This is a genomic window from Flavobacterium jejuense (assembly GCF_006491595.2).
Taxonomy (GTDB): Bacteria; Bacteroidota; Bacteroidia; order Flavobacteriales; family Flavobacteriaceae; genus Flavobacterium; species Flavobacterium jejuense.
Map to the genome: position 1 here is coordinate 287,353 of NZ_VEVQ02000003.1, position 57,671 is coordinate 345,023.

Sequence of the window (57,671 nt, forward strand, 5' to 3'; positions counted from 1 at the left end):
AAATACTATTATTATTTTTTTCATTTTCTTAATCTTAATTTTTTATTTATAATTATTTTCATTTTTTATACTTAAAATCTATTTCTTTTATTTAATCAGATAGTTAATTTTTAATTTTCAACTGGATATCCCGGATTTTGTACTACTACACCATTTGATAATCTCAATGATGATGGAGGTATAGGAAGAATAAATTGACTTACTCCATTTGTCGCAACATCAATAGTTGGTTTAAAATTTGAAATATTAATATCTCCTAATATATGGTATCTAACTAAATCAAACCATGGTTCGGCATCTTCAAATGCCAAATCCAATAATTTTTCTTTTCTAATATCAGCCAGCAATTGATTTATGTTTGGTGCAGCTGTACTTGGTAATCCAACTCTAGCTCTAACTTCATCTAATGCTGATTGAGCATCTGTCAACGATCCACCATTTCTAGCTAAACATTCTGCTTTTATTAAATACACTTCTGCTAAACGCATATAAAAAGTTGCAGATGAACCAAAAACACCAGGAATATTACTGTTTTTATATTTACCAACTGTATTCCCAGGTGCTATAACAAAAGGTCTTCTTGGATCATTAATAGGCATTAAATTTCTATAATAAGGACTTACTTTATAAAAAATAGTATAGAAAATAGGTTTTATATTTCCATTACTTCTTTCAGATCCATCCCAATGATTTACTAAAATTGATTCTGAAGAACTATATGTTTTTGTAAAAATATCTGCATATGAAACTTCCCAAGAAAAATTTCCACTATTAATTACAGCATCACAAAGATTTGCAGCCTCAGTATATGCAGCATTTCCTCCATAATACAGTAACACTCTTGCTTTAAAAGCTTGAGCAGCTTCTTTAGAAACATAAACAGCTGTGCTAAATGATGGTGCATTTGCTATTGCAAAATCTAAATCTAATAAAATTTGGTTATATGTTTCTTGAACATTACTTCTAGGTTTAATAATTATTTCATTATTGGGCTCTGTATGTATCACAATCCCGTAATCAGAGTTTCTGTCCCAATGTTGACCATAAGACCTTAAAAGTCTAAAAAATGAAAAAGATCTTAAAAAACGTGCTTCTCCTAAAATTTCTGCCTTTCTATTTCCTGCAAATAAATCATCATCCATTGCCGAAACACCTTTAATTACATAATTAGCGGTATTAATTGCTATATAAGGATCACTATAATGTAATAGGGTTGCTGCGTTAGGGTTGAGTAAATTTAAATCAAATTGTGATGCCCCAAACGAAGATATAAGTTCAACACTCATTCTGCTATGGTCAGAATCATTATAAAGTGAAATCCCTTGACTTAATAAAGTTTTATTATAAAGACCTACCAGAGCTTGTTCTGAATTATGAGCATTAGAAAAATTAAGCTCAGGGTCAATTTTATAGTCAGGTTCTATTTTGTCAATGTCTGTTAATTCACATGAAATCAAACTTATAAATAACAGTATCGCAATTAAATATCTATGTATATATTTCATTTTTTTTTTTTTTAAAATTTAAAGTTTACGCCAAAAGAAAAAGTTCTACTATATGGATATCTTCCTGAATCATTACCAAAATTATAGTTATTAGTACCTCCATCATCAAATTCAGTTACTTCTGGATCAGATCCCTTATATTTAGTTATTGTAAATAAATCAGTTGCTGATAAGTAAATAACTGTTTTTACATCTTTAAGAGCATTTATATTATAACCAATTCTTATATTTTTAAGTTTTAAGTAAGAAGCATTGGACACATCTGTATCAACAGTTTCCAAATTATAAGTAGCATCAGATTTAAAATTACGTGGTTGATCTGTATCAGTATTGGTTGGTGTCCATGCATTTAAAACACCTGTTGTATAATTTCCAAATAGACTATTTGCTTTAACTTTTTGAGCATCTGTGACCAATCGAGGAATCATTTCAGATCCTAACTGATATTGAAAATAAGTTGATATCTCAAATTTTTTATACGTCAACAAACTATTAAAACCTCCATAGAAATTTGGTATGGCATTACCAATTGTTGTAAGATCAAATTGATTTATTTCTCCGTCTCCATTTACATCAACAATTTTCACATCACCTGGTTTTGTATCAGCAAATTGATAAACACCATCAGGAGCATTAGTATTTAATTCGTCAATTTCTGCTTGGGTTTGAAAAATTCCAGCACTTTTATATCCTCTAAATATCCCCAAAGGTTGACCTTCTTCTAAATATAGTGTATTATTAAAATTACTAATAATACCATCCCCTAGTTTTTCAACTGTATTTTTTTGATATGTAATATTAAAGGATGCATTCCATTTAAAATCCTTATTATCAATTATGTTTGCGTTAATTGAGAATTCAATTCCTCTATTGTTTAAATCACCTACATTTTGAATTTGCGTGGTACCCCCTCCTGATTCTAAAGGAATTGGCACCTGAAGGATTAAATCATTAGTATATTTTGAATAGTAACCTAACGAACCATTTATTTTATTGTGAAATAATCCAAAATCAATTCCTACATCAAGTTGAGTTGTTTTTTCCCAACGTAAATTTGGGTTAGGAATACCACTAGTTGCTATACCATTCGACCCATTATAATAAGAACCAGGTTCATAAAACGTTTTAAATAAGAAATCTCCAAAACTTGCTAAACCTGTAACTCCAACACTCGATTTTAATTTAAGATAATTAATTGTTTTATCTTGCATAAATTTTTCTTTAGATATATCCCAAGCCAATCCTACAGATGGAAAATAACCCCAACGATTATTAGGGCCAAATTTAGTTGACTTATCTGCCCTTCCAGTAAATGTTAAATAATACTTGTCTCTATAACTATAGTTTGACCTTATAAAATAAGATCCCAAACCACTTACAATTTTATTGCTACTATATCCTTGAATTTGGTCTGCTGAACCTAAATTAAAAAGAAAATCTTCATTTGAAAACCCAGTTGAATTTATATATTCAAATATATTAGTATTTCTATTCCAAGAAGCTCCTGCAAGAACATCTATATTATGAGTTTCATTAAATCGCTTTGCATAATTTAATGTATTATCCCAAACTAACGCTGTGTTTTCAATATTAGAATCACTTCTGCGTGCTACATTACTTATGTCAAGTTCAGCAGGAGAAAAAGTAAAATTTTTAGTAATAATTCTACTTATATTAAAAGCTGACTTTATCTTTAAATCTTTAATAATTTCCAACTCACCATATAAAGAGCCTAAAATCACATTACTTTTAGATAGTCTTTTAGTTTTTTCTGCACGTGCCAAATAATTTACTGAATTAACATCTCCTGGATTAATAAAGTATCTTGGCATATCTGGTCTTTGTCTAGCTATTAAATTAAAATTAGGTCCTGCATCCCTTTCTGAATATGAATATGTAAGATTTGTACCAATTTTAAAATTATCAGTTATTTTACTTTCTTGATTAAGCCTTGCATTATATCTTTTAAAAAATGACGGTTGTACAATTCCTCCTTGATCTGTATAAGATAAAGATGCATTATAATTATTTTTTTCGCTAGTTCCTTTAACACCCAAATTCAATGTATTCATTAACGAAGTACTCAAAGACTCATCTACCCAATCTGTACTACCCCCTAAATTAGTAAAAGTAGAACCTGGACCATTAATATCTTCTCCTGCATTAGAATATGCCTCTGCAACAACACCCAACCATTGTTCTGCATTTAAATATTTTATATTAAATTTAGGAACTTGAATTGTAGTTTTATAATCAATTTCAAATTCTGGCTTATTACCTAAAGACCCTTTTTTAGTAGTAATTAAGACTACTCCATTAGCTGCTCTTGATCCATAAATTGCAGCAGATGATGCATCTTTAAGAACTGATACACTTTCAATATCTGCTGGATTAATAAAACTTAGAATGTTAACATCATTATTTGAATCATTAAAATTTGGTTGATAAGGAATTCCGTCGATAACGTATAAAGGTTCATTAGAACCCAACAAACTACTCAAACCTCTCACTTGAATTGAAGCACCTCCACCTGGTCTTCCATCTCTTCTTGTTACAAGTACACCAGATAATTTTCCAGCTAATTGACTTTCAACTGTAGGGTCACTGTTAGTATTTATATCCTCAGTTTTTATAACTCCTACAAAACCTGCCAAATCTTGTCTTTTCGATTTACCATAACCAACAATAACAACTTCTTCTAAATTTGAAATTGTAGCTTGCATTTGAACATCTATTTTTGTTTGATTCCCAACAACTATTTCTATACTTTTATGTCCTAAATATGAAAAAACCAAAACATTTTCTAGATTGGGGACGTTGATACTATAGCCTCCATCAAAATTTGTAACTGCACCAAGTTTTGTTCCTTTAACTTTTATTGTCACACCTGGCAAAGGATACCCAGAATCATCAGTTACTTTACCTGTTACTTTTATTTGCTGATTAGAATTTGCCTTTTTTATAATGATTATATCATTTGTTGTTAAAACAACATCTAGTTGACCGTTCACTAAAATTTGATTAATTAAAGCATCCATATAAACTACTCCTTTTTTAAGTTGCAGCTTTGGATGGTTTTTAAATAAATCATCTTGATATATAAACGCATATTTAGTTTGTTTACTTATCATATCAAAAATCTCATCAACACTGACCTCTTTATCAATTTTAATCTTGATTTTTACACTTTGGGATAATACAATATTAGGTGTTGAAGCGAATATTACAGTACAAAATAAAAACATAAATGTTCTCATAATTTTTATTAATAGCAGTTTTCTTATAGTGAAAACATTTTTAGTTAATTTTATTTGCATAAATTTGCATTATTAGTTAGTTAATTTTTTAATTAATTAATAGAATTCATAAAGGGGTAAAGTTTAAACTTTTGCGAGATCTTGACTTTCCCCTTTTACTTTTTATTTATGTATTCTTTTGTTATTACCATATTTTAATGATAAATAAACTTTAATTTATTTTTTAATTATTTTTTTAATTCCAATTCCCTCACCTGTGGTTATTTGTAAAAAATAAATCCCGCTGTTTAAATAACTAAAATCAATTTTTTCTTCTTTTGTTTCTGATACTAATTGTCCAATGTTATTGTAAATTTTTGTAGATTCTAAATTTTTAACATTTCTTAAATAAAGATAGTCTTGAACAGGATTTGGGTAAATATCTACTCCAGCTAAAACATTTGTAGTGGTTGACAAAGATGATGTGGTAACAATTAAATTATCAAAAGCTGGTAAAGCACCCACATGATTTACGGTAAAAGAGGTTACATCAGACCAATTTAAGTTTACTATTTTTGTCCCCCCAACTAATGATTCCACAACCACAGAATTAGATCCACCTGTAGGAGTAAATGTATAATCAATATCGGCACCCGTCCTTTCGATAGCTACAATTGAAACAATATTAACTGGCTCACTAAAAGCAAAAGTATACCCACCTGTTATGGTTCCAAAACCAACGTATGGGACAACTATATTGCCTGAGGATCCAAAAGAACCAAAAAGATCAAGAAGTGTTACTAAATCTGGATCTCCTATAAGAGTAGTTGTAATTCCATTTTTTGTTTGATTAATTTCTCCTGTAGGTGATACTAAGGTAATAGGGTCTACTCCTGTAGGATCTGGGGTATCCCAATCGAAAGTTGTGTTGGCTAAAGCTGAAGCAATAACTATTAAATTATCAAACGCAGCATAAGCATCCGAATACGTCACAGTAAACGAAGTAACACCAATCCAATTTAAATTAACCGTTTTTGTTCCACCAACTAATGACCCTACAACTATAGAATTAGCCCCACCAGTGGGAGTAAACGTATAATCAACATTTGTTCCATTAGCATCAAGAGCCAATATAGAAACAATATTTACTGGTTCACTGAAAGTAAAGGTTGCACTAGTTGCATCTCCTATTGCATCTGGAAGAATAGTGTTTCCCGTTGACCCTCCAAAACCACCAAAGTCTGCTATTCCCGCCACTATTGGTGTACCTGCAAACATTGTAGTGATACCATTTTTAGTCTGAATAATGGTGCCGGTAGCAGAAAGTCCACTAGCATCAACTCCTGTTGGAGCAGGAGTATCCCAATCGAATGTTATTGTTTGTGCACTAATTGTACTTACAACACTAAAAATAATAGAAGCAAAAAGAAATGTAATTTTTTTCATGATTATAATGGTTTTAGTTAATATTTTTTGTCATTTATTATATCTATAGACACTTGTTTTTTTATTAGTATTATATATAATTTTACTTTAAAATTAAAGTTTTGTTATTTATTTCATAAGAATTAATACTGCCTTTAATTAACATTAGTACTTCTTCAATCGATTGATTTTTATAAAGTGTTCCATTAAAGGTTACATTCTCATATCTTTTATTTTCAAAAATCACCTCCATATCATACCAACGAGACAAAACCACCATAATTTCTTTCAAAGGTTTATGCTTAAAACTAAATGCCCCATATTTCCATCCCACTTCTCTAAAAACATCTACATTGCTTACTTCAATAGTGTTTAATATACTATTAAAATTTGATTGTTCACCAGGTTTTATAACCTTATTAATTCCCCTCACACTTACAGCAACTTCACCCTCCACTAAAGTTGTATAAATATTTGATTCATCCTTATAAGCTTTTATATTAAACTCCGTTCCAAGAACCTTAACTTCTTGTTTATTATGATTGACTTTAAAATTTAATCCATTATGTTTTGTACTAGAAGAAACATCAAAATACGCCTCACCATAAACAAGCTCTACTTGCCTAGATTGAGTGTTATTAAAAGATACCGGATATTTTAATTGGCTTTCAGAATTAAGCCAAATTTTAGTTCCATCAGATAATGTTAATTGAAACTGTCCTCCTCTTGGAACAGTAAGAAAATTATAAGTCAATTTTTCTGAGGGGTCATTATTATAAATTAACTCTTTTCCGTTACTTGACGCATTTTCTGTTTTTATATCTACCCCTTTTCCCAACACAATTACTTCTCCTGTTTCTAATGTTAACACAGCTTTTCCTTCACCTGGCAATATTTTATTATTAACGATTACTGGATCGTTAAAACGCTGTATATCACCTGGTTGATTAATAAACAATGTTATTACACCTCCTATTAACAGTAAAGCAGCAACAGCATATTTCCAATATATACTTCTGACAGGTACATCGATTTTACTTTTTACTTTTTTCCAATCCTTTTTTTTGTTAACTTGATTTATTAGTCGCAGTCGTCGTTTTATTAAAGATTCATCAGTAAGGTTTTTAATAATATACTCTTTATTTACTTTATCAAACAATTCTGATTTTTCTAATACTGAAAATCCTTTATCTTCTAGTAGTGATGAAGCAATTTGTTTTGACAATGTTATTATTTTATTAAAAATAGTCATAGTATTATTAATCATTTTAGTATATGACGACAAAATGTTTAATAAGGGTTAAGAAATAGTTAAAAAAAATAAATATTTTTATTTTTAGAAATTCTCTATATAGATTTTTTTAATGATATTTAACAATTTCAAATTATATTTTCTCAAATGCAAAAGATTTTATTTTTGAATAAATACTTTTTTTTAAAAGTTTGATTCATAAATATAAGTGACAAAACCTACAATTTTTAATTAGTATTATCAAAAACAAAAGCAATTAAAATAAAATAGTCTTTTAATAGTGGGCGGAGTCTTTTGTAGGCAATTTTTTTTTGAGCTTTAACAGTATTTATTGATATATCAAGTTCTTCTGCTATTTCTGTATTGGTAAAGTCTTTAATACTCAATCTAATGATTTGTGCACATTTATTTGGAAGTGTATTTATTGCATTTTCAATAATATTTGAAGTCTCTAAAACAACTACTTCTCTTAAAAAAAAAGATTCAGTTTCTAATTTTGCAATTTCAGTAATTGGAAAATTGTCTGTAGTTTTTACTCTTTTACTCTTTAAGTAATCGAGAGATTTATTTTTAACTGAGGTGTATAAATAAGATTTTATGTTGTTTTCATTTTGAAACCCAACATTATCTTCCCAGACCTTCACAAAAACATCTTGTACAATGTCTTTTGATTGATCTAAATCTCCAATATACTTATTTGCAAACAAACACAGGGATGTGTATAATTTATCAAAGAGCCTCTCATATTCTTTTAAAGATAAAATATATTTTTTATTAGCTTGCATTAAATGATTCACTTTTATATTACAAAACTAACCAAATAATGTTATTGTTTAAAAATACTTATTTTTTTTTACTTCTTAAAACTAAAAAAGTAGAAATAAATAACATAAAGTAATTTTATAATAGTGGAATAGAATTTATTATTATCTAATCTTAAGTATGTTATAAATAATAAAAACATGTTACTTATTCATATGTTAATTACATCAACATATGAATATATTTGTTTTTAAGAAAAATCATTTGTAAATTTAAACTTGTTTAAAGATAGATTATATCTAATACTAATTAACTCTAACCTTGAACATAAAATTGAACACGATTTTAATAAAACAGTAATTTATAAGGTCTTTAAATACTAGTAAAATGGTTCGTTTTTTGAAGACTTCTAAATTCATAACCCTGAGGTCACGGGTTCAACTCCCGTCTTCGCTACGAGAAACAAATCCTTAAACAACAACTGTTTAAGGATTTTTTATTTATACACTATTTCATAAATTCAGAAATAATAAATTTTTTATAAATAAAACTTATTCTATTTTTACAAACTCATAAATTAAAAATTCGGTAAAAATCAAATGAAATTTATTTTACAGTTAATACTAGTACTTGGAATAAGCCAAATTACCTTTTCGCAAAAAACTTTAAAAGGAAATATTACCGATTACAATACAAACGAACCTCTAATAAATTCAACAATTTACGTGGTTGAATTTAACAAAGGTACTTCAACAAACGAAAATGGAGACTATTTGATTTCTGGCATTGGAAAAGGAATTTACAAAGTTCAAATAACACATTTAGGTTACCAAAGCCAGATTCATGAAATAGAAATTACAAATAACACTAACGAATTTCAATTAAACATCGCTTTAAAACAAAAATCAATACAAATCAACGAGGTAGTCGTTTCAAACGCATATATAAATTCTCAAGATAAAAGCACCTATAAAATTGATGTTGTCAAAAAAGAGGAAATGCAAAAAATTGGAGCTTTTACAATTATGGATTTAATTAATAAAGTTTCTGGTGTAGACGCAATTACTTCTGGACCTTTGGTGAGTCGACCAGTAATTAGAGGATTATCTGGCAATAGGATTTTAACTGTTATAGACGGAACACGTTTTGAAACACAACAATGGGATGATGAACATGGAATTGGAGTAAACGAATTAGGATTAAATCAGGTTGAAATTATAAAAGGTCCTTCAAGTTTATTATATGGTCCTGAAGCAATGGGTGGTGTTGTTAATTTTGTAAAAACAAAACCAGCCGATGTTGGAACTATAAAAGGAAATGCATTAGCATCTATGTATACCAACAATTTAGGATGGAGAGCAAATGCAAATATTGATGGAGCCAAAGAAAAATACAATTGGGGAATTAGCACCTTAGGAAAACTATATTCTGATTATTTTATAAACAATCAATCTTTTAGAATACCAAACACACGTCTTTTAGAATACGGAGCAAAAGGTTACCTTGGTATCAATAGAAAATGGGGTTCAACAAATATATCTTACGTTTATAATCAAGCTTTTTATGGAATTTTAGATGGAAAAGATATCATTAAAGACACAAATGGAAATATCATAAATACAGATATTGAAAAAGAAAAATATCCTTTCGAAATAGAAGCTCCCTTTCATACAGTTGTAGATAATAGAATTACATCTAATACTACCCTACTTTCTGGAAAATCTAAATTCGATGTAATATTGGGTTACCAAAACAATCACCGTTCAGAAAACGAAGAAATAACTGGAGTAAAAAAAGGATATCGATATGTAGACATGTCCTTACAATCCACGACTTACAATATAAAATGGTATATGCCAACTTTGGGAAGATTTAGCACCATAATTGGCTCTCAAGGCATGCATCAAACAAATAAAAACATTTCTGGAGCTCAAACTGTTCTAATACCAAATGCAACAATTAATGATTTTGGATTATTTGGCGTAAGTAAATACGAACTAGAAAAATTTAATTTTAGTTTAGGTATTCGATATGATTCAAGAAATTTAAATACACATGAAACAACAGGATATAATTATTCAATCCCTGAAATTTCAAAGAACTACAATAACCTTAGCACATCAGTTGGAATATCCTATTGTATAGAAAAAGACCTTACTTTAAGAACTAGTTTTGCAACAGGTTATCGCTCTCCTAATTTAAATGAGCTTACCGCAAACGGATTTAAATTAGAATCGCAACGCTTTGAAGTTGGGAATGCAAATTTCACAAAAGAAAATAACAATCAATTTGATTTTAATGTTACCTACTTAAATGAAAACATAACATTAGAGAGTTCATTTTATTTTAATAGAATTAATAACTACATATATATTGCTCCAACAGGAAATCAGGTCCCTAGTAATATTGATCCCACAAATAACGTTACAGAATACAAATTTTATCAATCAAATGCAGAAATTACTGGTGGTGAAGCTAGAATAGATATCCATCCAAAGAGTTTAAAAAGAATCCATTTTGAAACAAAATTTTCAACCTTAGTTGGAAAAAGAACAGATAACAATTCCTATTTACCAATGATGCCTGCAACAAAAATCACTAATACTTTTTTCATAAACATCAATCCAATTGGTAAATTTAAAGACAACTCTATTAATATAGGAACAATTTCTGCACTCAAACAAGACCAAGTAGCAGAAAACGAATTAGAAACACCAAGCTACACTATCATTAATTTAGGTTTTGGAACTAAATTCAAACAAACAGAATTTACACTTACCGCAAACAATATTTTGGACAAAAAGTACTACAACAATATGTCCCGTTTTAGATCATTTGAAATTTATGAATCAGGATTAAACTTAGCATTAAGTGTAAAAATACCATTAGATTTAAAATAAAAAAAGCTATACCATACCTAATTTTAATATAGATTATTTTACACTATTTCTTTTGTAATCTACTTAAACTTTCTAATTGTAGTAATTAAAAAAACTATGATTAACTGTACACCTATTAACGAATATGTAGTCAAATACTACGCATTTATTTCATAAAGCTTCTAAAATAAATTCTCTATTTTATACATGAGGCCAAGCATATACCTTTGGCAAAATAAAAAAATCAGTAGTAATAATGCTATTCTTAACAGAATTTCCCACTTATCATACTAATAGAAACTATTCTAAAGGTGAGGTAAGTACTACTAAAATAAACTCAAATAAATAATTATGAATACTTTAAAAAAAATGAAAATTGTACTTGTTGTTTTACTGCCTTTTTTAATATTACAATCCTGTGGTTCTAGTTCTTCAGAGAAAATAGAAGACGAGCAATTGAGTAGTTTTATGTTAGGAGGAATTTACTTTTTCAATGGTTATGGAGGTACAAATGCAGTAGCTGACATGATGATTGATGCAGGTTATACAACTGATAAAGAACTAGTTGGTGGTTACAAAGAAATACTTGAGTTTCCTTTTGAAACCTCTCAAGCATCAGGTATTAAAAGCGTTTTTAAATCTATGTGGAACATCTCTAACAAGGAGCAGCTTCTAGAAAGCATTAATGATCTCAAAACTAGAGAACATACCTATAAAGCTTGGGATTATGCAAGAATAGTTAATAATGCTAATATGGGATATGCCTGTGGATTTCTAACGAAAGAAGAAGTAAAAAAAATAACACTAGAAATACTTCCTTTGGCTAGAAAAAAATTCAAAAACTGGGACGACTATTTCACAGACTTCAATAAAGGTAGAATAGATTGGAATTCAGAAGATAAAGATAGTGAAACTTATGAAAAAATAGCAAACACAATCACTAAATATGACCATTCTATTTACAAAATATTACCCTTAAACACAGATAAAGAGTAAAACTAAGTCTTATTTAAACTAATTCAACATGAAAGTAACAACATTTAGAGCATTTGATAATCCTACACTAGAAGAAGTAGAAAAGCTACTAAAAGAGAAACTCGGAAATAAATACGAATTAAAATTATCTAGAAAATCAACCCATCTTGCTGGCAAACTAATTACTGGTTCAACTACCGATGCTATCACGGTAATAAAAAACGCATATCATAGAACAAAAGTAAATGTTACAACTATTGATGATGCATCTTCAAACACAGGAAAACATACATCAATCTATTTCTCTGAAGCTACTTTAGCTGGTTGGCTACTTTTATTACACAATCAAGCTGGTTTATTAGGTCGTCTCATAATTCGTTTAATATATGGGAATTCAGATGCTTTTTATGAAGAAATTGATAGCATAATAAAAACAAACATCAAAGGAGAAGAAGAAACCAAAGAGGTAGGTTTAGGAACTTTGTTTAAAAAGAAAAACAAGACTAACCTAAAATAAAAAGTCTTAAACCAATTTCACAATGTCTAGTCCTTATTAACCTTAAAAGTTTATTTAGGACTAGACATTACCATTTAATTTTTATTCCAATTTAAAAACGAAGTTAAAAAAGACTCTTTTTTACGAGATGATACTGGCACTTTTTTTCCATTTTTCAAATGAATTACTCCAGATTTATCATATTTATCTATAAATTTTAAATTCACCATAAACGATTGATGAGGGCGTAAAAAATTTGCTTTTAAAAGACGTTCTTCAAATTCTTTTAAGGTTTTTGAAACCACATATTTTTTATCATTACAACAATAAAAAGTAGTATACCCTTTATCTGACTCACAAAACAGCAATTCATTTAAATCAATCACTTGAAAACTATCATGAAACGATAGTATTAATTGATCTCCGTCACTTTTCCAAACCTGCTTTACAGTATTTATTTGTTGTTTTTGTTGTTTAATTGGCATCTTGGAAACTTTTTCCAATGCTATCTTAAGCTCTTCTATATCAACAGGTTTTAAAAGATAATCTACTGCTCCTATTTTCAATGCTTTCAAAGCATATTCTTCATAAGCGGTAATAAAAATAATTTTAAAGGATAGATTTTCAGTTTGCTCTAAAAAATCAAAAGCAGTACCATCTAAAAGATTAATATCTAAAAAAATCAAATCAGGTTTACAAGCATTCGCAACAACTACTGCATCTTTCACAGATTCACACTCACCTATTACCTGTATTTCTGTATCTATTAATTGTAATAAATTAAGTAATCCTTTTCTAATATAAGCTTTATCTTCTATCAATAATGTTTTCATTATGCTACATATATTTTATAAGGGATTACTAAAGTAACTATAGTTCCCTTTTCATTATATTGCTGTCTATCTTCTACAGTAACAGAACCTTTCATTTTAAATTCTTTAGATAAAATCTCCAATCGCTCAGAAGTAATAGTGGTTGCTAAAGATTTTTTATAAGGCCTAACGCTTTCTTTTTGAGCATTAATTCCAATACCATTATCTGTAATAATACAAATTAAACTTTTACCTGAAAACTTGAGCTGAACATCTATTTTTTTATTCTCATTTTGATTTTTAAAACCGTGTTCAATGGCATTTTCAATAAAAGGCTGAATAAGCATTGGTGGAATTTTAAATAACGCTACTGCAATTGTCTTATCAACTAAAATACTATACCTATAAGATTCATTTTCTAAATTTTGAAGAGCTAAATAATTCTCAATAGCAATTAGTTCTTGAGAAAGCAAAACCATAGTATCTCTAGAATTCTCTAAAGTTATACGGAGTAGTTTTGAAAATTTAGACAGATAATGGATTGACTTCTCCTCTTCTTTATTTAAAATAATACCTTGTAATACTGATAGTGAATTAAATATAAAGTGAGGTGTCATCTGGGAACGCAATAATTTTTGTTCTATTAAACTATTCTGATTTTTTGATCTTATGTTTCTTAATTTTAAAAAAAAGATAATTACTGCTAAAAGGATAGTAATTATTAAAAAAACGATAACTCCTAAAAGTAATTTTTGTTGTGATTTTTCTAAATCTTTTGAAGTCGCTTTTACAGTTTTAGTCAATTTTATCTCTCTTTTTTCGGCATTTTCTAGTTCGTTTTTGTACTTGTATTCATATTCTATTTCTGTAATTTTTTTAATATTTTCCTTATTTAAAAGACTGTCTCCTATAATTTTATATTGCTCATGATTTTCAAGAGCTTTTTTGTAATCCCCTTTAATTTTATAAATTTTATAGAGCATTATATATGCCTCTTTTTTATGTAATAAAACTTTGTTTTTTTCTGCTAACTTTTCTAATTCTCTGGCATTAAGTAAAGCTAAATCATATTTTTTCATATCAAAATAGGTTTCCGCCAAACCTTGGTAAGAATCTAATAAATCTAAAGAAGTATAATCTAATGCATATATTTCTAAAGCTTCTTTAAAACATTTCAAAGCCTTAGCATGTTTTTTAGTCTTTAAATAATTGAACCCAAGCCCATTAATAGCTGTAACTAAATTTACATTATCATCAATTTCTTGACTTAAAGCTATCGATTCTAAATAATATGCCTCTGCACTTTCATAATTTTTTTTATCATAAAAAACACCCGCGATATTATTTTTTAAAGCCGTAATATTTTTAACATTAAAACTTGCTGCTTTTATTGCTAGTGCTTTGTTGTAAAAATGCAATGCTTTATCATATAAATCTTTAAGTCTATACGTATTTCCAATATTAATATACGATTGAAATATTCCAATAGAATCTTTAATTTTTTGAGCAATATATAATGATTCATTATTATACTTTAAAGATTGAGAATAATTACTTTGTTCATAATAAACCGTTGCAATAGAATTTAAACAACTAAGCATTCCAAGAGAATCTTTATCTTTTATATTAATATTTAATACTTTATTAAAATTGTTTTTTGCTTTTTGGTAATCTCCAATACTTGCATAAATATTACCCATATTATATAAATAAGTATTAATACTTTCTTTATTACCTAGTTTTTCAGCAATAGCTTTTCCTTCTTCATAATTTTTTAAAGAAAGTTTATATTCTCCTTTATAATCATATAAGACACCTAAGGCATTTTTACATTTTTCTATGCCATTTAAATCATTTATAGTTGTATAATGTTTTATTGCATTGTTTAGGTTATCAATTGCAACTTCAAAATTTGCCTGCTCCATATAAACAACCCCTTTTACATACGAACAACGAGCAATAAATTTTATAAATTTTAACTCTTTAGCTAGTTTTAAAGATTCTACTACATAAGCAATAGCTTGAGGAGGGTCATTTCTATAATGATAAAGAGCTAATTGATTTAAAAATTTTACTCTAGTAGTATCTTTTTCTTGATGAATTTGCAATTCCCTTTTTAAACTATCAATCTTTTTTTCCTGCGATTGCAAGCTTACAATAAAAAAGAAAAAAAGAAAAGTAAAAAGAATCTGTTCTTTAATAAACTCCATATGACTATAAATTACCCATTTTATTATTAAAAAATAGATTTTCTAAATATACCCATTCATGATAAATTCTATGTAAAGTTCATATTATAAATATTTTACATTTCCAAAATCCAAAAAACAGTATTTCTCTTTCTACTCTTGTTTATCTCAAATAAAAAAACCTTTCTGTTTCCAGAAAGGTTTTTGTCGGGGTGGCAGGATTCGAACCTGCGACCTCCTGCTCCCAAAGCAGGCGCGATGACCGGGCTACGCTACACCCCGTGAATGCGGATGCAAATATAACACTAAAAACAATACATACAAATAAAAAATATATTTTTTTTAGTTCATAAAATATAGACATATAATTAAAATCAAATACTTAAATTTGCCTGATAAAATAAATCAAAATGTTAATAATAGGAATAGCTGGTGGTACAGGAAGTGGAAAAACAACTGTAGTGCACCAAATCATGAATGAATTACCAGCAACAGAAGTTGGAATTATATCACAAGACTCATATTACAAAGAAACACACCATCTTAGTTATGAAGAACGTACTAAAATAAATTTTGACCATCCTAGAGCAATCGATTTTGATTTATTAGTAGCTCATTTAAAAGACTTAAAAGCAGGAAAAACTATCGAGCAACCAATCTATTCCTTTGTTACACATGATAGAACAGATGACGTTATTGTAACACATCCAAGAAAGGTAATGATAGTAGAAGGCATTCTTATCCTTACAAACCCTGAACTTAGAGAAATGTTTGATATTAAAGTTTTTGTACATGCCGATTCTGATGAACGATTAATCAGAAGACTTAAACGAGATATTGCAGAAAGAGGAAGAGATATGGAAGAAGTATTAAATAGATATCAAAATACATTAAAACCTATGCATCAACAGTTTATCGAACCTACTAAAGCATATGCAGATATAATTATTCCTAATGACAAGTACAATACCGTTGCAATTGATGTAGTAAGAGCAGTAATCAAACAACGAATTCATTAATTTTTAAATCGAATTGAAAAAAATAAAAGCCATATTAACCCGATTTAAATTTCTTAAATTATTAGGAAACAGGTACATTATTGTATCTGCTTTTTTTATAGTATGGATGCTTATTTTAGACAATAATTCACAAATAGAACATCAGGTTCTAAACAAACAAATAGAAGAATTAGAAGACAACATAGATTACTATAAAACCGAAATTAGAAAAGATAGTATTCGCATAAAAAAGTTAAAAAATTTAGATCAAATTGAAAAATATGCGCGAGAAAAATATTACATGAAGCGCGAGAATGAAGATATCTATATTATAGAATTTGAAGGAGAACAAAAAGAAGAACAAAACGATTTTTAATTTCATTAGAAGTCAATCTTTCTGATTTCTTTTAAACCATTTTCCTGCTGTCCGCACTACAAGGTAGTTTGCTCCCATCAGGACTAATAACAAACTAAAGGAACTTTTTAAACCATTAAAAAAAGAACTAATGGAAAGTCAAAAATTATTTCAAGAATTTGCTCCCATCTCTTCAAAAGAATGGAAACAAAAAACACAATTTGAACTCAAAGGAGCCGATTATAACGATACTTTAATTTGGGAAAGTTTAGAAGGAATTAAAGTAAAGCCTTTTTATCACAAAGACGAATTTGAAAACAAGGTATCAGTACACACCAATGTATCTCAATTTAAAATTGCGCAAAACATTTTTGTTCACGACATAGCAAAATCTAATAAAAAAGCATTAGACACTTTAAATAGAGGTGCAAACAGCATTCGTTTTACTCTAGAAAATGAATCAATTTCTATAGTTGAGTTAATGCAGAATCTTCCATTAGAAAACACTCACTATTTTTTTTATTTGCCATTTTTATCAAACGATTTCGTAAATCAAATAAGCGAATTTGCTTCTAAAAATAACGCACAAATTACTATACAAACAGATCCAATTGGGCATTTAGTAAAAGAAGGTAATTGGTATGAAAATCTAGAAAAAGATTTTCATAAATTAAACACAATTGCTTCAAAAACAATCCTTCCATTTTTAACTATTAAAACAGGAATCTATCAAAATGCAGGAGCCAATATGGTGCAACAATTGGCATACACTTTAGCACATGTTAATGAATATTTCAATAGAGTTTCAAACCTAAAACAACCTATTTTTATAGAAGTAGCGATTGGAACCAATTACTTTTTCGAAATTGCCAAACTAAGAGCATTACGTATTCTTTTCAACACATTAGCCAAAGAATACAACCACAATTTCGATTGTCATATTCTAGCAACACCAACTAAAAGAAACAAAACACTATACGATTACAATGTAAATATGCTTCGTACCACAACTGAGTGTATGAGTGCCATTCTTGGTGGAGCAAATACTATTGCTAATTTACCTTATGATGCATTATACCATAAAGACAATGAATTTGGAGATAGAATTTCTCGCAATCAATTGTTGGTTCTAAAAAACGAAAGTTATTTTGATAAAGTAAACAATCCAGCAGATGGAGCCTATTATATAGAATCCCTTACAGAACAATTAGCAGAAAAAGCGTTAGATCTTTTTAAAGATATTGAAGTCAATGGAGGTTTGATTACGCAATTAATCGAAGGAACCATTCAGCGTAAAATCAAAGAAAGCGCTCAAAAAGAACAAGAGTTATTCGATTCAGGCAAAGAAATTTTATTAGGAACCAATAAATATCCTAACAAAAACGATAAAATGAAACAGGATTTGGAATTATTTCCCTTCGTAAAAACGCATTCTAGAAAAACATTAATTACTCCTGTAATTGAAAGACGTTTAGCTGAAAAATTGGAACAAGAACGCTTAGCACAAGAAGAATAAGCTATGAGAAAAAACATACAACATATAACTTTAGAAAATTCCAAAAATGAAATTCCAAATTCCAATTCATTGGAGAAAAATTTTCTAACGGCAGAAAACATAGAAGTAAAATCAACCTATTCTAAAGAAGATATTGAAAACTTAGAGCATCTCGATTTTGGAGCTGGTTTTGCACCAAATCTTCGTGGTCCTTATAGTACAATGTACGTTCGTAGACCTTGGACAGTGCGTCAATATGCAGGATTTTCTACAGCTGAAGAAAGTAATGCTTTTTACAGAAGAAATTTAGCTGCTGGACAAAAAGGACTTTCAGTTGCCTTCGATTTAGCCACACACAGAGGTTATGATTCTGATCACGAACGCGTTGTGGGTGATGTAGGAAAAGCTGGTGTAGCTATCGATTCGGTAGAAGATATGAAAATATTATTTGACCAAATCCCATTAGATGAAATGTCGGTTTCTATGACTATGAATGGTGCCGTTTTACCAATTATGGCTTTCTACATTGTCGCTGCCGAAGAACAAGGTGTGGCTGCCAAATTGCTTTCTGGAACTATACAAAATGATATTCTAAAAGAGTTCATGGTTAGAAATACCTATATCTATCCTCCAACTCCTTCCATGAAAATCATTGCTGATATTTTCGAATATACGAGTAAAAACATGCCTAAATTCAATTCCATATCTATTTCAGGTTATCACATGCAAGAAGCTGGTGCTACTGCTGATATTGAGTTGGCTTACACTCTAGCAGACGGATTAGACTATATTCGAACGGGCTTAGCTGCAGGTATGGATATTGATACTTTTGCACCTCGTCTTTCTTTCTTTTGGGCCATTGGTATGAATCATTTTATGGAAATTGCTAAAATGCGAGCTGGAAGAATGCTTTGGGCAAAACTAGTCAAACAATTCAACCCAAAAGATGAGAAATCATTAGCATTAAGAACACATTGTCAAACTTCTGGTTGGAGTTTAACTGAACAAGATCCTTTTAATAACGTAGCTCGAACAGCTATTGAAGCTTCCGCTGCTGCTTTTGGAGGTACACAATCATTACATACTAATGCATTAGACGAAGCCATTGCTTTACCAACCGATTTCTCTGCTAGAATTGCTCGAAACACACAAATTTTTTTACAAGAAGAAACTAAAATCTGTAAAACGGTTGATCCTTGGGCGGGAAGCTATTATGTGGAAAGTTTAACCGCTGAAATTGCAGAAAAAGCTTGGACCTTAATTGAAGAAGTAGAAGCTCTTGGTGGCATGACAAAAGCCATTGAAGAAGGAATCCCAAAACTAAGAATAGAAGAAGCGGCAGCTAGAAAACAAGCTCGTATTGATAGCGGACAAGATATTATTGTTGGTGTTAACAAATACAGACTAGAAAAAGAAGATCCTTTACACATTCTAGATGTTGATAATGAAATGGTACGCAAGCAACAATTAGAGTTGTTAGCCAAAATAAAAGCAGAAAGAAATCCTGAAAAAGTAAAAGAAACTTTAGCAAAATTAACAGAATGTGCAAAAACAAGAAAAGGAAATTTATTATCTTTAGCCATAGAAGCAGCTCGTGAAAGAGCTACGCTTGGAGAAATTAGCGATGCTTTAGAAGCAATATTCGGAAGGTATAAAGCACAAATTAGAAGTTTTAGCGGTGTGTATAGCAAAGAAATAAAAAATGACGAAAGCTTTGAAAAAGCCAAACAATTAGCTGATGCTTTCGCAAAGAAAGACGGACGTCGTCCTCGTATTATGATTGCTAAAATGGGTCAAGACGGTCACGATCGTGGTGCAAAAGTAGTAGCCACTGGTTATGCTGATGTAGGTTTTGATGTGGATATTGGTCCATTATTTCAAACTCCTGTAGAAGCTGCCAAACAAGCCGTAGAAAATGATGTACACATTTTAGGAGTTTCCTCGTTAGCTGCTGGACACAAAACACTAGTTCCTCAAGTAATTGCTGAATTGAAAAAATACGGTCGTGAAGATATTATGGTAATTGTAGGTGGAGTAATTCCAGCACAAGATTACCAATTCCTTTTCGATGCTGGTGCTGTAGCTGTCTTTGGTCCAGGAACCAAAATTAGTGAGGCTGCCATTAGTATTTTGGAGGTTTTATTGGAGGATTAATAAATACAGGTAACACAGTTGCTGAACGAAAACGTAATAGCGACCTTTACAATACCTCAACATATACCAATAGCTTAGTTCACGAACTAAGCTATTGGTGTTTAAAGCAACAACTTGTAACTACTTAATGATTAATTAATCTAAGTTTCTTTTGAGCATTATAGTTTCCGTATAGTTTTTATACGCTACATTTTATATAATTCTAAAAATTAAGGCACTATATTTAGTAAATATGTTTTTAGTTTTTACAATTTTAGCAATAATGAAAAAAAGATACTTTTTATTCCTACTTTTAATCAACTATACAGTTACTTTTGGACAACTAGGCTTTTGTACTGGTAGCAAAGGAGCTCCGGTTTTTACAGAAAATTTTGGTAGTGGCACCAATTATGGTCCACAACTGGTAGCAGGTGTTACTAACTATACTTATGTAGCCAGTGGATTTCCACAAGATGGTCAATATACCTTATATAATAGAACTAATTTAATTCCTAATTCACAAAACTGGCATTATTCATTAGATCACACTCCAGATAATGAGCCTGATGGCACTAATGGAAAATCTCTAATTGTAAACGCTAGTAATACTCCTGGACAGTTTTACAGACGAGGGGTTACCGGTTTGTGTAGCAATACTACTTTTGAATTTTCAGCATGGCTTTTAAATATTTATAATGCTGCTTCTGGTGGTTGTCCAGGAACTGGAATTCCTATTAATGTAACTTTCGAAATTTGGAATGCTTCCGATACAGTTCTTTTACAATCTGGAAATACTGGAAATATTAATGGAACTACTACTCCTATTTGGACACAATATGGATTGGTTTTTACTATGCCTGCAGGGCAATCGGCTGTGATTTTAAAAATGAGGAATAATGGTTCTGGTGGTTGTGGTAATGATTTAGCAATAGATGATATTGCTTTTAGTTCGTGTGGTGATTATTCTAGTATTACAAATACAGCAGTTGGAGGAAATTCAGTCACAATTTGTCCCAATGAGACTATAATTAATAATACCTTACAAGTAACCACTTCTGGGTCCTCCTCTTATTTTTACCAATGGCAACAAAGTACCGACAATATTACTTATACTGACATTGCTGGACAAAATACAGCTACATTCACAATACCCACAACAGCAACAACTACTTACTATCGAGTGAAAGTAGCGCAAGACATTGCTAACATAAACAATAACTTCTGTTCTACTTTGTCAGACATTTATATAGTTATCGTTTCACCTTTACCGAATGCACCAGTGAGTAATGGAAATCAATACAACTGTAGTAATACAACAAACCCATTAACAGTTTCAGTAAATGCAAATGAAAGTGTCAATTGGTATGATGCTCCAACAAATGGCATGCTACTAGTTACAAACTCAACTTCTTATTCGCCTACAACTGCTGGAACCTATTATGCAGAAACGATAAATGCAACTGGTTGCAAAAGTGATACTCGTACAGCAGTTACTTTAGAACCTATGATATCTGTTTCAAACCTAGGAAACACAACTATTTGTTCTGGAGAAACTTCTGTTATTTCACTTTCTGCTTCAGTAGCAAATGCTACTTTTAGTTGGACCGTTTCACAGACTGATGTTTCAGGAGCTGTTGCTGGAAATGGAACTACAATTTCACAAACCTTAACCACAACTGGAACCACAACTGGAACAGTTACTTATACTGTAACTCCATCTCTAAATGGATGTGATGGCACTCCAGAAAACATAACGGTAACTGTTAATCCATCACAGACGATGACACCTGTTTTTCCTGCAATTCAAAATATGTATTGCATTGGTGCTATTGCTCCTACTTTACCGACTACTTCTTCAAATGGAATCACTGGAACTTGGAACCCTAATACAATTGACACAACAACATCAGGGACTACAACTTATGTTTTTACTCCACAAGCAATTCAATGCACTACTATTGCCACTTATTCCATTGACATCATAGTAGATTCTGGTTTTACTCCCAATTTTACAGACATATCATTTTGTTTTGGGGTAACACCTCCTGTTCTAAATTCAATTTCACCAAATGGAATTACCGGAAGTTGGAATCCTTCAACAATAGACAATACCGATTCAGGTTCGCATACATTTACACCTGATGCTGGTCAGTGTGCTGTTCCTATAACCATACAAACTACAGTACTTCAACCAACATTGGTAGACATTTCATATACTACATCAGCCACTTTTTCGGAAAATCAAATCATTACCGTTTTGGCTACAGCCAATGGCAATTACCTGTACCAATTGGATCAAGGTCCCTTTCAAGAAAATAATGTTTTTCAAAACGTAAGTAGTGGTTTGCATACTATAACTGTTATTGATGCTAATGGCTGTTCTGCCTCTTTATCTGAAGAAGTTTTGATTGTGGGTTATCCAAAATTTTTTACCCCAAATGGCGATGGATACAATGATACTTGGAACATATCAGCAGTGAATACATTCTCTGATGCTAAACTATTTATTTTTGATCGTTATGGAAAATTAATCAAACAGATTGCAACTAATGGCTTAGGATGGGATGGTACTTTTAATGGAGAACAGTTACCCGCAACGGATTATTGGTTTGTTATCGATTTTATTGAAAATGGCAATCCACAAACTTTTAAAGCACATTTTAGTTTAAAGCGATAAGAAATAAAAAAGTCCTAACTTCAATAAGTTAGGACTTTCTCTTTATAATTTAAAGGCGTTTTAGTTAATTGCACTACTTTTCAATTGATGCTCTTTGATATAAATAGCCATTTGTTGCGCCACTTCAACAGGTCTATCACTTGAAATAATCATGACACCTGCTTTTACAATATCTAGATATATTTTATCCCCATTAGCTATAGCACTTTTATCTAAATTACCCATAGTTCCAGAAATACACGTAATTCCTTTTGCTTTCATATACTCCATGACTTCTGATTTTGGGAATGTAGTTCCTACGAAAGCTACCATGTTTTCCGCTTTTACTCCAAGGTTTTCCATACGTTCCACATCTTCTTTTCCTCTTGCCGAAACCGAAAGCATTATATCTGGAGCTAAAGTAGCTACCTCAGCCGCTTGATTGGCATTATATGTAATAATAATCGAATAGTTTTCTGCTTTATTACGTCTTACAGCCTCTACAATCATTTTGAAAGGCACGCCTCTTTTTACATCTAAAGTATAGACTACTTTTCCTTTTCCCCATTGCAAAACGGCATCTAAGGTTTCAATTTTATACGAAGTACGATTCCCTTCATTGTCTTCTAAAAACAATTCTTGTAATTCTTTGTAAGTATAGTCATTAATATTTCCTGTTCCTGTTGTAGTTCTATCCAAAGTATTATCGTGCATCATTACTAAAACCGAATCTTTGGTTAAAGCAATATCAGTTTCAATTACTGCAGGATTGTATTTGATGGTGTTTTCAAAAGTAGCGGTACAATTTTCAGGAAAACCAGTTGTTGGACCACCACGATGAGCACTTACTACTGGATAAAAGTTACTTGAGGCTCTAAAAAAAGACTTAAAATCATTGTTGTTTTCAAAATGTAACGTATGTAACTTATCTTGTGCTATTACTGAAAACACACTAAAAAGTGCGACTACAAAAACCAATATTCTTTTCAAAATAGTATTTTTAAAATTTGAAGCACAAAAGTAGGTATTCTAAAGATTCTTGCAATTGAGCAACTGTTAATAAATCGATAAATTATTTTAGAAAAAGACCAACCATAAACTTAAAGTTTTGGAGGATACTTTTCTAAGAATTGATTTGGCTTAAGAGTATGAACAAGTAAAAATTCCCCGTCTATTTTTTTTAAATAAAAATAGTAATAAAAATTATCACAATAACTATTGTTTTTACTACATTCAGTACTTTTAATTAATACTTTCCAAACAGAATTTTTATTTACTAATTTTGAAGTAACACTAAATTCTTTTATATTTTCCTCTTTACATATATAGTCATAATAAATTAAAGCTATTTTTTCAGCCATTTCATTAGTAGAAATTGCATCATAAGCACTAACTCTGTTAGAGCTAAACTCTTTTTTAAATAAAGATTTCTCAATTATATATGTATAATCACCGTCTTGTGTACTTAATGGATCTTTATTTAAGTTAAGCGTTTCGCTTTTATAGTTATTCCTTGAACAGCCACTAATCGTAATAACGATAAAAAATATTAATACTTTTTGCATACTTTTTTTAAAATTATTTACTTTTTTTGATTTCTACTGAAATTGTGTTTGATAAACAAAAAGCACTATTCTAGCCCTGATAGTAGTGGCATCCTTTTCTTTTTTTCTTTAAAAAAAGAAAAGATAGAACGGATAGCAGGACTACTTTTCTTTCGAAGGGCTATTTTTCTGCTCCTAAAAAATATTACTCTATTTCAATTTCTGCTAGATTCTGATTTTCTTTTACTTTTCCTAATTGGATGGTTTGTAACGTACGTTCTATTTTACCATTTTTTCTTTTGATATAAATTTCCACCATAACAGTTGCTGGACCGCTTTCGGTTAGTTTAGTTTCTCCGTAATAATTTGTTTTTATCTTATATTTTCCTTTAATAGCATTACGTAATAAGTACTGTTCTGGTCCGTAGCCTTGGGTGAAATCTTTAGAAAATCGGGCACCTATATCTGTACTGGTGTGGGAATAATAACATTCTTCCCCTGTTGGTTCTATGATATGCAAATCGATATCGGTGTCCATTTGGTTCCAATTCAAAATGATACGCACATCCACTGGAATGTGTTCTAAATATTTTTTTTCTAACTTACCAGTATTGATATTTTTATGAGAGGCAACTATTCGGTTGATGTCCATTAGAATAATATCTTCAATTCCTTGATAAACACCACTCATTTCTCCGTAATAATTGGTTTCCAAAGCGGTTAGTAAAGCATCAAAAGCTTCTTGATACAATTTGTTATCTTCTAATGTTAGTGCCAAATCTCTATGCGATTGGGGTTCGTGTGTTCTCCAAGTCACAATTTTTTTCGCAACATGCAAAGCCATTTCATTCGCTTCCCACTGACGCAATAAATACAATAAGGATTTGTATAATTGGTGATTTTCTAAATCCAATTCGGCAATGTTGCTCAATATTAATAACGCATTTGCTCTATCCCCTTTTTCGTAGAAATGATTGGCTACATCAAAATAAAAACTTGGATTATTTTTGTTGACTTCTCGCAATTGCAAATACAAAGGATATTTTTCTTCCTTAGTTACTTTTGCTAAGGCTTTTAGATAAACTCTATCTGGATTCCAACTGCTTTTTTTCACACTATTCCTATTCTGTAAAGTGTTTGCATTAGTATTAAAAATAGAATCAGTTGTAATTGCAACTCCAGCAACTTGTCCAGCTAAAGCTTGCTCATAATTTAATCCTACTCTTAATTTGGAATCATTTTCTTCTCCATCATAATATTCATAAGCTCTATCTACATTTTCATCATTTGCTACGTCAATTTCTTGAGGGACTGGAGGTGCACTAACTGTTCTTTGCGCTCTTCTTCTTTCTCTTCTATTTCCTCTGTCTTCAGAAGCGTATGCAGCAACTACAACTTCTTGTAAATCCGAACCGTCGTTTTCAAGAGTAATCGTGTAATTGGATGGAGATTCTATTCTAATTTCTTGCGCTCTTAAACCAACAAAACTGACAACCAACACATCACCAGTCTTAGCACTTAAACTCCCATTACCATCAAAATTGGTACTAGTACCAATAGTAGTATTTTTAACTTGAACAGTAGCTCCTGCTAATGGACCTAATGCATCACTAACTGTAACTGTAATGTTTCTAGATAATCCAGTAGGATTGGGTTGTAAATTGGTATTTGCTGTAGTATTACTTCCTTTATTCTTTCTGAATTTTCCAAATTTCGGCTTTACATATTTAATATCTTTCTTCCACCAAGAGGACAAGCCCTTAAAATAACTATCAATATTGTTCCAATTACTCTTTTTTGTAGCTTCTCTTTCCGCTAATTGGTTCTTTTTTATTTTGTCGAACTCTTCTCTTAATTCTGCTGGTGGAATAATATCATATAAAATATAATCGTTAATATCTTCCAATACAATTAAAGACGTATTTGGCGTAATGATACCATATTTTTTACCCATGGTTTCAATTGCTTCCGCATTTTTCTCATACTGAATCTCCAAATTGGCTATCTTTTTCTGTGCCCAAAGTTTTTCCACACTAATTTCTGCTATAGCTTGGTTCTTTACGTCTAATTGGATTTTCTTTTCCGAAAGCGTATTGGCATCATAACCAAATAATAATGTAATTTCATTAGTTGGCAATAGCGAAATACCCGAAACACTAAAATTATCAGTCACCGAAGTGCCAATCATTGGATAAGTTTCTACTAATGTAGGATTATTTTTGACACCAAAAAACAATAAATTCTTATATAATAAACGGTCTAAAGCTTCTTCTGTTTTTACTTGATTTAAATTTACAAATGTGCCACCCGTTTGCATCGCATTGTAATTCAGAAAAGCATAATCAGCTGTAACGGAAGAAGTAATCGTGTACACCGCTTGTTTGGTTTCAGGCAAAGTAGCGTCACTCAAAGTGGATAAACCATCTGTAAAAAATAGTATTTCGTCTTTTTTAGGAAAAATAATTTCCGAAAAACGAGTACCTCCATCATAGGTTACTTTTTCTAAAACACTTCGTAAAGCTGACCAATCTCCATTGGTAATGATAAAGTCGGATTTTTTATCAAAAGTAAAACCTACAAAATACAAACTAACCTCAACTTTACCTAACTTTTTAAAGTATGCCTCTAATAGATCCAATTCTTTTTTTGTATCTCTCTTAGCACTACTCAAAGATACATCCCAAAGTAAACCGATTGATTTTGGTAACGCTTTGGCTTTCTTTTCGGTTTCCAAATGCATATTAGCATAGAAATAATACTGATTGTCATTGGCTTGCGCAATTACCGTTGGAATAGCGGAAGTAATGGGTATTTTTACCAATAATTTATCATTAGGTAAATAATTTTTTTGTTGGATTTTGGCTTGGTAAATGGTGTTGAATTTCTCTATTGTAATTTCTTTACCATCATTGGTAATAATTGGTTTTTCATTTGACCCAACTACTGTAACTTCTAATTCGAAATCATCTATTTTCTTCGTATAAGCACTTACCATTTGATAGCCTAAAAAAGAAGTATCATAAGTAGTCAATTCTTGTTCGTACCCAATAATTACAACGCGTTCTTTATTGGGTAAAATAGGATAAATACGGGTTTTAAAGCTGTTCCCTTCTACTCTTTCTAAAAGTCCTGGATCTACTCTCCTATGCTCTATGGCTTCAAAAACTTGCTTTCCTTTGTTTTTATTCACTGGAACCGCTTCTCTCATTTTTCCATTAATATCAATGGCATAACGAGACACCGAAACGCCTTCTGGCAACGGAAACAATAATTCGGCTTCCATGTCACGAGAAGAAGCATTGAAAAAATGCATTTCGGTTGTAGTATAAGCTATATTTCCTACTACTTTCACATTTACTTTAAGCTGGCTCAATCGCACCAAGGAAGAGTCTTTGTCTTTAACAGTAAGTTGCGGATTTTGTCCCAAAACAAATTGGCTTACAAACAGGAGAAACAGTATTACTTTTTTCATGTTACTATCTTTTTAAACAGAGGTTATAAAGATATAGAGTATATTTTAAATGAAAAGGTTGGGATGAAGGTAAAATTTATCAAAAAAAAATTACTTTTGTTTTTATACTACATTTTATGTCAAAACTACCCAACATTCCCACAAGTATTTTCTCTGTAATGTCTCAATTAGCGAATGCACATGGGGCTATTAATTTATCGCAAGGGTTTCCTAATTTTCCTGTAGACGAACGCTTATTACAAATTTCGGAACGTTTGCTTCGCGAAAATGTACACCAATATACACCTATGGTTGGTTTACCTTCGTTGTTGGATAAAATTGCAGTCTTGACAGCAAAAAACTACAAACGAAAAGTGAACACGGCTAGCGAACTTTTAATTACTGCGGGTGCCACACAAGGTATCTTTACTGCCATTAATGCCTTAGTCAATCATGGAGATGAAGTAATTATTTTGGACCCAAGTTATGATAGTTACGAACCTTCGGTTTTAGTAGCGGGTGGAAAACCCGTTCGAATTTCGTTAAATGAAGATTATTCTCCCAATTTTAATACAATTGAAGCAGGAATTACTGCTAAAACAAAACTAATCATTGTAAATAATCCGCATAATCCAACGGGTAGAATTTGGACGGAAAGCGAATTTGAAGCTTTGGAAACTGTATTAGATAAACATCCACAAATTTTACTCTTGAGTGATGAAGTCTATGAATACATTTCATTTACTCATCCACATATCTCAGTAAATATTCGTCCTAAATTAATAGAGAAGACCATTATTGCTTCTTCTTTTGGAAAGTCTTTGCACGTTACAGGTTGGAAAGTAGGTTATTTAATTGCTCCTGAAAAAATCATGAATGAGATTAAAAAAGTACACCAATTTTTAGTATTTAGTGTCAATAGTCTTTCGCAACACGTCATTTCGGAATACTTAGATGTCGTTGATTTTAAAGAAATTGCCAACATGTATGTGCGCAAACGTAATTTATTTCAAGAGTTACTAAAAGACAGTCGCTTTGAATTATTACCTTGTGAGGGAACGTATTTTCAAGTAGTAAATTACAAACAAATTAGTACGAAAAACGATATGGATTTTGCGAAAGAATTAATCACAACGCATGGTGTGGCTTCGATTCCTATTTCGGTGTTTTATAAAGATGCAACCGACAAACAAATGCTTCGTTTTTGTTTCGCTAAAACAGATGAAACATTGATAGCAGCAGCTGAGAAGTTGAGCAGAATTTAGTTTTCTGTTGTCGATTGTAGGTTTTAAGCTCTAACAAATTAAGAACAAACACAGATTGCACTAATTTTTACAAATTTATTTGTGTTAATTAGTGCAATCTGTATCTGAATCATTACTTAACTTGCTTTCCTTTTATATAAACCTTTGTTGGTAATATATAAGGTACTTTATCAATAGGCATGGTCATAATGTCTTCAGAGAAAATGGTAAAATCGGCCCATTTTCCTTTTTCTAGACTGCCTTTTTCTTTTTCTTCAAAATTAGAGTAAGCTGCCCAAATGGTCATTCCTTTTAAGGTTTCTTCTCTTGTTAAAGCATTTTCCATTTGGAATCCGTTTTCTGGGTAGTTTTTTAAATCTTTTCTTGCTACTGCTGCATAAAACGTTAGCATTGGGTTAACCTCTTCGATAGGGAAATCGGTACCAAGTGCTATTAAACCTGCTTTGTCTAATATTTTTTTATAGGCATACGAATTTTTAATTCGGTCTGAACCTACTCTGTCTTCTGCCCAATACATATCAGAGGTAGCGTGTGTAGGCTGTACTGATGGAATAATTCCTAAAGCAAAATAATCGAAATCTTGTTCTTGCATAATTTGTGCATGTTCTATTTTCCATCTTCTATTGGGTTTGTCTTTTAAAATTTCTTTGTAAATTTTTAATAAAACCGTATTCGTAGAATCACCTATCGCATGAGCGTTCATTTGGAAATCAGAGCTGGCAATTTGTTGGGCAATTCTTCTAGTCTCTTCAATAGGATTTAACAAAGCTCCAAATTGTTTGGGTTTGTCACTATAAGGCAAATGCAAACAAGCTCCTCTAGAACCCAAAGCTCCATCTCCCATAAATTTAAACGAACGAACATTTAATTTATCGGTTTTATAAATTCCTTTTTTGGTGTAATAGTCTAAATTTTCTTTTGTAGCAAGTGCCATCGCATAGATATTCAAATCTAGTTGATTGGCTTTTTGTAAACTATCGATTAATTCGATAATATCTCTTTCCAAACCTGCTTCATTCAAACTAGTTATTCCATAATTAAAGACTGTTTCTTGAGCATCTTTCAAAGCTTGAATTTTAGTTTTTAAATTAGGTTCTGGAGTAATCGCTTTCATCAATTCCATAGCATTATCAACTAAAATTCCTGTTGTTTTACCCGCAATCACTTCGATTTGACCTCCTTCAATTTTAGTAATTGGTGTAATTCCTGCTAATTCCAATGCTTTGCCATTTACTAACATGGCATGACCATCGATTCTAGTTAGTACTATCGGAGTTTCTGGAAATAAGGAATCTAATTTTTCTCTAGAAGGAAATTCTTTGTTTTCCCAATCGTTTTGATCCCAACCTCTTCCTTCTATAAAATCGACTTTCTTTTCATTTTGAAAGGCTACAACTCTTGCTACTACTTCGTCATAACTTTTTGTATCTCTCAAATTAACTGTTTGCATAGTAATCCCTAAACGATACAAATGAGCGTGAGCATCATAAAAACCTGGATATACAAATTGGTTTTTAGCATTTATGGTTTCTTTTGGTTCATACTTATCGTTAATTTCATTGGTTTTTCCTGTGGCAATAATTTTACCTTCTTTAATTGCTAATGCTTCAACAATCTCAAAACTATTGTTTACAGTGTAAATTTTAGCATTAGTAAGAATTAAATCGACCAATTCTTTCTTGGGTGAACACGAGAATGTAGTAATTAGTAGTAAAAAGGCAATTGTTTTTACGGTTTTCATGTTATAGTTGTTTAAAAAACAAATTTATAAGAATATCTTGATTTTTGCTAGCTTGAGAACTTATTTACCCTACCTTTACTAAAAACATAGAAATTATGGCAAAGAGTCAGGATGCTAAGAAAACAGCAAAAAAAGAGCCTACTAAGACAGCTAAAGAGAAAAAAGCTGAGAAAAGAGATAAGAAAAACAGTCCTAAAAGAGACATTTAATCACAAACACGATTCGGTTCGTGTTTTTTTTGTTTTAAAAAGTAACTTTTCTATTTTAGCCCCGATAGAAACGATATCCTTTTTTACTATTGCATTTTAACTCCATTCTATGTAACAATAGTAAAAAAGATATAGTGAATAGCGGGAAAGAATATATCCTAAATGAAGATGTGGTGCTCCCAAAAAAAGAAATTAAAGTAATTTATTCTTTAAAACAAAGGGCTTCAAATACTTTAATGTATTGTTAACAAATTTGAGTTGAAAAAACCATAAATAATTGTATTTTTACCACTCAAAAATTTTTTATAGTCAAATGGGTAAAATCATAGCAATTGCAAATCAAAAAGGTGGTGTAGGAAAAACAACAACGTCTATTAATCTTGCTGCGTCACTGGGTGTTTTAGAAAAAAAAGTGCTCTTAATCGATGCTGATCCTCAAGCAAATGCTAGTTCGGGATTAGGTATTGATGTGGAAAGTGTAGAGATAGGTAGTTATCAGGTTTTAGAACACAGTAACACTCCAGATGAAGCTACCATAGTTTCTACAGCTCCAAATGTTTGGGTTATACCAGCACATATTGACTTAGTAGCTATCGAAATTGAGCTAGTGGATAAAGAGAATCGTGAATACATGCTTAAAAAAGCATTAGAGTCTGTTAAAGACAAATATGATTACATTCTTATTGACTGTGCTCCTTCACTAGGCTTACTAACTTTAAATGCACTAACTGTTGCTGATAGTGTTATTATTCCTATCCAATGTGAGTATTTTGCATTAGAAGGATTAGGAAAGTTATTAAACACTATTAAAAGTGTTCAAAAAATACATAATCCAGATTTAGACATTGAAGGTTTATTGCTAACGATGTATGATTCTCGTTTGCGTTTATCGAACCAAGTTGTGGAAGAAGTTCAGAAACATTTTAACGATATGGTTTTTGAAACGGTTATCCAAAGAAATATTAAATTAAGTGAAGCACCAAGTTATGGAGAAAGCATTATCAATTATGATGCCACCAGTAAAGGAGCAACCAATTATATTAATTTAGCGGAAGAAATTATCAAGAAAAATAAGTAGTAAAAGATGGCGAAAGCAGAAAAAAAACAAGCATTAGGAAGAGGATTATCGGCTTTATTAAAAGACCCTTCAAACGATATTAAATCGGTTGAGGACAAAGGTGCTGATAAAGTAGTAGGTAGTATTATTGAGCTTGAATTAGATGCAATTGAGATAAATCCGTTTCAACCGAGAAGTAATTTTAACGAAGAAACCTTAAAAGAATTAGCAACTTCTATTAAAGAATTAGGAGTTATTCAACCGATTACTGTTCGTAAATTAGATTTTAATAAATTCCAATTAATTTCTGGAGAGCGTAGACTTCGTGCTTCTAAATTAGCTGGCTTAGAAACTATTCCCGCTTATATTAGAATTGCTAATGATAATGAGTCATTAGTAATGGCTTTAGTAGAGAATATTCAACGCCATGATTTAGATCCTATTGAGGTAGCACTTTCTTATCAAAGATTAATTGATGAAATAAGCTTAACACAAGAAGAATTAAGTGATCGTGTAGGAAAAAAACGTTCTACTATTACTAACTATTTACGTCTTTTAAAATTAGATCCAATTATTCAAACAGGAATGAGAGATGGTTTTATTTCTATGGGACATGGTAGAGCTTTAATATCTGTTGAAGATGATGACGTTCAATCTGATATTTATCACAAAGTAGTGAGCCAAAATCTTTCTGTGAGAGAAACAGAAGCTTTGGTAAAAAAATACCAAGATAGCTTAAAACCACAAGCAGCAAAGCAAACTTCAAAAAGTTTTGAAGTAGGTGAAACAGAACAAAAAACATTTACTGGATTTTTTGGATCAAAGGTTGATGTTAAAGTTGCCTCTAATGGTAAAGGAAAAATTACTATTCCTTTCCATTCAGAAGAAGATTTTAATCGTATTTTGAAATTGATTAATAATTAGTGAAACAACTATTCATCATATCTTTTTTTTGTTTGCTTTTTAGTAATACAGGTTTAGCACAAGAGGAAATTTCTCTAACTGTAAAAGACACTGTGACAACTAAATACAAAGAAATAAACCCATTATCACCAGCAAAAGCAGCATTCTATTCAGCTGTTTTACCTGGTCTTGGACAAGCTTACAATAAAAAATACTGGAAAATTCCTTTAGTTTATGGAGGTTTAGGTTTAGGGATTTATTATTACACTTGGAATAATAAAAAGTATCACGAATTTAGGGACGAATATAAAGGACGATTAGACGGAACCATAAAAAAAGGTAATTCTTCTATTTATGGTGCTCTAGATAATGATGGATTAATTAGAGGACAAAAATTCCACCAACGAAATCGTGATTTATCAGCACTTATTACTGCTGGAATTTATATTTTAAATATCATTGATGCTAATGTAGATGCTCATTTACTACAATTTAATGTAAATGAAAATTTATCAGTAAGACCTGAATTATATCAAAATGAAACTGATTATCAATTCAAAACTGGACTAAAACTCACTTATAACTTTTAACATTTCATTGGCTAACAATACCAAATAAAAACGTCAAATACTTCATGAAAATTGCACTTTTAGGATACGGAAAAATGGGGAAAGTTATTGAAAAAGTAGCTTTAGAAAGAAATCATGAGATTGTATTAAAAAAAGGAAGAAATGACAATTATGATGGTCTAGAAAATGCTGATATTGCTATCGATTTTAGCATTCCAACTAGTGCAGTTGCCAATATTTCCGCTTGTTTTGAAAGAAATATACCAGTTATTTCTGGAACAACAGGTTGGTTAGAGGACTATGACAAAATGGTAGCTCTTTGTGGAGAAAAAAACGGAAGCTTTATTTATGGCTCTAATTTTAGTTTGGGTGTGAATGTTTTTTTTGAACTGAATGACTATTTAGCAAAAATGATGGCTAATTTGAAACAATACAACGTTTCTATGGAAGAAATTCATCATACTCAAAAATTAGATGCTCCTAGTGGAACAGCGATTTCATTGGCAAACGGAATAATAAAAAATACCAATTATGCAAAATGGACTTTAGAAAAAGCAAGTGCTTCAGAAATTCATATTGAAGCAAAACGTATAGAAAATATTCCAGGAACGCATAGTGTTTATTATGATAGTGAAGTAGATCAAATTGAAATAAAACACACCGCTCATACCAGAGAAGGATTTGCACTTGGATCTGTTGTTGCAGCTGAATGGTTATTTGGAAAAAAAGGCGTTTTCACTATGAAAGATGTACTTGGAATTTAGAAGTTAAAAATATAGTAATTGTCTATGAGTTTAAAGAACAAAACTTTTAAACAATTTTAAACAATTAAACAAAATTAAAATATGTCAGTACAAGGTTGGTTATTATTTATCTTACTAGTACAAGTTATCCACGGATTAGGAACTTGGAAATTATATGTTAAAGCAGGAAGACAAGCATGGGAAGCTTTTGTTCCAATTTACAATAGTATTGTTTTAATGAAAATCATCAACAGATCTACTTGGTGGACACTGTTGCTTTTTATACCAGTAATTAATTTATTTATGTTTCCAATCATTTGGATTGAAACATTAAGAACATTTGGTAAAAAAACCACTTTAGATATGGTTTTAGGAGTGGTTACAATCGGTTTTTACATCATGTATGTCAATTATACTCAAGAAGTAACTTACTTTGCTGATCGTGACTTAAAAGCTCCTACAAAAGCAATGGATACTCTAGGCTCTTTAGCATTTGCTATTATTGTAGCCACTTTTGTACACACTTATTTTATTCAACCTTATGTTATTCCTACTTCATCTTTAGAAAAATCGTTGTTAATTGGTGATTTCTTATTTGTAAGTAAGTTTAATTATGGAGCAAGAACGCCTATGACTCCTATTGCAGCTCCAATGGTTCATGATTCTCTTCCTTTAATAGGAACTTTATCTTACTTAAAAAAACCACAACTACCTTATTTTAGGTTTCCAAAATTAGAAAAGATTAAAAACAATGACATAGTAGTTTTTAACTGGCCTAGAGATACTTTAGACAATATGTATCATCCTTCTAATAGAAGAATTGATAAACCTATCGATAAAAAAACCAATTATGTTAAGCGTTGTGTGGGAATTGCTGGAGATTCATTAGAAATTAAAGGTGGAATTGTATTTATTAATGGTAAAGAATTAATCTTACCAGAACGTGCCAAACCTCAATATTCGTATAATGTAGCTTTTGATAGAAATCAAATAAACATCGATTATATTGTTTCTGAATTAAGTATTACTGACGGTTATGGTTTAGTCGCACAAGACACTTTAATCTTTAGCGCATTAACTTTTGATTCTGCAGAAAGATTGAAAAACTTTCCCGGTATTTTAAATGTAAAAAGAAATATAAGAAAAGGTGCTGAAGATGGTACTTTTCCAGATTTCAAGGATGGAAAAGCATCACCTAATAGAGATTGGAATGGAGATAACTTTGGTCCTATTTATATTCCTGAAGCAGGAAAAACAGTTGCTTTAACCAAAGAATCTCTTCCTTTATATAAAATTATTATAACTGAATATGAAGGGAATACACTTGAAGTTAATGGAGATGAAATAAAAATTAATGGTCAAGTAACAAAAACCTATACTTTCAAGCAAAATTACTATTGGATGATGGGAGACAATCGTCACAATTCTCTTGATGCACGTTATTTTGGATACACTCCTGAAGATCACATAGTAGGAAAACCAGTATTTATCTGGATGAGTTGGAATTCTAACGGAAAAGGAATAAATAAAATTCGTTGGGAAAGACTTTTTACCACAGTTTCAGGTGATGGTCAACCAAAATCGTATTTTAAATATTTTTTAGTCTTATTAGCACTTTACTTTGTTGGTGAGCACTTTTATAAAAAGAAAAAGAAAGAAAAAGAAAGTTTATAAAAAACTCAAGGTGTTTCATTGACTACAGTGAAACACTTTCTGTTTGAACATAATCCTATTCAAATGAATATTTTATTACACCCAACCTATTTCCCTTCTATAAGTCATTACACAGCAATGCTTCAGGCAGATTCTATTACTTTTGAAATGGAAGATAATTTTCAGAAGCAAACAAATCGTAATCGCATGTATATTTACAGTCCTAATGGCGTTCAAATGCTAAATATTCCCATAAAACATAGTAAAGAAAAGCATCAGAAATACAAAGATGTTAAAATTGAAAATGCCTTTGGCTGGCAAAAAAATCATTTTAAGTCTTTAGAAGCCGCTTACAGAACTTCTCCTTTTTTTGAATATTTTGAAGACGACATACTTCCTGTTTTTGAGAAAAATCATACTTTCATAATGGATTTAAATTTTGAAATAATCGAAATTATAAATAACTGTTTAGGCATTTCTTTACCTTTTTCAAAAACAGAAGAATACTTTCATGAAGTAACTAATTATATAGATTTTAGACCTTTAGCTAACGGAAAAAAAGACACTTTTAGCAACGATTCTTACACACAAGTTTTCAATGAAAAAGAAGGTTTCATTCCTAATTTAAGTATTTTAGATTTATTATTTAATGAAGGAAGACATGCGAAGGACTATTTATTACAACAAAAATTATAAGATTAATTCTATTTTTGTGTTTTATCTATCATTTTCAAACGAGTAATCACTGGAAAATGATCGCTTAATTTTACTTGATTATCTGTTATAAATTCTTTTACCAAAAAAGATTTTTCCACAAATACATAATCAATGCGAGCTGGATAATATTTAAAATTATACGATTTCCCAAAACCAGAGCCTGCTTCTTGAAAAGCATCTTTCATCTCACCTTTTATATTTCGATACACATAAGAAAATGCACTATTATTCATATCTCCACATATAATTTTAGCATAGGAACAACTATCATAATGTGTTTTTATAAGTTCTGACTGTTGCTGTTGCTGTTTAAAAGCTTCGCTAATTCTTTTAAAAATAAACTTAGACTTACTTTCATTTAATTTTTCATGAATATCTGTGCTAATCTTAATCGATTGTAAATGCATACTATATACTCGTATAGTATCATTTTTTTTTAAAATATCTGCAAAAATGATATTATTACTAGAATTTGGAAAAGTAATTTTACCTGTATTAATTATTTCAAATTTTGAAAAAATAGCTTGCCCGTATTTATTTTTATTTCCTTCTAATTGAACGTTTTTATAGGGATAATTTCTTAATCTTACATCTTCATCAGGTGTATATTCTTGTAGACATAAAATATCTGGGTTGTAATCTTGAATTACATCAGAAATATCACTTGGCACTTTTTTATTAGGCAACCATTCATATTTATTAAACAAACGAACATTATAGCTCATCACAATAAAATCATCTGGTTCTAGTTCTAAAGTAGTTTCATTAAAACGATATAATTTACTTATAAAGGTAATCCCTAATAACAAAACTATACCTGAGAGCAACATTTTTCTTTTTAGTTGTAATGCCCAAACAATAAAAAAAGCAGCATTCAATAATAGAAACAAAGGCAATAACAAAGTGAGTACACTTAAAAAAGGAAATAATTTTGGAGCAAGAAAAGGCAAAATATAAGCGAGAAAAGTTAACAAAGCTAAAACTTTATTACAAAAAAAGACTATCCTACTTATTAATGATTCTCTTTCCAATTATTTATTTATTACCTGCTTTAAATAGAAATTCCTTTTCCTCTTTACTTAAACTGTCGTAACCCGATTTACTAATTTTATCCAAAATATCATCAATTTTTTTCTGATTTATATCTTTAGAAGCATTGGTAAAGGTAGTGTTCTGATTTTTATTCTTGTGTACTTTTTTAAAAGGAGTTTTCTTACTTGGCAAAATAATTCCTTCTACTATATCTTGTAATTTTGAAATTCCTTTAGATAAATCAGTACCATTATTTAGTAATTTAACATATAAAAAACCAAAAAAAGCACCTCCTAAATGAGCTAAATGTCCACCTCCATTATTCATTGGCAATTGAATTAAATCCAATAAGACAATAACAAAAGCTACTTGCCATAACTTTACAGTTCCTATTAGCGGAATACGCAATAACATGTAAGGAGCATAAGTTGCTGTTGCAATTAGGATAGCCATAATTGCTCCACTAGCACCCACTAAAACGGAATGTATTCCTAGCAAATAATATGAGGCTATAAACACTATTCCTGCAAAAATACCTCCTAAAACGTATACCCCAAACAACTGTCTTCCTGTAAAATAAGTCAAGAATAATCTTCCTGAAAAATGCAATACTAACATATTGAACAGCAAGTGCAAAAAGCTAGCATGCAGAAACATATAGCTAATTAATGTCCATGGTTTAGTGATGAGTTGATCACTAAAAGAGTACAAACCCAACCATTCTGGATAAGAAAAATTTCTTGTACCAAAAGAGAAGAAAAAAATAATCGACAAAACAAAAACACCTATGTTCCAAAAGATTAACCTTTGAACAATGCCTCCCATTTTATATTGTAATTTTAAGTCTTCTAAAATATTCATAAGTCAAAAATTATCTATCCCAACGATGTTTATCAAACTGATTTTTCTTCCAATACCAAACAATGATCAAGCCTATTATAGCACCACCTAAGTGGGCAAAATGACCAAAGTTACTATTACTAAACCCTAAATAACCACCAATTATACCGTAAAAAACATCAAACCCTAAAATCCAAGCAGGAACAAAGTATTTTGCCTTTATTGGAACAGGTATAAACATCAATGCTAATTCTGCATTAGGATACAAATAGGTAAAAGCTATCAATAAACCGTAAATTGCTCCAGAAGCACCAACCATTGGTGTTAAAAATGCAGAAAGCATTCTATCTAATGAACCTGGAGATAAAAACTGACTCCAATTAGAATCGTATTTACTTTCATTTAATATTTCAAAAACATGAGCTTTGTCAACTCCGTTATCGATTAATAAATTCAAACCATGATGAAAAGAGAAATAATCAACAGCTGTACTTAACAAGAAAGCTCCAATACCACATGAAAAATAGAAAAACAAGAACTTCTTTCCTCCCCAAAGTTGTTCTAAAGCACTTCCAAAAGAAACTAAGGCAAACATATTAAAGAAAATATGACCAATACCTCCATGCATAAACATATGAGTTATAGGTTGCCAAAATCGAAACTTATCGCTTTCAAAATAATGCAAAGCTAATAAATCAAAAGAAGTAGGAACTAAATAGCTTCCTACAAAAAATATTATGTTAATGATTAGCAGATGCTTAACCATTTCTGTCATTCTCATCATAAGGTAAATTTTTTATCTAAATCTTCTACACTCAAAGTAATAAAAGTAGGTTTATTAAAAGGTGAAACATTTGGATCTTTGCAAGCAAACAAACCATTCACCAAGTTTTCTTGTTCTAATTCTGTTAAATAAGTTCCTGTTTTTACCGCAAGACTTTTAGCCATAGTTTTAGCAATTCCATCATTTAAAGAAAAAGTACTTTCTGGCATATCATTTTGTAAACCATTAATTAGTTCTTCCAGTAAAATGCTTACTTCACTTTCTTGAATTGAAACAGGAATTCCAGTAATGTGAATATTATCTTCCTGTATTCCATCAAAAATAAAACCAGTATTCTCTAAAGAAGGTAATAATTCTTGTATAAAAGAAATTTCTTCTCTTGAAAAATGTAGCTCTAAAGGGAAAAGCAATTGCTGACTAGATGCTTTTTTAACCGTTATGCTAGTAAGGTATTGTTCATATAAAATACGTTGATGCGCTTTATTTTGATCCACTACTAACATTCCAGATTTAATAGAACTTACAATATATTTCTTATGAATTTGATAGGTTCTTGAAGGTGTTATTTCAGTTTCTTTACTTTCAAAAAAAGATCCCGTTACTTCCTCGCTTTCAAAAGCTATACTTTCTACTTCTTTTGTATCTTGACGTAAATCAACATACAAACTTTCCCAAGAATTAGATGTATCCCTTTTTGCATAATTTCCGCTAGAAGCATAAGAATTAGAATTAGTTCTTATTGGCTTCTCCTCAGCAAAAGGATTAAAATTAGCATCCACTTGGATTAAAGGAGCATCAGTACCTTTATTTTTATATTCATATGGAGTATCCAAATTAGGATCTCGTTCGAAATCTAAAACAGGTGCTACATTGAACTGTCCTAAACTATGTTTTACAGAGGAACGTAAAATCGCATATAAAGCCTGCTCGTCGTCAAATTTTATCTCAGTTTTTGTAGGATGAATATTGATATCAATAGTATGAGGAGGCACTTTTAAATATAGAAAATAACTTGGTTGATTGCCTTCTTTAAGTAAACCGTCATAAGCATTCATAATGGCATGATGTAAATAACCACTTTTTATGAACCTATCATTCACAAAAAAGAATTGTTCACTTCTACTCTTTTTAGCATATTCTGGTTTACCTACAAAACCACTAATAGTAACTATTTCAGTATCCTCAGACACAGGAACTAATTTCTCATTGGTTTTACCTCCTAGCATATTTACAATACGTTGCCTGTAATTTGAAGAGGGTAAATTATAGTTTTCGCTTCCGTTATGAATTAAAGTAAAATAAATTGAAGGGTGAGCTAACGCTACACGTTGAAATTCATCCATTATATGCTTCATTTCAACAGTTTCCGATTTTAAGAAATTACGTCTAGCAGGAATGTTAAAAAATAAATTTTTAACTAAGAAAGAAGTTCCTTTTGGCAAAACCGCAACCTCTTGAGAAACAAATTTACTGCCTTCTATAATAATATGGTGACCTAATTCTTCTTGATCTTGTTTAGTTTTTAATTCTACATGTGCAATTGCAGCTATAGATGCTAATGCCTCTCCACGAAAACCTTTTGTATGCAAATCAAATAAATCCTCAGCATGACGAATTTTTGAAGTAGCATGACGTTCAAAACACAAACGAGCATCTGTAACTGTCATTCCAACTCCATTATCAATAACTTGAATTAATGTTTTACCTGCATCTTTTACAATTAACTTTATATCTGTTGCTTTTGCATCAATAGCATTTTCTAGTAGCTCTTTTACTACAGAAGCAGGTCGTTGAACAACCTCACCAGCTGCAATTTGATTAGCAACATGATCGGGTAATAACTGAATTATACTAGACATTTATTATTTTTTGAAGATCGACAAATCGAATCCTATGATAAGCAAGAAAACAAGTACCAAAACACATATTATAATCAAAATACGTCTATTAGCCTCTCTATTTTGATTATGCTTCAAATCTCTTAAAGCATTTGTGAATTTAGCTTTCAACCCTCTGTCTGAACCAACTGTCACCCGATATTCGTCAAATTTATGCTTAAACTCATAAGGATTACCTTCACCCTTATCATCGAAATATCTAGGCTGATAGCTAAATTTTTTATTTTTCTTCTTGCTCAAAAAACCCATTTTGCTTTTACTTTTAATTATTTAATGTAGGAATCTAATACATACATACCAATCAATAATAATACCAAGAATAGTATTAATGTAACTATTGGCAAAGCAGTTTTTACTTTTCTATTTTTTTTATGCACCTCTTTCCATTCAGAAATAAAATCATTTTTGGAAGAAAAATCTCCATTGGAATTGTCTTGATTCTCTTTTGAAAATCGAGGTTTGTAATTGAAGTTTCTATTTTTTGACTTATATAACAATTTTAAATGTTTTATAGAATCAAAAATACTTAAAATTAGATAGAATTAGAAATACAAAATGATAAATTTTGTTAATTGTAAAATATAAAAGCTAAAAAGAATATTTATTTAGCTTTTTTATTTAAATCTACCATTTTAATAGCAGCTATTGCTGTCTCTGTTCCTTTGTTACCATGTTTTCCTCCACTTCTATCAATGGATTGCTGCATAGTATTATCTGTTAACAAACAAAAAATAGTTGGAACATCATATTTAACATTTAAATCTTTTATGCCTTGCGTTACTCCATCACACACAAATTCAAAATGCATGGTTTCACCTTTTACTACACACCCAATAGCAATGACACAATCTACATTTTGAGTTTGAATCATTTTTTTAGATCCAAAAATCAATTCAAAACTACCTGGAACATCCCATCTAACAATATTTTCTGACAAAGCTCCACAATCTAGTAAAGTTGCTTTTGCACCTTCAAATAAACCATTAGTAATTGTATCATTCCATTCTGAAACAACAATCCCAAATCGAAAATCTTTCGCATTTGGGATTGTGTTTTTATCGTATTGAGATAAATTTTTATTTTCAGTAGCCATAAGCTTATTCTGTCATTGCGATTAAAGCATCAATATTTATTGCTTCTCTAGAAGTTTCGTACTTTTCTTTAATTGTAGTAAACATAGCATGTGCTTCAGCCTTTTTATTGTTTAAGTAAGCTAATTGAGCTGCTTTCATTAAAAACTTAGGAGTTGTAAAATCATCCTCTTCAACCTCAGCTGCTTTTTTGTATGAATTTATTGCTTCTTCTACTTTATTTAATTCTGAATAAGCATCACCTAATGCTCCTAAAGCAATAGCTTTGGTAGTTGCATCTTTTGCATCATATTTTAAAAGATACTTCTCTGCATTTTTAAAATCTTTAATATGTAAGTATGACATACCTGCATAATAATTAGCAATGTTACCAGCTTTTGAACCAGAATATTCATCTGCCAAATTAATCAATCCTAATTTCCCTTCACCACCTTTAAGTGCTAAATTGAATAATGAATCTGGATTTTGTGTATTAGTCAATGCATCATTAAAATATACCTGTGCTTGGTAAATATCATTTAACGCTTGATCTTGTTTTGGCTCAGCCACAAACTTATTAAACAATAAATATCCAATAGTTGCTAATGCAATAACACCAACTACTCCTAAAATCAATTTTTGGTTTTTAGCCACCCATTCTTCTGTTCTAGATGCTGTTTGGTCAAGTGTATTAAATACTTCTTCCGTAGTACTTTCACCTGATTCTAACACTTCATCAAATTCATTTTCGTTATCTAAAACTTCTTTTGGTTTTGGTGTTTTATAACCTCTTTTGTTATATGTTGCCATTTATTAATACATTTATTAGAGGTGCAAAAATATAATTTTTATTCAAACACACACAAAAAATATTTTAAAATAATCATTATTTATACAATAAAGACTATAGAACAACAATTCTATAGCTAATAATTTGCATTTTACACCTTCTGTAGTCTCAATTTAAAAATCATAATTCATAAGAAAACAGTCACTTTACTGTGTTTTCATTTTTATTTTCTTTTAAAAACAGTTCGTAAATCCTTTATTTACTATTACTTTTGTCCTCTCTACATTTTTAAAGAAATAACGATAGTGTTTTTAAAACATCTCACCTTATTAAATTACAAGAATATTACTTCTAAATCTTTAGATTTTGACAGTAAGATAAACTGTTTTGTTGGCAAAAATGGCATTGGCAAAACCAATATATTAGATGCCATCTACCATTTAGCTTATGGAAAAAGTTATTTCAATCCACTAGCATCACAAAACATAAAACATGATGAGGATTTTTTTTTATTAGATGCTATTTTTATTAAAAAAGAAAAGGAAGAAAAAATATCATGTAGTGTAAAAAGAGGCCAAAAAAAAATAATTAAAAGAAACAACAAAATTTATGATAAAGTATCAGAACACATTGGTTTTATTCCTTTAGTAATCATTTCTCCATCAGATACCGATTTAATTATTGAAGGAAGTGAAACTAGACGTAAATTTATTGATAGCGTTATTTCTACATTAGACCACAAATACTTGAACGAATTAATTCAATATCAAAAATTAATTGCTCAAAGAAATGCATTACTTAAATATTTTGCTCTAAATCAAGCTTTCGACTTAGATAATCTTTCTGTTTATGACGAACAATTAGAGCCGTTAGGAAAAAGTATATTTGAAAAAAGAAAAAAATTTCTCCAACAATTCACCCCTATTTTTCAAAAATATCATGCTATCATTACCAATGAAAGCGAATCTGTACAATTGGTTTACCAAAGTCAACTTTCTAATTCGACAATGAATGTACTTTTTAAACAAAATCTTTCAAAAGATAGAGCATTACAATATACAAGTAGTGGTATTCACAAAGATGATTTGTCTTTTGAAATAGAAGGATACCCAATTAAAAAATTTGGTTCACAAGGTCAACAAAAATCTTTTTTAATTGCTTTAAAACTAGCCCAATTTGAATTTATAAAACAACAAAGTGGCGAATTACCTTTATTATTGTTTGATGATATTTTTGACAAACTAGACGAAACTAGAGTAGAAAAAATTGTTTCAATGGTTAATGACGCTGTTTTTGGACAAATTTTTATTTCAGACACTCACGCAGAACGAACCGAAGATATTATAAAAAGTACCCATCAATCCTATACCATTTACAATCTTAATTCTTAGCAAATAATTATTATTTTTACCTTATTAAATTAAATTTAAGTATGATTTTTGAAACGGATTTTTCTTTAAAGAAATATAATACTTTTGGTATTGATGCCAAAGCAAAACAATTTAAAGCTATTCACTCCAAAGAAGAATTAGCTAATTTATTAAAAAATCATGATGATATCTTTATTTTAGGTGGTGGAAGTAATATGCTATTAACTAAAGATATTGAAAAACTAGTTGTACATATAGATATTAAAGGTATTGAAGTAATCGATACCAATGAAGATTTTGTTTGGATAAGAGCTAATGCTGGTGAAAATTGGCATCATTTTGTTTTATACTGTATTGAAAATGGATATGGAGGCATTGAAAACTTATCCTTGATTCCTGGAAATGTAGGAACTACTCCTATTCAAAACATAGGTGCTTATGGAGTAGAAATTAAAGACACTTTCTTTAGTTGTGAAGCGATGGAAATTGCTACTCAAAAACTAGTTACTTTTAACAAAGAAAACTGTGCTTTTGGATACAGAGAGAGTGTTTTTAAAAACGAATTAAAAAACCAATACATTATTACCTCTGTAACTTTTAAACTAACAAAAAGAAATCATCTTCTAAATACATCTTACGGTGCTATAGAAACGGAATTAGTCAGTAAAAACATTAGTTTACCAACTCTAAAAGACATAAGCAACGCAGTAATCAATATAAGAAAGAGCAAACTTCCAGATCCAAAAGAGCTAGGAAATAGTGGTAGTTTTTTCAAAAACCCAATAATACCTTTAACTGTTTACCAAAAAGCTACCATTGATTATCCTAAAATGCCTCATTATAAGGTTTCAGAAACTAAAGTAAAAGTGCCTGCTGGATGGCTTATTGAACAAGCAGGTTTTAAAGGAAAACGTTTTGGTGATGCTGGAATTCATAAAGACCAAGCTCTTGTTTTGGTCAATTACGGAAATGCTACAGGAGAAGAAATTTTAGCTATTTCTAGAGACATACAAAAAACTATTTTTAACAAATTCGGTATATCTATTGAAACAGAGGTTAATATTATTTAAAAATCAAAATCCTTTTCAAAATCTAAAATTAACATACAACTCAAAATTGTTTTTTGTATCTTTGTACTAGATTTTTTTATTAAATAAAGATGAAATTAATATTACTTACAATAGGACTTCTTGCTGTAGCAGTGTTAGGAATTACCATTAAAATTTGGGGGAAAAAAGATGGAAAATTTGCTGGTACCTGTGCCAGTCAAAGCCCTTTCTTGAATCCTGATGGAGAAAATTGTAGTTTTTGCGGTAAAACAGCCGAAGAAATGAAAGATTGCAAAGAAAGCTCACATTCCTAATTTTAGATTCCTGATATGGTTTTCACAATCTTACTAATCACTTTAGCAGTTATAGTTGGTATTCAATTTATATACTATATATTTATTTTTGGGCAATTTTCGTTTGCAAAAAAAACAACAAGCACCACTCTTACTAAAGTTCCTGTATCTGTTATTGTATGTGCTAAGAATGAAGTAGAAAACATAAAGAAATTCTTTCCTATTTTAATTACTCAAAATTATCCTGAATACGAAATAGTCCTCATAGATGATGCTTCAACAGATGAAACACTTGAATTATTTGAAGAGTATGAAAAAGAATATACTAATGTAAAAGTAGTTAAAGTTAAAAACAATGAAACCTTTTGGGGAAACAAAAAATACGCTTTAACATTAGGAATTAAAGCTGCAAAAAATGATTATCTCCTTTTTACCGATGCAGATTGTTTTCCAAACACTAAAAATTGGATTAGCCAAATGGCTGAACAGTTTACCAATGAAAAAAGTATTATTCTAGGATATGGTGCTTATGAAAAAATCAAGAATTCCTTTTTAAATAAAATTATTCGATTAGAAACACTTCTAACAGCTACACAATATTTTGGATGGGCAAAAATTGGAAAACCATATATGGGTGTAGGTCGAAATTTAGCTTATACAAAAAAAGAATTTTATAGTGCTGGTGGATTTATTGAACACATGAAAGTAAGATCTGGTGATGATGACTTGTTTGTAAATCAAGTAGCAAATAAATCCAATACAGCAATTTGCTTCACTCCAGAAAGTTTTACTTATTCTGAACCTAAAAAATCTTTTAAAGATTGGTTCAACCAAAAAAGAAGACATGTTTCTACCGCAAAGCTATATAAAGGTTTTGACCGTTTTCAATTGGGTCTATTTTATATTTCACAGTTATTATTCATTTTACTTGCTGTGATTCTTTTAGCTTTTCAGTTTGAATGGATGTTGGTTTTAGGCTTAATTATCTTTAGATATGCCTTCACATGGGTTAGTTTAGGGTATGCTGCAGGAAAATTAAATGAAAAAGACACTTTGCCTTGGTTTCCAATTATCGAAATACTACTAATATTTACACAACTAAACGTTTTCTTTACTAATCTTTTTTCAAAACCAGTACATTGGAAATAAATTCTGAAATTATCCAAAAAAACATTGAATCAGCCAAAACTGGTGACCAAGTTGCATTTACTTTTTTACTTGACTTTTTCTGGAATGAGGTATACGGTTTTATGTTAAAAAGAACAGAAAATGAGACCGACACAGATGATATTACTATAGAAACATTTGCTAAAGCTTTTGACAAGATTACGACCTATAATCCTGAATTTGGCTTTAATACTTGGTTAATAACCATTGCAAAGAATGTTCATATAGACATGCTACGCAAGAAAAAATCATCTTTATTTATTGATATTTCTGACAGTGATGACGATAGTGCCTTTAATGTAGCAGACGAAACTCCTTCTATAGAAGATGAAATCATTACTGAGCAAAACTTGTCTCAACTTTTGAGTTACATTAAAAGATTAAAACCTGCATATCAAGAAGTGATTCAGCTACGTTATTTTCAAGAAATGAGCTATCAAGATATGTCAGAGACACTGGAAGAACCTCTTAACAATATTAAGATTAAATTACTTCGTGCTAAAAAGTTGCTAGCCGAAATTATTACTAAAAAAGAGAAAAAGAAATCTAAATAACTTTTCTATATTTGGGTATAATCCAATTTTAGAAATTAATGAATTCATTTACTACTTCTCAAAAATTAAAACATTTATTTTCTTTACCTGTAATTGTTGCTGCATTAGGCTATTTTGTTGATATTTATGATTTACTCCTTTTTGGAATTGTACGCATTCCTAGTTTAGAGTCTTTAGGATTGAATATTGACAAATCTGGATCGATGATTTTAAATGCTCAAATGTTCGGATTATTGATTGGTGGAATCATTTGGGGCGTTTTTGGGGATAAAAAAGGAAGACTTTCTGTTCTCTTTGGTTCTATTTTAGTGTATTCGTTGGCTAATATTGCTTGTGGCTTCTTACCCTACTTTCCACAAGAAAATATTGACATTACCTATGCTCTTATCCGTTTTATAGCAGGAATAGGTTTAGCTGGTGAATTAGGAGCAGGAATTACATTGGTTTCAGAATCCTTACCTAAAGAATTAAGAGCTATTGGCACTTCTATTGTAGCTGGTTTTGGTTTGTTAGGTGCTGTTGTTGCACAACTAACTGTACAATTAGCAGAAAATTGGACAATTGCCTATTTCGTTGGTGGCGGTTTAGGCTTACTACTACTGTTTCTACGTCTAGGAGTTGTAGAATCTGGCATGTTTAAAGAGATCAAAAAATCAGAGCACATTCAAAAAGGGAATTTCTTCTATTTGTTTACCAATTTCAATCGGTTTATAAAATATTTGAAATGTATTGCTATTGGTTTACCAACATGGTTTTGTGTTGGAATTCTTGCTGTAATGGGAAATCAATTTGCTAGTGCTTTTGGCATTGAAAGCATAAATCCTGGAAAAGCCATCATGTGGACTTATATTGGAATTTCGGTTGGTGATTTTGCCAGTGGTTTTATTTCACATTGGTTACATTCTCGTAAGAAAGCTATATTCTATATGATGCTATTCACAATAATTGGAGTTTGTTTGATGCTTTTTGGTGGTACGAAAACAGAGAACATGTATTATTTCTATTGTGCATGGCTAGGTTTAGGGACTGGTTACTGGGCCATGTTTGTAACCGTTGGAGCAGAACAATTTGGTACTAACATTAGAAGTACTGCTGCTACAACAATTCCTAACATGGTTAGAGGATTACTTCCTCTAATGTTGTTTAGTTTTGATTCTTTAAAGATTAATAATGGTGTAATAACTGCTGCTTCAATTGTTGGATTTGTGGTTTTTGCTTTAGGCATTTACTCTGCTTTAACTATTCCAGAAACACACAATACGGATTTAGATTTTACAGAATAACAAACTTTAGAGGTTCATCTGCGTTAGTGATGGAAACGGCATCCTTTTGTGTAATAAAATGAAACAAAAGATACAGTGAACAGCACGACCCTTGTGGGAACGCCCAAAAACAAAATTCAACGTTTTATTAAAGTTTGCTTTTTTTCTAACTTCTGACTGCTACCTTATAACTTCTTATTATCTTTGTAGTTCAAAATAAATTCTATGAATACAGTTTTAGAAAATGTTTTTCCACCAAGAGAACCGAAGCCAAAATGGTTGCGTGTGAAGCTACCTACTGGTAAAAAATATACTGAATTAAGAAGTTTAGTTGACAAATATAAATTGAATACGATTTGTACCTCTGGAAGTTGTCCGAATATGGGTGAATGTTGGGGAGAAGGCACAGCTACATTCATGATTTTAGGAAATATTTGTACCCGTTCTTGTGGTTTTTGCGGTGTAAAAACAGGAAGACCAGAAACAGTGGACTGGGACGAACCCGAAAAAGTAGCACGTTCAATAAAATTAATGCAAATTAAACATGCAGTTATTACTAGTGTAGACAGAGATGATATAAAAGATATGGGATCCATCATTTGGGCTGAAACAGTGAAAGCCATCAGAAGAATGAACCCGAATACTACACTAGAAACCCTTATTCCAGATTTTCAAGGCAATACAAGAAATTTAGATCGTATTATTGAAGTAGCTCCTGAAGTGGTTTCTCACAATATGGAAACCGTAAAACGTTTAACAAGAGAAGTGCGTATACAAGCTAAATATGAAAAAAGTTTAGAAGTATTACGTTACTTAAAAACGCAAGGAATCAAAAGAACGAAATCGGGAATTATGCTTGGTTTAGGAGAAACGGAAGAAGAAGTGATTCAAACCTTGCATGATTTGAGAGATGCCAATGTTGACATTGTGACTATTGGTCAATATTTACAACCTTCAAAAAAACACTTACCAGTAAAAGAGTATATTAAACCTGAGCAATTTGAGAAATACGAAAAAATAGGAAAAGAATTAGGTTTCAGACATGTAGAAAGTGGTGCGCTTGTGCGTTCTTCTTATCATGCAGAGAAACATATTTTATAAATACATTTAGTTGTATGCTGTAAGTTGTTCGTTACTACAAAGTACTAACAACTGATAACAAACAACTGATAACTCGAAAAATGAAAAAAACACGAATTGCAATTAATGGTTTCGGAAGAATTGGTAGAAATGTTTTCCGATTATTACTAAATCATCCTACTATAGAAGTTGTTGCTATCAACGATATTGCAGACAATAAGACCATGAGTCATCTCATAAAATATGATAGCATTCATGGTGTTTTACAAGAAAAAGTGAGTTTCAACAACAAAGCAATAGTTATTAATGAGAAGGAGTATCTATTCTTTCATGAGAAAGAAATTCAAAATTTAGATTGGAAATCTTTAGCTATTGATTTTGTAATTGAATCTACTGGGAAATTTAAAACTTGGGAAACTATTAACCAACATATTTTGGCTGGAGCCAAAAAAGTAATTTTATCCGTTCCTCCAGAAGATGAAACTATTAAAACGGTTGTTCTTGGTGTAAATGAAGATATCTTAGATGGTTCTGAAGTCATCGTTTCGAATGCAAGTTGCACCACCAATAATGCTGCACCAATGATAAAAGTGATTCAAGAACTTTGCGAAATTGAGCAAGCTTATATAACAACAGTCCATTCCTACACAACTGATCAAAGTTTACACGATCAACCCCATAAAGATTTAAGAAGAGCTAGAGGCGCTTCACAATCTATTGTACCTACTACAACTGGAGCCGCAAAGGCTTTGACCAAAATTTTTCCAGAATTAGAAGGTAAAATTGGTGGTTGTGGTATTCGAGTTCCAGTTCCAGACGGTTCCTTAACAGACATTACCTTAAATGTAAAAAAACAAGTAAGCATACAAGAAATCAATGCTGCTTTTAAACTAGCCTCAGAAACACATTTAAAAGGCATTTTAGATTATACCGAAGATCCAATTGTTTCCGTAGACATTATTGGTAATAAAAATTCTTGCTTGTTTGATGCTCAATTAACATCTGTTATTGATAAGATGGTAAAAATTGTGGGTTGGTATGATAATGAAATTGGTTATTCCTCAAGATTAATTAATCTAATAGAATATATATCAAAGAATAATTTAAATTTTGGCTAATTTATTCCAAACAAAAAAATAGCTTTCAAAAGAAAAAAAACATATTTTTGTTGGTAACTGTTTGACTAAAACTTTAAAATTCGATTTTAATGAAAAGCTACTTAATTGCTTTTTTTTTCATTTGTACTTTTAGTAATTCACAATCACTTCTAAAAGAAACAACGCAAATAAATGATAGTATTGACTATTATTTAGAAATAGCATCGTTTAATAAAGAAGACAAACATTCGTTCAACAAAGCTATTATATATACAGAAAAAGCCATTCTTTATGCTAAAAATAAAAAAATAGATAAGAAACTCCCTAATTGCTATTTAATTCTTGGAAGTATTTATTATGATTTAGAAAAAACAGACACTGCTATTGAAAACTTTATTCGAAGCATTAATCTTTACAAAGCTAAAGAGCCCTCAGCAAATTTAGCATTAGCCTATTACAGTTTAGGAAAGTGTTATTTAGAAAAAGACAAAGTAGAACTTTCGGAAGTATATTTTAAAAAAGCTAGCGAAATTTATGAAAAATTAAATTTCACAGATGCAATTCAGCTTATAAAAATTCAAAAGGGAATTATTCAAAAAAACAAAAGGGAATATGATAATGCCATTTCAATTTTTTCATCTGTAATCAATAACATTAGTAATGATGCTTTTATTGAAACAAAAATTGAAGCCTATTACCAAATTGGAGAGATAGAAATTATTAAAAAACATTATGAAGAAGCCATTACAAATTTTAACATTGCGTTGAAATTAAATGAGAAAAATTCTGAAAACATACCACTCCAGAAAAAAATTTTAAAACAATTAAGTCTGACTCATAAAATTAACAATGAGTTTACTGAATCACAAATGTATTTAGAAAAATATGTAGCTATTGTTGATTCATTAGGCAATTATTACAATCATTCCTTAACAGAAAATACTTTTGATAAAATTCAATTTGACAAACAACTAAAAACTATTGAACAACTCGATAAAGACAAAAAAATTCAGCAACGTTCACTACGCTTTAATAAATTGATCAGTATACTTAGCATTGCTTTAATTTCTATTTTATCACTACTTAGTTTATCGCTTTACAAAAACAATAAAATTAGGATTAGCACTAATAAGCTTCTTAAAGAAAAAAATAAAGAACTTACCATTGAAAAAAACAAAGCTGAAAGAGCAAGTAAAGCAAGAGCCGAATTTCTAGCAACTGTTAGCCATGAACTTAGAACTCCATTAAATGCAATAAATGGAATTACCTACTTGTTATTAAATGAAAAACCAAAAGCAACTCAATTAAACTATTTAAAATCATTAGAATTTTCTGGAAAATATCTTTTGACATTTATTAATGATATTTTAGAAATAAATAGATTAGAATCTGACAAAGTACTGGTTGAAAAAATTAATTTCAATTTACCTGAACTTCTTGAAAACATTAAAACTTCATTTAATGAATTTATTGAAGAAAACAATATTAATTTCCATCTCTTAATAGACAAGAGTATAGAGCCAAATATTATTGGCGACCCAACAAAAATATCTCAAATCATAATTAACTTAGTAAATAATGCTATTAAGTTTAGTAAAAATGGAGATGTTTGGCTTTCTATAAAGAAGAAAAAAGATTTCGATAATAAAGTCGTTTTATCATTTGAAGTAAAAGATAATGGTATAGGTATTCCTAAAGAAAAGCAAGCTACTATTTTTGAAAGTTTTAGTCAAGGTTCAGTTGAAGTAAACAGAACTTATGGTGGCACAGGATTAGGATTATCTATTGTAAAAAAAATAGTAGAAATTTTAGGTAGTGAAATTTACTTAGAAAGTGATACAAATAAAGGAACTAGCCTGAAGTTTGATTTAACATTCAAAAAGGGAAAAGAAGAAGTAAAAAAAATAGCTGAAATTATTTCAAAAGAAAATTTAATTTTAGGCAAAAAGAAAAAAATACTCTTGGTTGAAGATAATAAAATCAACCAAATGATAACACAGAAAATGCTAGAACAAAAAGGCATTTCTTGTTTTACCATAGATAACGGTGAAGAAGCTATCAATCACTTAATGGAAAATGAGTATGACTTGGTTTTAATGGATGTTCATTTACCAGGTATAAATGGTACTGAAGCAACATTAGAAATAAGAAAGTTTAGCCCAACAATACCTATTATAGCTTTAACCGCTATTTCTCTTAATGAAAATAGAGAGATGTTACTTTCCTATGGAATGGACGAGGTTATCATGAAACCATTTGTTCCTGAAGAATTTTATGAAATATTATTCCGTTTTTTAGCTAAAAATCAAGAATAAAGTTTTTAATTAAATTTCTAACATGAGGTTCCGCTTTTTTAGCAGCTTCTAAAACTTCCTCATGGTTTACTTCATGAATTTGCCCTTCATTACCCATATCTGTAATAACAGAAATACCTAAGCAATCCATATTCATATGTTTCGCGACAATTACTTCAGGAACGGTTGACATTCCAACGCAATCTGCCCCCATATTTTTTACCATTTTGTATTCTGCCAAAGTTTCAAAAGTAGGTCCTTGTAAAGCCAAATAAACTCCTTCTTTAACATCGATTTTTAACTCTTTCGCAATTTGTTTTACTTTATCAATCATTTCTTTAGAATAAGGCTCGCTCATATTCACAAAACGCGGTCCAAATCTTTCATCATTATGTCCACGTAAAGGATGTTCTGGCATCATATTTATATGATCTTTTATAATCATTACATCGCCCACTTTAAAAGAAGAATTTACACCTCCAGAAGCATTTGAAACAATTAACTTTTCAATTCCCAATTGTTTCATCACACGAATAGGAAAAGTAACTTGTCTCATATCGTACCCTTCATAATAATGAAAACGACCTTGCATAGCCATTATTTTTCTATCTCCAATGGTTCCAAATAATAATGCTCCCTTATGTCCTTGCACGGTAGAAACTGGAAAATTAGGAATATCACTATAAGAAATAGAACATTCAACTGAAATATCATCAGCAAAACCACCTAATCCAGAACCTAAAACTACTGCATATTCAGGTTTGAAATTAGTTTTAGAACTAATAAAACTAGCTGTTTCTTGTACTTTTTCCCACATAATCTAAAATTTTAGTATTAAAATTGGTTTCATTTTGTATCAATCTACTTTGAATGGGCAAATAATACAATTGACTACTTGGAATTTTTCCATCTAATCTCATATAATCTTTTTCAGTAGTTATTATTTTTCTGTTATTGGCTGTCACCAAAATCTTTTTAATATCATCTTCACTAAAATCATGATGATCTGGAAAAGTTATTTTTTCGTCGCTTTGGTTTCCCAAAAAATCAAAAAACAAATCGGGTTTTGCAATTCCTGCTACTAATACTTTCTCTTCTTTAAAAGAATTTATTTCAATTTTATTTGTTTTAGAATAAATATATTGATCATAAACAATTGTACTGAAATAAACAGGAACCTCAACCATTAATTGCTGTTTAATTTTCATTTGTGCAATATCCGATAAATCATTAGGACATTTTGTGACAATTATCAGGTTTGCCCTTTTTTTTCCCATTTCTGGTTCTCTTAAATTACCAAAGGGTAAAATATAATCATCACTAAACAAATCGTTATAAGTTGTAAGCAAAATATAGAAACCTGCTTTTACTTTTCTATGTTGAAAAGCATCATCAAGTAAAACAACATCTGGTTTGTGATTTAATAATTCAGTTATTCCATTTCTTCTATTAGCATCAACAGCAACTAAAACTTCTGGAAACTTCGTATAAAACTGAAAAGGTTCATCCCCTAGATCTTTCTCAGATGTATTTTCATTGGCTAAAATATACCCTTTAGAAGCTCTTTTATAACCTCTACTCAAAGTTGCTACTTTATAATTTTTTAACAAACGAATTAAATATTCAATTTGAGGTGTTTTACCTGTTCCACCAACACTCAAATTTCCAACAGCGATAATAGGAATACTGAAAGACTGGCTTTTGAATAGTCCAATATCATATAAAAAATTACGCAAATAGGTAATTACCCAATAAGGTAAGGATAAAGGAAATAATATTTTTCTTAAAAAAATCATAGCACGAAAGTAGCAATTTTTTATCTTTGAAATAAATATATCGTAATGAAACTTTTTGAAATACTTCCAATCCTTGAAGAACTAGCTCCACTAGCCTATGCTGAAGATTTTGACAACGTAGGATTGTTAGTCGGTAACCCAAACGAGACTATAAATGGCATTTTAGTTTGTCATGATGCGTTAGAAAATGTTGTTGATGAAGCCGTTTCAAAAAAATGCAATCTTATCGTTTGTTTTCATCCTATTCTTTTTAGTGGATTAAAGAAAATTACAGGTAAAAACTATGTAGAAAGAGCTATTGTAAAAGCTATAAAAAATGACATTGCTATTTACGCGGTTCACACAGCTTTAGACAACCATCAAAAAGGTGTAAATAAAATATTTTGTGATGCATTAGGACTTACAAATACTAAAATTTTGATTCCTAAAGAAAATTACATCAAAAAACTAGTAACTTACACCATTCCTGAAAACGCTACTTCTTTAAGAGATACCTTATTTGAAGCTGGAGCTGGAAAAATAGGAAATTATGAAGATTGTAGTTTTAATAGTCAAGGTATTGGTACCTATTTAGGCAATGAAAACAGTAATCCTGAAATTGGAGAGCGATTTGAATTTGTTGAAAATAAAGAAATAAAAATAGAAGTTACTTTTGAAAAGCATTTAGAGTCCAAAATTTTAAAAGCGCTATTTAAAAATCATGTTTACGAAGAGGTTGCTTACGAAATTTACGCACTAACCAATAAACATCAAAATATAGGTTTAGGAATGATTGGTGAATTTCCTGAAGCTATGAATGAGAAACAATTTTTATCCTTAGTAAAAAACAAAATGCAAAGTGGTGGCATTAGACATAGCGCTTTTTTAAATAAAGAAATTAAAAAAGTAGCCGTTTTAGGAGGTTCTGGAAGTTTTGCTATTAAGGCTGCTTTACAAGCTGGAGCAGATGCTTTTTTGACCTCCGATTTAAAATATCACCAATTTTACGAAGCAGAAGGCAAGCTACTTTTAGCTGATATTGGTCACTTTGAGAGTGAAAGATACACAAAAAATTATATTGTTGATTATCTTAAAGAAAAAATCACTAATTTTGCAGTCGTTTTATCAGAAGAAAATACAAATCCTGTTCAATACTTTTAATATGGCAAACAAAAAAGAACTTAGCGTAGAAGATAAATTAAGAGCACTTTATGCTTTACAGCTAGTTGACTCAAAGATTGATGAAATACGTAACGTTAGAGGAGAGCTTCCTCTAGAAGTGGAAGATTTAGAAGACGAAGTTGCCGGTCTAACTACTCGTTTAGATAAATTAAAATCAGATTTAGAAACTATCGATGTGCAAATCAAGGAAAAGAAAAATGCCATTGATGATCATAAAGCTAACATCAAGAAATACTTAGAACAACAAAAAAATGTTCGTAATAACAGAGAATTTAATTCTTTAACAAAAGAAGTTGAGTTTCAAGAATTAGAAATTCAATTGGCTGAAAAGCACATTAAAGAAATGAAAGGTTCTATTGAACATAAAAAAGAAGTTTTAGGACAATCTAAAGAAAGATTAGATGCTAAACAACAACATTTAAAACACAAAAAAGCAGAATTAAGCGCTATTATGTCTGAAACTGAAAAAGAAGAAAACTTCTTAACAGAAAAATCAGCAGAATATCAAACACAAATTGAAGAGCGTTTATTAAGTGCTTACAATAGAATTAGAACAAGTGTTCGTAATGGATTAGCTGTTGTATCTATTGAAAGAGGTGCTTCTGCAGGTTCATTCTTTACTATTCCACCACAAACGCAAATGGAAATTGCTGGTCGTAAAAAAATCATCACAGATGAACACAGTGGAAGAATATTAGTAGATAACGTTCTTGCTGAAGAAGTAAAAGAAGAAATGGAAAAATTATTTGCAAAATTGTAATTCTCAGAATATATATAAAACCGATGATTTAAATAAATCATCGGTTTTTATGTTTAAATATGTTTTTATTATCCAACAAAACAAATATAAACCTGTGTTTCTGGTAACATAGCAACATTACCAGTTAAAGTATACCCATTATTTATAGCACATTGCTGAGTACTAAAGTAAATAGTTGTACCATTTTTCACTGCTTCATACCCTTGCACCATTGGTGGACTTACTTCTAATGCTGAAGAACTAGATGATTCTTGCAAAGTAAAACTAGCCATTGTTACAAATAGAAGCATTAAACCAAAAACATTAAAGAAATTTTTCATAATTAAGTTAATTTATTTATATGCTTACTTTTTA

At 30.3% G+C, this 57,671-nt stretch carries 49 protein-coding genes and 1 tRNA gene (1 of these 50 running past the window's edge); 26 read left to right on the top strand and 24 right to left on the bottom strand.

Annotated features, from left to right (window positions below; all coding sequences use genetic code 11):
• The 6 genes from FIA58_RS06360 to FIA58_RS06385 all read right to left on the bottom strand — a co-directional run.
• Positions 1-24: the 5' end (the start) of a TlpA family protein disulfide reductase gene (locus tag FIA58_RS06360; RefSeq protein WP_140961319.1), read on the bottom strand. It extends 1,449 nt beyond the left edge of the window; only the first 24 of its 1,473 coding nucleotides appear in the window; its start codon is at positions 22-24; the stop codon falls past the left edge of the window.
• 86 nt (positions 25-110) lie between these two features.
• Entirely contained in the window at positions 111-1,505 is a 1,395-nt protein-coding gene (locus FIA58_RS06365) for a RagB/SusD family nutrient uptake outer membrane protein (RefSeq protein WP_140961321.1), read from the bottom strand.
• Between the two features lie 11 nt (positions 1,506-1,516).
• Complete coding sequence (locus FIA58_RS06370) at positions 1,517-4,762, bottom strand: SusC/RagA family TonB-linked outer membrane protein (protein ID WP_165928867.1); 3,246 nt, start codon at positions 4,760-4,762, stop codon at positions 1,517-1,519.
• 216 nt (positions 4,763-4,978) lie between these two features.
• On the bottom strand, positions 4,979-6,187 hold the full coding sequence (locus FIA58_RS06375) for a T9SS type A sorting domain-containing protein (protein ID WP_140961325.1): 1,209 nt from the start codon (positions 6,185-6,187) through the stop codon (positions 4,979-4,981).
• An 82-nt stretch (positions 6,188-6,269) separates the two neighbouring features.
• On the bottom strand, positions 6,270-7,433 hold the full coding sequence (locus FIA58_RS06380) for a FecR family protein (RefSeq protein WP_140961327.1): 1,164 nt from the start codon (positions 7,431-7,433) through the stop codon (positions 6,270-6,272).
• 212 nt (positions 7,434-7,645) lie between these two features.
• Positions 7,646-8,215, bottom strand: coding sequence for an RNA polymerase sigma-70 factor (locus FIA58_RS06385; protein ID WP_317167877.1), 570 nt, complete (start codon positions 8,213-8,215; stop codon positions 7,646-7,648).
• Positions 8,216-8,779: 564 nt separating this feature from the next.
• On the opposite strand from FIA58_RS06385, the gene FIA58_RS06390 reads away from it, so the two are divergent.
• The 3 genes from FIA58_RS06390 (at position 8,780) to FIA58_RS06400 (ending at position 12,551) form a co-directional block, all read left to right on the top strand.
• Positions 8,780-11,080 carry a TonB-dependent receptor gene (locus FIA58_RS06390; protein ID WP_140961329.1) on the top strand — a complete coding sequence of 767 codons (2,301 nt, stop codon included), beginning with the start codon at positions 8,780-8,782 and terminating at the stop codon, positions 11,078-11,080.
• Between the two features lie 348 nt (positions 11,081-11,428).
• Positions 11,429-12,055: a DUF1266 domain-containing protein gene (locus tag FIA58_RS06395; RefSeq protein ID WP_208022767.1), complete on the top strand. Its 627-nt coding sequence runs from the start codon at positions 11,429-11,431 to the stop codon at positions 12,053-12,055.
• A 28-nt stretch (positions 12,056-12,083) separates the two neighbouring features.
• Positions 12,084-12,551: a hypothetical protein gene (locus FIA58_RS06400; RefSeq protein ID WP_140961333.1), complete on the top strand. Its 468-nt coding sequence runs from the start codon at positions 12,084-12,086 to the stop codon at positions 12,549-12,551.
• 74 nt (positions 12,552-12,625) lie between these two features.
• On the opposite strand, the gene FIA58_RS06405 is transcribed toward FIA58_RS06400, so the two are convergent.
• From FIA58_RS06405 to FIA58_RS06415, 3 genes are all read right to left on the bottom strand, one after another.
• A complete protein-coding gene (locus FIA58_RS06405) occupies positions 12,626-13,363 on the bottom strand; it encodes a LytR/AlgR family response regulator transcription factor (protein ID WP_140961335.1) in 738 nt (245 codons plus the stop codon).
• Positions 13,363-15,552: a tetratricopeptide repeat protein gene (locus FIA58_RS06410; RefSeq protein WP_140961337.1), complete on the bottom strand. Its 2,190-nt coding sequence runs from the start codon at positions 15,550-15,552 to the stop codon at positions 13,363-13,365. Before FIA58_RS06410 ends, FIA58_RS06405 begins: the two co-directional genes overlap by 1 nt.
• A 186-nt stretch (positions 15,553-15,738) precedes the next feature.
• Positions 15,739-15,813 (bottom strand) — tRNA-Pro (locus FIA58_RS06415).
• Positions 15,814-15,941: 128 nt separating this feature from the next.
• Here FIA58_RS06415 and udk point away from each other — a divergent pair.
• The 5 genes from udk to FIA58_RS06440 all read left to right on the top strand — a co-directional run bounded on the left by udk (position 15,942) and on the right by FIA58_RS06440 (position 23,189).
• Positions 15,942-16,550 carry a uridine kinase gene (gene udk / locus FIA58_RS06420; protein WP_140961339.1) on the top strand — a complete coding sequence of 203 codons (609 nt, stop codon included), beginning with the start codon at positions 15,942-15,944 and terminating at the stop codon, positions 16,548-16,550.
• Positions 16,551-16,563: 13 nt separating this feature from the next.
• Positions 16,564-16,905 carry an FtsB family cell division protein gene (locus FIA58_RS06425; RefSeq protein ID WP_243754643.1) on the top strand — a complete coding sequence of 114 codons (342 nt, stop codon included), beginning with the start codon at positions 16,564-16,566 and terminating at the stop codon, positions 16,903-16,905.
• A gap of 130 nt (positions 16,906-17,035) precedes the next feature.
• Positions 17,036-18,400, top strand: a complete 1,365-nt coding sequence (locus FIA58_RS06430) for a methylmalonyl-CoA mutase subunit beta (protein ID WP_140961341.1) — start codon at positions 17,036-17,038, stop codon at positions 18,398-18,400.
• A 3-nt stretch (positions 18,401-18,403) separates the two neighbouring features.
• Entirely contained in the window at positions 18,404-20,533 is a 2,130-nt protein-coding gene (gene scpA, locus FIA58_RS06435; protein WP_140961343.1) for a methylmalonyl-CoA mutase, read from the top strand.
• A 262-nt stretch (positions 20,534-20,795) separates the two neighbouring features.
• On the top strand, positions 20,796-23,189 hold the full coding sequence (locus tag FIA58_RS06440) for a T9SS type B sorting domain-containing protein (protein ID WP_165928868.1): 2,394 nt from the start codon (positions 20,796-20,798) through the stop codon (positions 23,187-23,189).
• A gap of 60 nt (positions 23,190-23,249) precedes the next feature.
• Here the strand turns inward: FIA58_RS06440 and FIA58_RS06445 are convergent, their stop codons facing one another.
• From FIA58_RS06445 to FIA58_RS06455, 3 genes are all read right to left on the bottom strand, one after another.
• On the bottom strand, positions 23,250-24,158 hold the full coding sequence (locus FIA58_RS06445; RefSeq protein ID WP_140961347.1) for a glycerophosphodiester phosphodiesterase family protein: 909 nt from the start codon (positions 24,156-24,158) through the stop codon (positions 23,250-23,252).
• Positions 24,159-24,268: 110 nt separating this feature from the next.
• Complete coding sequence (locus FIA58_RS06450) at positions 24,269-24,733, bottom strand: hypothetical protein (protein ID WP_140961349.1); 465 nt, start codon at positions 24,731-24,733, stop codon at positions 24,269-24,271.
• Positions 24,734-24,917: 184 nt separating this feature from the next.
• Complete coding sequence (locus FIA58_RS06455) at positions 24,918-28,184, bottom strand: VIT domain-containing protein (RefSeq protein ID WP_140961351.1); 3,267 nt, start codon at positions 28,182-28,184, stop codon at positions 24,918-24,920.
• Between the two features lie 116 nt (positions 28,185-28,300).
• Here FIA58_RS06455 and FIA58_RS06460 point away from each other — a divergent pair, with 116 nt between their 5' ends.
• A complete protein-coding gene (locus tag FIA58_RS06460; RefSeq protein WP_140961353.1) occupies positions 28,301-29,428 on the top strand; it encodes a methionine aminotransferase in 1,128 nt (375 codons plus the stop codon).
• A 112-nt stretch (positions 29,429-29,540) separates the two neighbouring features.
• Here FIA58_RS06460 and FIA58_RS06465 read toward each other — a convergent pair whose 3' ends face one another.
• Positions 29,541-31,169, bottom strand: coding sequence for an amidohydrolase (locus FIA58_RS06465; RefSeq protein ID WP_140961355.1), 1,629 nt, complete (start codon positions 31,167-31,169; stop codon positions 29,541-29,543).
• A 522-nt stretch (positions 31,170-31,691) separates the two neighbouring features.
• Between FIA58_RS06465 and FIA58_RS06470 the strand changes: the two genes are divergently transcribed.
• The 6 genes from FIA58_RS06470 to FIA58_RS06495 all read left to right on the top strand — a co-directional run bounded on the left by FIA58_RS06470 (position 31,692) and on the right by FIA58_RS06495 (position 36,999).
• The gene (locus FIA58_RS06470) at positions 31,692-32,456 is read left to right on the top strand and encodes a ParA family protein (protein ID WP_140961359.1); all 765 of its coding nucleotides are present in this window, start codon (positions 31,692-31,694) and stop codon (positions 32,454-32,456) included.
• 6 nt (positions 32,457-32,462) lie between these two features.
• Positions 32,463-33,359, top strand: coding sequence for a ParB/RepB/Spo0J family partition protein (locus FIA58_RS06475; protein WP_140961361.1), 897 nt, complete (start codon positions 32,463-32,465; stop codon positions 33,357-33,359).
• Positions 33,359-33,928, top strand: coding sequence for a DUF5683 domain-containing protein (locus FIA58_RS06480; RefSeq protein WP_317167878.1), 570 nt, complete (start codon positions 33,359-33,361; stop codon positions 33,926-33,928). The genes FIA58_RS06475 and FIA58_RS06480 overlap by 1 nt, the downstream gene beginning before the upstream one ends.
• Positions 33,929-33,972: 44 nt before the next feature.
• Entirely contained in the window at positions 33,973-34,671 is a 699-nt protein-coding gene (gene dapB / locus FIA58_RS06485) for a 4-hydroxy-tetrahydrodipicolinate reductase (RefSeq protein WP_140961363.1), read from the top strand.
• 81 nt (positions 34,672-34,752) lie between these two features.
• Positions 34,753-36,324 (top strand): signal peptidase I, encoded by a 1,572-nt coding sequence (gene lepB / locus FIA58_RS06490; RefSeq protein WP_140961365.1) that lies wholly within the window; start codon positions 34,753-34,755, stop codon positions 36,322-36,324.
• A 63-nt stretch (positions 36,325-36,387) separates the two neighbouring features.
• Positions 36,388-36,999: a WbqC family protein gene (locus FIA58_RS06495; RefSeq protein WP_140961367.1), complete on the top strand. Its 612-nt coding sequence runs from the start codon at positions 36,388-36,390 to the stop codon at positions 36,997-36,999.
• 8 nt (positions 37,000-37,007) lie between these two features.
• Here FIA58_RS06495 and FIA58_RS06500 read toward each other — a convergent pair whose 3' ends face one another.
• The 8 genes from FIA58_RS06500 to FIA58_RS06535 all read right to left on the bottom strand — a co-directional run bounded on the left by FIA58_RS06500 (position 37,008) and on the right by FIA58_RS06535 (position 43,454).
• On the bottom strand, positions 37,008-38,051 hold the full coding sequence (locus FIA58_RS06500) for an endonuclease/exonuclease/phosphatase family protein (protein WP_140961369.1): 1,044 nt from the start codon (positions 38,049-38,051) through the stop codon (positions 37,008-37,010).
• A 4-nt stretch (positions 38,052-38,055) separates the two neighbouring features.
• Complete coding sequence (locus FIA58_RS06505) at positions 38,056-38,913, bottom strand: rhomboid family intramembrane serine protease (protein ID WP_140961371.1); 858 nt, start codon at positions 38,911-38,913, stop codon at positions 38,056-38,058.
• 10 nt (positions 38,914-38,923) lie between these two features.
• The gene (locus tag FIA58_RS06510) at positions 38,924-39,676 is read right to left on the bottom strand and encodes a rhomboid family intramembrane serine protease (protein WP_140961373.1); all 753 of its coding nucleotides are present in this window, start codon (positions 39,674-39,676) and stop codon (positions 38,924-38,926) included.
• Positions 39,673-41,535, bottom strand: coding sequence for a DNA mismatch repair endonuclease MutL (gene mutL / locus FIA58_RS06515; protein ID WP_140961375.1), 1,863 nt, complete (start codon positions 41,533-41,535; stop codon positions 39,673-39,675). The genes FIA58_RS06510 and mutL overlap by 4 nt, the downstream gene beginning before the upstream one ends.
• Before the next feature lie 3 nt (positions 41,536-41,538).
• Entirely contained in the window at positions 41,539-41,823 is a 285-nt protein-coding gene (locus tag FIA58_RS06520; protein WP_140961377.1) for a riboflavin synthase subunit beta, read from the bottom strand.
• 17 nt (positions 41,824-41,840) lie between these two features.
• Entirely contained in the window at positions 41,841-42,071 is a 231-nt protein-coding gene (locus tag FIA58_RS06525; protein WP_140961379.1) for a hypothetical protein, read from the bottom strand.
• Between the two features lie 104 nt (positions 42,072-42,175).
• Positions 42,176-42,667 (bottom strand): 6,7-dimethyl-8-ribityllumazine synthase, encoded by a 492-nt coding sequence (gene ribH / locus FIA58_RS06530; protein ID WP_140961381.1) that lies wholly within the window; start codon positions 42,665-42,667, stop codon positions 42,176-42,178.
• Positions 42,668-42,671: 4 nt separating this feature from the next.
• On the bottom strand, positions 42,672-43,454 hold the full coding sequence (locus tag FIA58_RS06535; RefSeq protein WP_140961383.1) for a tetratricopeptide repeat protein: 783 nt from the start codon (positions 43,452-43,454) through the stop codon (positions 42,672-42,674).
• Positions 43,455-43,739: 285 nt separating this feature from the next.
• Between FIA58_RS06535 and recF the strand changes: the two genes are divergently transcribed.
• The 9 genes from recF to FIA58_RS06580 all read left to right on the top strand — a co-directional run bounded on the left by recF (position 43,740) and on the right by FIA58_RS06580 (position 53,621).
• Positions 43,740-44,825 (top strand): DNA replication/repair protein RecF, encoded by a 1,086-nt coding sequence (gene recF / locus FIA58_RS06540; protein ID WP_140961385.1) that lies wholly within the window; start codon positions 43,740-43,742, stop codon positions 44,823-44,825.
• Positions 44,826-44,866: 41 nt separating this feature from the next.
• Entirely contained in the window at positions 44,867-45,874 is a 1,008-nt protein-coding gene (murB, locus tag FIA58_RS06545) for a UDP-N-acetylmuramate dehydrogenase (protein WP_140961387.1), read from the top strand.
• 89 nt (positions 45,875-45,963) lie between these two features.
• Positions 45,964-46,167 carry a membrane or secreted protein gene (locus FIA58_RS06550; RefSeq protein ID WP_140961389.1) on the top strand — a complete coding sequence of 68 codons (204 nt, stop codon included), beginning with the start codon at positions 45,964-45,966 and terminating at the stop codon, positions 46,165-46,167.
• A 15-nt stretch (positions 46,168-46,182) separates the two neighbouring features.
• A complete protein-coding gene (locus FIA58_RS06555) occupies positions 46,183-47,295 on the top strand; it encodes a glycosyltransferase (protein WP_140961391.1) in 1,113 nt (370 codons plus the stop codon).
• A complete protein-coding gene (locus FIA58_RS06560) occupies positions 47,286-47,867 on the top strand; it encodes an RNA polymerase sigma factor (RefSeq protein ID WP_140961393.1) in 582 nt (193 codons plus the stop codon). The genes FIA58_RS06555 and FIA58_RS06560 overlap by 10 nt, the downstream gene beginning before the upstream one ends.
• Positions 47,868-47,905: 38 nt before the next feature.
• Complete coding sequence (locus FIA58_RS06565) at positions 47,906-49,150, top strand: MFS transporter (protein WP_140961395.1); 1,245 nt, start codon at positions 47,906-47,908, stop codon at positions 49,148-49,150.
• A gap of 204 nt (positions 49,151-49,354) precedes the next feature.
• Positions 49,355-50,230 carry a lipoyl synthase gene (gene lipA, locus FIA58_RS06570; RefSeq protein WP_140961398.1) on the top strand — a complete coding sequence of 292 codons (876 nt, stop codon included), beginning with the start codon at positions 49,355-49,357 and terminating at the stop codon, positions 50,228-50,230.
• An 80-nt stretch (positions 50,231-50,310) separates the two neighbouring features.
• Positions 50,311-51,327 carry a type I glyceraldehyde-3-phosphate dehydrogenase gene (gene gap / locus FIA58_RS06575; RefSeq protein ID WP_140961400.1) on the top strand — a complete coding sequence of 339 codons (1,017 nt, stop codon included), beginning with the start codon at positions 50,311-50,313 and terminating at the stop codon, positions 51,325-51,327.
• Positions 51,328-51,416: 89 nt separating this feature from the next.
• A complete protein-coding gene (locus tag FIA58_RS06580; RefSeq protein WP_140961402.1) occupies positions 51,417-53,621 on the top strand; it encodes a tetratricopeptide repeat-containing hybrid sensor histidine kinase/response regulator in 2,205 nt (734 codons plus the stop codon).
• On the opposite strand, the gene FIA58_RS06585 is transcribed toward FIA58_RS06580, so the two are convergent.
• Positions 53,605-54,417 (bottom strand): purine-nucleoside phosphorylase, encoded by an 813-nt coding sequence (locus FIA58_RS06585; protein WP_140961404.1) that lies wholly within the window; start codon positions 54,415-54,417, stop codon positions 53,605-53,607. The genes FIA58_RS06580 and FIA58_RS06585 overlap by 17 nt on opposite strands.
• The gene (gene lpxK, locus FIA58_RS06590; RefSeq protein ID WP_140961406.1) at positions 54,389-55,396 is read right to left on the bottom strand and encodes a tetraacyldisaccharide 4'-kinase; all 1,008 of its coding nucleotides are present in this window, start codon (positions 55,394-55,396) and stop codon (positions 54,389-54,391) included. Before lpxK ends, FIA58_RS06585 begins: the two co-directional genes overlap by 29 nt.
• Before the next feature lie 45 nt (positions 55,397-55,441).
• Between lpxK and FIA58_RS06595 the strand changes: the two genes are divergently transcribed.
• Positions 55,442-56,536, top strand: coding sequence for a Nif3-like dinuclear metal center hexameric protein (locus FIA58_RS06595; protein ID WP_140961408.1), 1,095 nt, complete (start codon positions 55,442-55,444; stop codon positions 56,534-56,536).
• A 1-nt stretch (position 56,537) separates the two neighbouring features.
• Positions 56,538-57,317 carry a zinc ribbon domain-containing protein gene (locus FIA58_RS06600; protein ID WP_140961410.1) on the top strand — a complete coding sequence of 260 codons (780 nt, stop codon included), beginning with the start codon at positions 56,538-56,540 and terminating at the stop codon, positions 57,315-57,317.
• A 68-nt stretch (positions 57,318-57,385) separates the two neighbouring features.
• On the opposite strand, the gene FIA58_RS06605 is transcribed toward FIA58_RS06600, so the two are convergent.
• On the bottom strand, positions 57,386-57,637 hold the full coding sequence (locus tag FIA58_RS06605) for a hypothetical protein (RefSeq protein ID WP_140961412.1): 252 nt from the start codon (positions 57,635-57,637) through the stop codon (positions 57,386-57,388).
• Between the last annotated feature and the right edge of the window lie 34 nt (positions 57,638-57,671).

What these genes read in the sequence shown, in the direction of transcription:
- FIA58_RS06365 (WP_140961321.1), bottom strand. Translation starts at nt 1,505, where the DNA reads ATGAAATATATACATAGATATTTAATTGCGATACTGTTATTTATAAGT.
- FIA58_RS06370 (WP_165928867.1), bottom strand. Translation starts at nt 4,762, where the DNA reads ATGAGAACATTTATGTTTTTATTTTGTACTGTAATATTCGCTTCAACA.
- FIA58_RS06375 (WP_140961325.1), bottom strand. Translation starts at nt 6,187, where the DNA reads ATGAAAAAAATTACATTTCTTTTTGCTTCTATTATTTTTAGTGTTGTA.
- FIA58_RS06380 (WP_140961327.1), bottom strand. Translation starts at nt 7,433, where the DNA reads ATGATTAATAATACTATGACTATTTTTAATAAAATAATAACATTGTCA.
- FIA58_RS06390 (WP_140961329.1), top strand. Translation starts at nt 8,780, where the DNA reads ATGAAATTTATTTTACAGTTAATACTAGTACTTGGAATAAGCCAAATT.
- FIA58_RS06395 (WP_208022767.1), top strand. Translation starts at nt 11,429, where the DNA reads ATGAAAATTGTACTTGTTGTTTTACTGCCTTTTTTAATATTACAATCC.
- FIA58_RS06400 (WP_140961333.1), top strand. Translation starts at nt 12,084, where the DNA reads ATGAAAGTAACAACATTTAGAGCATTTGATAATCCTACACTAGAAGAA.
- FIA58_RS06405 (WP_140961335.1), bottom strand. Translation starts at nt 13,363, where the DNA reads ATGAAAACATTATTGATAGAAGATAAAGCTTATATTAGAAAAGGATTA.
- FIA58_RS06410 (WP_140961337.1), bottom strand. Translation starts at nt 15,552, where the DNA reads ATGGAGTTTATTAAAGAACAGATTCTTTTTACTTTTCTTTTTTTCTTT.
- udk (WP_140961339.1), top strand. Translation starts at nt 15,942, where the DNA reads ATGTTAATAATAGGAATAGCTGGTGGTACAGGAAGTGGAAAAACAACT.
- FIA58_RS06430 (WP_140961341.1), top strand. Translation starts at nt 17,036, where the DNA reads ATGGAAAGTCAAAAATTATTTCAAGAATTTGCTCCCATCTCTTCAAAA.
- scpA (WP_140961343.1), top strand. Translation starts at nt 18,404, where the DNA reads ATGAGAAAAAACATACAACATATAACTTTAGAAAATTCCAAAAATGAA.
- FIA58_RS06440 (WP_165928868.1), top strand. Translation starts at nt 20,796, where the DNA reads ATGAAAAAAAGATACTTTTTATTCCTACTTTTAATCAACTATACAGTT.
- FIA58_RS06450 (WP_140961349.1), bottom strand. Translation starts at nt 24,733, where the DNA reads ATGCAAAAAGTATTAATATTTTTTATCGTTATTACGATTAGTGGCTGT.
- FIA58_RS06455 (WP_140961351.1), bottom strand. Translation starts at nt 28,184, where the DNA reads ATGAAAAAAGTAATACTGTTTCTCCTGTTTGTAAGCCAATTTGTTTTG.
- FIA58_RS06460 (WP_140961353.1), top strand. Translation starts at nt 28,301, where the DNA reads ATGTCAAAACTACCCAACATTCCCACAAGTATTTTCTCTGTAATGTCT.
- FIA58_RS06465 (WP_140961355.1), bottom strand. Translation starts at nt 31,169, where the DNA reads ATGAAAACCGTAAAAACAATTGCCTTTTTACTACTAATTACTACATTC.
- FIA58_RS06470 (WP_140961359.1), top strand. Translation starts at nt 31,692, where the DNA reads ATGGGTAAAATCATAGCAATTGCAAATCAAAAAGGTGGTGTAGGAAAA.
- FIA58_RS06475 (WP_140961361.1), top strand. Translation starts at nt 32,463, where the DNA reads ATGGCGAAAGCAGAAAAAAAACAAGCATTAGGAAGAGGATTATCGGCT.
- dapB (WP_140961363.1), top strand. Translation starts at nt 33,973, where the DNA reads ATGAAAATTGCACTTTTAGGATACGGAAAAATGGGGAAAGTTATTGAA.
- lepB (WP_140961365.1), top strand. Translation starts at nt 34,753, where the DNA reads ATGTCAGTACAAGGTTGGTTATTATTTATCTTACTAGTACAAGTTATC.
- FIA58_RS06495 (WP_140961367.1), top strand. Translation starts at nt 36,388, where the DNA reads ATGAATATTTTATTACACCCAACCTATTTCCCTTCTATAAGTCATTAC.
- FIA58_RS06505 (WP_140961371.1), bottom strand. Translation starts at nt 38,913, where the DNA reads ATGAATATTTTAGAAGACTTAAAATTACAATATAAAATGGGAGGCATT.
- FIA58_RS06510 (WP_140961373.1), bottom strand. Translation starts at nt 39,676, where the DNA reads ATGATGAGAATGACAGAAATGGTTAAGCATCTGCTAATCATTAACATA.
- mutL (WP_140961375.1), bottom strand. Translation starts at nt 41,535, where the DNA reads ATGTCTAGTATAATTCAGTTATTACCCGATCATGTTGCTAATCAAATT.
- FIA58_RS06520 (WP_140961377.1), bottom strand. Translation starts at nt 41,823, where the DNA reads ATGGGTTTTTTGAGCAAGAAGAAAAATAAAAAATTTAGCTATCAGCCT.
- ribH (WP_140961381.1), bottom strand. Translation starts at nt 42,667, where the DNA reads ATGGCTACTGAAAATAAAAATTTATCTCAATACGATAAAAACACAATC.
- FIA58_RS06535 (WP_140961383.1), bottom strand. Translation starts at nt 43,454, where the DNA reads ATGGCAACATATAACAAAAGAGGTTATAAAACACCAAAACCAAAAGAA.
- murB (WP_140961387.1), top strand. Translation starts at nt 44,867, where the DNA reads ATGATTTTTGAAACGGATTTTTCTTTAAAGAAATATAATACTTTTGGT.
- FIA58_RS06550 (WP_140961389.1), top strand. Translation starts at nt 45,964, where the DNA reads ATGAAATTAATATTACTTACAATAGGACTTCTTGCTGTAGCAGTGTTA.
- FIA58_RS06555 (WP_140961391.1), top strand. Translation starts at nt 46,183, where the DNA reads ATGGTTTTCACAATCTTACTAATCACTTTAGCAGTTATAGTTGGTATT.
- FIA58_RS06565 (WP_140961395.1), top strand. Translation starts at nt 47,906, where the DNA reads ATGAATTCATTTACTACTTCTCAAAAATTAAAACATTTATTTTCTTTA.
- lipA (WP_140961398.1), top strand. Translation starts at nt 49,355, where the DNA reads ATGAATACAGTTTTAGAAAATGTTTTTCCACCAAGAGAACCGAAGCCA.
- gap (WP_140961400.1), top strand. Translation starts at nt 50,311, where the DNA reads ATGAAAAAAACACGAATTGCAATTAATGGTTTCGGAAGAATTGGTAGA.
- FIA58_RS06580 (WP_140961402.1), top strand. Translation starts at nt 51,417, where the DNA reads ATGAAAAGCTACTTAATTGCTTTTTTTTTCATTTGTACTTTTAGTAAT.
- FIA58_RS06585 (WP_140961404.1), bottom strand. Translation starts at nt 54,417, where the DNA reads ATGTGGGAAAAAGTACAAGAAACAGCTAGTTTTATTAGTTCTAAAACT.
- lpxK (WP_140961406.1), bottom strand. Translation starts at nt 55,396, where the DNA reads ATGATTTTTTTAAGAAAAATATTATTTCCTTTATCCTTACCTTATTGG.
- FIA58_RS06595 (WP_140961408.1), top strand. Translation starts at nt 55,442, where the DNA reads ATGAAACTTTTTGAAATACTTCCAATCCTTGAAGAACTAGCTCCACTA.
- FIA58_RS06600 (WP_140961410.1), top strand. Translation starts at nt 56,538, where the DNA reads ATGGCAAACAAAAAAGAACTTAGCGTAGAAGATAAATTAAGAGCACTT.
- FIA58_RS06605 (WP_140961412.1), bottom strand. Translation starts at nt 57,637, where the DNA reads ATGAAAAATTTCTTTAATGTTTTTGGTTTAATGCTTCTATTTGTAACA.